Source organism: Mesorhizobium sp. WSM4823 (assembly GCF_055811195.1).
The window spans coordinates 1-52,957 of record NZ_JBVVQL010000014.1 but is presented as its reverse complement, the minus strand read 5'-3'; the positions used below and the strand labels follow the sequence as shown (position 1 = coordinate 52,957).

Sequence of the window (52,957 nt, the reverse complement as noted above, 5' to 3'; positions counted from 1 at the left end):
GGTGCCGGCGGCTCTTCCGAGATCACGTCAGCAGCATAGGCGGTTCCGCCGAGGGCGAAAAGCCCGAACGCCACCGCCAGCGGTCGCGCAAATTTAAGATTGGCTTGCATTGTTCTTTACTCCTTAAGCCACAGGCACAGGCTTGCTTTTCACGCTTTTCACGCTTTTCACGAGCGCCCCTCAACCCGCCGGGGGGATAAACGGATCTGGCGCTCAACGGTTCCGAATGTCGTGTCAAAATGCGGCTGAAGCGAACCTGAACTTGGGTCATTACCGGGCACGAATGAGGCCGAACTTTGACGTTGCATCTGCGCAACAGATCGTGTCAGGAGGCTTTGCCCTGCCGTGCTGAACACCGCTTGGAGCAAGGGGTCCAGCACCCTATATTGCGGTCTGTCAGACCGAGTCCCGGCAAGGGTCGAAAGACCGATCCGGCCGCTTTGCCACAATGCTGCCCAAGGTACAAACGGCATTTAACGCTTGGCCGGCCATATTTCGCCGGCCGGCCTGAAATCGAGGCTTATTGAGGATTGACAGGATGAGCAAGGCCGCTGGAACGGCATTGGTGACGGGTGGGGCCAAGCGGATCGGCAAGGCGATCGTGGAGGATCTTGCCGCGAACGGTTTTGCGGTCGCCATTCATTGCAACCGCTCGCGGGGCGAGGCGGAAGCGCTGGCCGCCCGGATCAACGGCGGCCATTTCGGCCAGGATGGCCGCGCCGCTGTCGTCGCCGCCGACCTGACCGACATGGCCGCGGTCAGCGACCTGGTCGGCCGCGCCGAGGCCACGCTCGGACCTGTCAACCTGCTGGTCAACAATGCCTCCCTATTCGTGGACGATACGGTTCAGAATTTCGACTGGCTTGCCTGGGACCGCCACTTCGCAGTCCATGTGAAGGCGCCGGCACTTTTGGCGCAAAAATTCGCGCGCGCGCTGCCGCAAGACCAGGAAGGACTGATCGTCAATATGATCGACCAGCGCGTCTGGCGCCCGACGCCACGCTACTTCTCCTATGCGCTGTCGAAATCGACGTTGTGGACGCAGACGCAGATGATGGCGCAGGCGCTGGGACCCCGTATTCGCGTCAACGCCATCGGCCCTGGCCCGACGCTGAAGAGCGCGCGTCAGGACGACAGCGATTTTGCCGCGCAGGTCGACGGCCTGATCCTGAAGCGCGGCCCGGAATTGCCTGAATTCGGCGCCAGCATCCGCTATCTCTGGGCTGCGCGCTCGGTGAGCGGCCAGATGATCGCGCTCGACGGCGGCCAGCACCTTGCATGGCAGACGCCGGATGTGACAGGCATTGTTGAATGAGTCCCATGGACCAGAAACACAAACGAGGCGGCGCCGCCGACGACTTGCCCCCCGATATCGACCTCGATGAAGAGGCGGCGGAGGAGAGCGTCGAGGCATCAGCTGCCGGTGCCGGCGGCCCTGAGGTCGCCTTCACCGCCATCGACTGGACGCCGCATGCCGGCGATGCTGACGGCATGATCGGCGCCGAAGTGATCCAGACGCTGGTCAAGCGGCTGCCCAACGCACCCGGCGTCTACCGCATGATGAATGCCGCAGGCGACGTGCTTTATGTCGGCAAGGCTCGCAGCCTGAAAAAGCGGGTGACCAATTACGCGCAGGGCCGGTTCCACACCAGCCGCATCGGCCGCATGGTGCGCGAGACGTCGACGATGGAGTTCGTCGTCACGCGCACCGAGATCGAAGCGCTGCTGCTGGAAGCCAACCTCATCAAGCGCTTGCGGCCGCGCTTCAACGTGCTGATGCGGGACGACAAATCGTTCCCCTACATTCTGCTAACTGGCGATCATGTCTCGCCCGGGATCTACAAGCACCGCGGCGCGCGCTCGCGCAAGGGCGACTATTTCGGGCCCTTCGCCTCGGCCGGCGCCGTCGGCCGCACCATCAATTCGTTGCAGCGCGCGTTCCTGCTCAGGAGCTGCACCAATTCCTTCTACGAGAACCGCACCCGGCCTTGCTTGCTGTTTCAGATCAAGCGCTGCGCCGGGCCGTGCACCGGCGAGATCTCGCATGGCGACTATGCCAAACTGGTCGCCGAGGCGAAGGACTTCCTGTCCGGCCGCAGCCAGAAAGTGAAGACCGATATCTCCGCCGCCATGCAGCAGGCCTCGGAGAACCTCGATTTCGAGCGGGCCGCCATCTATCGCGACCGGCTGGCGGCGCTGTCGCATGTGCAGAGCCACCAGGGCATCAATCCGCAGACCGTCGACGAGGCCGATGTCTTCGCCTTCCACCAGGAAGGCGGCCAGGTCTGCATCCAAGTATTCTTCTTCCGCACCGGCCAGAACTGGGGCAACCGCGCCTATTTCCCCAAGGCCGATCCGGCGCTGGAGGGATCGGAAGTGCTGGGCTCGTTCCTGGCGCAATTCTACGACGACAAGCCGACGCCGCGCGCTATCCTCTTGTCACATGCAGTCGAGGACCAGGAACTGCTGGCCGAGGCTCTCTCCACCCGCGCGGGTCGCAAGGTGGTGATCTCGGTGCCGCAGCGCGGCGAGAAGAAGGATTTGACCGACAACGCCTTGCAGAATGCCCGCGAGGCGCTCGGCCGGCGGCTGGCCGAGACCTCGACCCAAGGGCGGCTGCTCACCGGCTTCGCCGAGACCTTCGGCCTGAAAAAGCCGCCGGTGCGCATCGAGGTCTACGACAACTCTCACATCATGGGCACCAACGCCGTCGGCGCCATGGTCGTCGCCGGGCCGGAAGGCTTCGTGAAGAACCAATACCGGAAATTCAACATTCGCTCGACCGAGATCACGCCAGGCGACGATTTCGGCATGATGCGCGAGGTGATGGAGCGGCGTTTTTCCCGGCTGCTGAAGGAACATGGCGGCGCTCCGCAGAGCGACCAGGGGGCGGACGCCGCGGCCCCGGCCGAACAGGGCGACGATATCGAGGATGCGGGCGGCTTCCCGGCCTGGCCGGACGTCATTCTCATCGACGGAGGCCAGGGCCAGATGACAGCGGTGCGCAAGATCCTCGCCGATCTCGGCATTGAGGACCGGGTCCAGGCCATCGGCATCGCCAAGGGCCAGGACCGTGACGCCGGCCGGGAACGCTTCTTCGTCAAAGGCAGGGACTCGTTTTCGCTCCCCGTTCGCGATCCGGTGCTCTATTTCGTTCAACGGCTGCGCGACGAGGTCCACCGCTTCGCCATCGGCTCGCACCGCGCCCGCCGCAAGAAGGAAATGGTCAAGAGCCCGCTCGACGAGATCAGCGGCATCGGTCCCGGACGCAAGCGCGCGCTGCTCATGCATTTCGGCACCGCCAAGGCGGTCAGCCGTGCCGCGATCGAGGATTTGGTCAAGGTCGATGGAATATCCGAGCAGGTGGCGAAGCTTGTCTACAACCATTTTCATGAGAGTTGATGGATTGCTATTTTCGGTTGGTCCATCGACTATCGCCTGTTGACCCCCCACATTCGCTTCTGATTTGAGTAGGCAGGCAGAAAGAGTTCCCAAAAATATGGCCCAGCGCGCATTCAACCTGCCCAACATGCTCACCTACGCCCGCATCGTCGCGGTGCCGCTGGTTGTGCTGTGTTTTTTTCTTGAGGGGCATCTGAAATCGAGCGACTTCGCCCGCTGGTCGGCGCTGATCATTTTCCTGCTCGCCTCGATCACCGATTATTTCGACGGCTATCTGGCGCGCGCCTGGCAGCAGACCTCGAACATCGGCAAGATGCTCGACCCGATCGCCGACAAGTTGCTGGTTGCGACGTGCCTGCTGCTGCTGGCGGCCGACACCGACCGCCATGCCGGCATCGCCGGCTGGTCGCTTTGGGCGGCGATCATCATCCTGTGCCGCGAGATCCTGGTCTCGGGCCTGCGCGAATATCTGGCGGCGCTGAAGGTCTCGGTGCCGGTGACACAGCTGGCAAAGTGGAAGACCACGATCCAGATGGTCGCCATCGCCTTCTTGCTGGCGGGACCTGCCGGCGACAAAGTCTTCCCGCTGACCACCCAGACCGGGCTGGTGCTGTTGTGGATCGCTGCCCTGGTCACGCTTTACACCGGCTACGACTATTTCCGTGCCGGCCTCAAGCACATCATGGACGAATAGGATGTCGACGAAGCTCATTTATTTCGCCTGGGTTCGCGAGCGGATCGGCAAACCGCAAGAGGATGTCGAATTGCCCGCCGGCATCGAGACGGTGGCCGACCTGCTGCGCTGGCTGAAAACACGCGGTGAGGAATATGAGCATGCGCTGCAATACCCTGACGTGATCCGCGTCGCCATCAACCAGGAACATGTCGAGCACCGCGAGAAGATATCAGGTGCTCGCGAGATCGCGCTGTTCCCGCCGATGACCGGGGGCTGAAATGCCGGCCGCGGTGGTGCCGACGGTGCGCATCCAGGCGGAGGATTTCGATGTCGCCGCCGAGATCGCTCGAATGACGCAAGGCCGTACCGACATCGGCGCCGTGGTGACTTTCTCCGGTCTCTGCCGCGATGAAGCGGGCAGGCTCGCGGCACTCGAACTCGAACATTATCCCGGCATGGCCGAAGCCGAGATCGGCCGCATCGCCGCCGAAGCGGTCGGCCGTTGGCCGCTCCAGGGGCTCACCGCCATCCATCGCCACGGCAGGATTGCGCCCGGCGAAAACATCGTGCTGGTGGTGGCGGCTTCCGCGCACCGGCAGCCCGCGTTCGAGGCGGCGAACTTCCTGATGGATTATCTGAAATCGCGTGCGCCCTTCTGGAAGAAAGAACACCATAGTGATGGTTCGGATGGCGGCTGGGTCGATGCCAAGGAAAGCGATGACCGGGCTGCCAGCCGCTGGAAGCTAAAACCCGGCGAATAAATCCAGCCCGCGGCCATGCATTGACCGCAATCCTGCGAGAGCTTTTGGCCGGTTAGGCATGCAGAGCATGATCCCGAAAAGTGGAATCCCGTTTTTGTAAAGATCATGCTCAAACAAGAAAATAGAGCCCGCCCGATCCATCGGGTGGAACAAGCTCTAGGGAGCCGGATCATGCTGGGCAGGATCGCCGAGTTCTTCATCTTCGGTTTCGTGCCGCTGGTCGTCGGCATGCTGGCCGTTCCGGAGTTGTCTGTGGCCGCCGAGAAAGTCTTGAAGGGCGAAGTTCTATACCGCGAGCGCATTGCGCTGCCGCCCAACGCCGTGCTCTCGGTCCAGCTTGCCGATGTGTCGCTGGCTGATGCACCCGCCGCAATCCTCGGCGAACGCAAAGTGGCGCCGGCCGGCCAGGTGCCGATAAAATTCGAGATCAGCTTCGATCCCCAGGTGATCCGGCCCAACATGACGTATGCGCTGCAGGCGCGCATCACCGTCGACGACAGGCTGTTGTTCATTTCCGATATGCGCCACCAGGTCGACCCGCTGAGCGACACGCCGCAGACCATCATGCTGAAGATGGTGACGTCGAGCGAGAGACCTCCGGCGACCCCGGTGTTCGGTCAGAGCTGGCTGGTCGAGTATATCGACGGCATTGGTGTGATCGCCGAGCCGCAGGCGACATTCAGGATCAGCGAGGACGGCAAGGCCGGCGGCAGCGGCCCCTGCAACGTCTACTTCGCCATCGCCAAGGTCGATGGTTCGAGGATCGCCGTCAGCGGTATCGGTTCGACCTTCAAGGCCTGCGCGCCTGATGTCATGGCCGAGGAAAAAGCGCTGTTCGAGGCGCTGGCCAAGGCGGTGTCTTACCGCGTCGACGCCGGCAAGCTCACCATCGTCGACAAGGACGGCCGCGATATTTTGCGCTTCAATGCCGCGACCTGATCGCCGCAACGAAAAAAGGCCAGCATTGCGCTGGCCTTTCTGCATATGACGTGTTGATCTGAACGGTCAGCTCAGCCGACGATCTCGGTGTCGGAGAACCAGTATTTGATTTCCTGCGCGGCGGTTTCCGGCGCGTCGGAGCCGTGCACCGAATTCTCGCCGATCGACAGCGCGTGCACCTTGCGGATGGTGCCTTCGGCGGCGTTGGCCGGGTTGGTGGCGCCCATCACTTCGCGGTTCTTGGCAATGGCGTTCTCGCCTTCCAGCACCTGCACGACAGTCGGCGCCGACGACATGAATTCCACCAGCTCGCCGAAGAAAGGACGATCCTTGTGGACGGCATAAAAACCTTCCGCCTCGCGGCGGCTCATCCACACCCGGCGCGAGGCGATGACGCGCAGGCCGGCTTCTTCGAGCATCTGGGTGATGGCGCCGGTAAGATTGCGCCGGGTCGCGTCCGGCTTGATCATGGAAAAGGTGCGTTCGAGCGCCATGGAATCGTCCTTGTGATGAAAGTGGAATTGAGGGTGGCGGGCTCTATACAAGCCGCCCGTCTGCTTGCCAAGGGGAGGTGCTCGATCAGCGCGTCATGATGGTCGAGGCGCGCCGGACCTCCCAGCCTTCCCGTTCCAGCTCCGGCATGCTGTGATTCTCACTGGGGTAGCCGACGCAGAAATAACCGATCAGCGTCCACTCGGGCGGCACGTCCAGGATCGTCGCCATCTCGGCCGGATCGATGATCGAGACCCAGCCCATGCCTATTCCTTCGGCGCGCGCCGCCAGCCAAAATGTGTGGATCGCCATCACCGCCGAATAGTCTATGGTCGCGGGCATGGTCAGGCGGCCGAGCCCATGCCCCTGTTCCGTCGCGCGGTCGGCGAAAACTGCGAATTGACAAGGCGCCTCGTTCAGGCCGGCGAGCTTCAGGCGCGCATAGAGCGCGGCGCGTTCGCCGCCGAACGATGCGAGCGCCTCCGCATTGCAGCGTTCAAAGCATGCTCTGACGGCGGCGCGGCACTCAGCGCTCTCGACCACGACGAAACGCCAAGGCTGGCTCAGCCCGACCGACGGCGCAATGCTGGCGACGTCAAGCAGCCGCTCCAGCGCGCCTTCGGGGAGCGGCGTCGGCTTGAACCGCCTGACGTCCCGCCGCCACCGGAAGAGGTCGACCAGCGCGGCGCGAAAATCGTCCGGGAATTCCGGGCCTGATGTCATGGTGTCGTGATGCCTTTGTTAGGGCAGTAGGGCAGTAGGTATGCCCGCCGCCGCGACTCCTTACTCCTTACTCCCTACTGCCTACTGCCTATGCGGCGGCGGTAGCCGCCGCGACGGTGCGGCCGAGGCCGTCATGCAGATCGAGGCAGCGCTCGAACCACTGCGCCACCACATCGCTGCCGTCGAGCAACCGGTAGGGCGAGGCGATGCGCGCCCATTGCAGCGCGCCGAAGACGATGTAGTCGGCAAACAGCGGTGATTGGCCACCGATGAACGGCTGATGGGCGAGCGTCGCGCGCAACGGCTCCAGCGAGGCGCGGAAGGCGCCAAGGCCGGCGTCGCGCGCTGCCATCACCTCTTCCAGTCTCTTACCGAAGCGCTGTTCGCGGCTCTGGCGGAAATAGGCGGCGTTCGCCTCGTCCTGCATAGCGTGCAGGTCCATGATCGCCGCCGTGGTGACATAGGGATGAATAGTCAGTTGCGACCAGCGTTCGATGAAGCGCGCCATCGCCTTGCCGCCGTCGCCGCAAAACAATGTCGGCCGCTCAGGATAGGTCTCGTCGAGATAGAGCGCGATGGCGAAAGAATCGGCGACCACCTTCTCGCCGTCGCGGAGCACCGGAACGAGCTTCGACACGCCGCCTTCAACATTGGGCACTTCGAGAAAACGTGTCGGCACGGTTGAGATGTCGAGCCCCTTGTGGGCTAGCGCCATCGCCGCCTTCCAGCAATGCGGGCTGAACGGACGGGCGGCATCGCGTCCGACGAGGTCGTAGAGCAGAATGGTCATTGGCGGCAGCTTCCTTGCGGTCTACTTAGATCGACGTGCGTCCACCGTGCTTTTCCGAAAATCAGTACCGATTTTTGGGCCGATGCGGTAGGCACCCGGAACGGGTCTTGCGGGTCGGGAGAAAAAGATGAGACAGCACTTCATGATGTTTGCGGCCTATAATCAATGGGCCAATAGCCGCATCTACGATGCCGCGACCGATCTCGACGAGGAAGAATTCCACCGCAATGTCGGTGCTTTCTTCGGCTCGATGATGGGCACGCTCAACCATATTCTGACCACCGACCGGATCTGGATGAGGCGGTTTACCGGCGAGGGCGACGCGCCGGCCAGACTCGACACGATCCTGCATCGCGCCTTGCCGGGCTTGCGGCTGGCGCGCGAGGCCGAAGACAAAAGGATCATCGACTGGGTCGGGGCGTTAAGCGACAAGGCTTTGTCCGGCCGCTTTTCCTATATGACCGTCTCCGACATGCGCACGGTCTCGCAGCGGCTGGCGCCGGCGCTCGATCATTTCTTCAACCACCAGACCCATCACCGCGGCCAGGCGCACGTGATCCTTACCGTTCTGGGCCGGCCTTCGGTGTCACTCGATCTGACGCAGTTCCAGCGCAGCGAGGAGGGGCGCGCCTACGCCTGACTTGTGATTGTCCGCATCAATCACGATCGAATTGAAGGAAAGTCTTAGGACTTCATTTGCGTTCCCGCTTCAATATGTCCGTTATAGCGGGAGCGATGCATGCGGATCGATTTTTCCCCCACGAGTTGGGGCAGGGTGGTGGCGGTCACCGTTACTGGCACCGCCGTGTGCATCGCCGCCGCCTTCTTCGTTGATTCCTACAATTTCCCGTATCTGTCGCCTGAAGCGCTGTGGCGGGCGAAACTCACCGATCTGCTGCTGCCACTGGTTCTGGCCGGTCCGCTCTTGTTTTTCCTGATGTGGAAAATGCGCCAGCTCGCAATCGCGCAGAAGGAACTGGCCATTGTCGCGGCGACCGACAGTCTGACGGCAGTGCTCAACCGCGGTGCGTTTTCAATGCTTGTCGAAGCCTATCTCGAGCAGGCCCGCAGCCATTCCGTCGTCAGCTCCGGCGCCTTGCTGATCGTCGACGCCGACCATTTCAAGTCCGTCAACGATTGCCTCGGCCACGACTGCGGAGATCAGGCTCTCAAGCTGATCGCCAAGACCATTCGGGACCAGCTGCGCGGCGCCGACATCGTCGGGCGAATTGGCGGCGAGGAATTCGCAGTCTTCCTTCCTGGCGCCGACCGATCGCAATCCTGGCTAGTCGCGGAGGGGATCCGGCGCCGTATCCGCGAGGCGGACTTTTCCCCGGACGGGCGGCCCTGTCCCCTCTCGGTAAGTATCGGCGGGGTCGCTTTCAGCGGACCGACCACCTATTCCGAAATGTTCGTTGTGGCGGATAAACACCTCTACAAGGCTAAATCGAATGGCCGCGACCAGGTCAGCTTTGAAGCGGCGGGGTCGAGCGGCGTGCCCGACGGCGATCTGATGACGGTCCACTGAGGGCGTCGCCTCATGCCTGTGGTCGAAAACCTGCGAAGATGAACAACATCTTCGACGGGTCACGATCGCAAAGAGGCCTAGCCAGCCGCGTCAGGCTGCGTATCCGCCATGGCCCCGGGCGACCGGCTTGACCGAGACCGCCGGTTGGGCCGAAGGCCAGAGAATGCCTGCCGTCGTCGCGAAGGTGATCAAGGCATCCCGCGCCGCTTCGGGCGAGATATCGCCGGCGCGGGCCGCCTCGCAGGCTTTCACTGCCGCGCCATAGCTAAGGCGTCGCCGCGATGGCGGGAACTCGGTCAGGAATTCATGCATGTCGAAGAGCGAAGCGAGCATGCGCTTATGGCCGGCGCCAACGGTAACGGCGACCGGGGTAAAGAACGTCCTGTCGTGCATTCTGGCCTCTCGAGTTGGGCGGAGGTAACGGCGGACGCCGCTCTCCGACGGGTCGGACGCCCAGAAACGCGGATTGCGGCATGAGGTTCCATGTTGCCGAGATTTTGATTTTCGCACTGTGCTCCGTGGCCTGAACACCGTGCCGAAAGGGGCTATTTCCACATGTCACGCATGCGGGCGCCAAGGTCGACGCGCACTTGCGGCTGGCGGCGCGGATCGTCCCTGGCCTGAACGCTCGCCCATGATGTCTGTTCGAAGGCGCCGAGTATCGAGGCCGGGATGAAGCGGGTGCGCGAGGCGTAAACATGGCGATCGCCGCGCGCCGCCTGGCCGTGGACGAAAAAGCGTTGCGGCAGGACTAGGTGAAGGCCATCCTTGGCCCGCGTCATTGCCACGTAGAGCAGGCGGCGCTCCTCGTCGATGTCCTCCTTCGAGCCGACGGCGAGATCGATCGGGATGCAGCCGTCGACGGTGTTGAGCACGAACACGTTCTTCCATTCCTGGCCCTTGGCGGAATGGATGGTCGACAGGATCAGATAGTCCTCGTCGCGAAGCGGCGGCCCGGCTTCGTCGCTGGTCGCATCAGGTGGATCGAGTGTCAGCTCGGTGAGGAAACGTTCGCGCGAGGCATAGCCCGAGGCGATCTGTTCGAGCTGCAGAATATCGGCCCGGCGCGTCGTTGCATCCTCGTGGATGCGCTCCAGATGCGGCTCGTACCAGAGCCTGACCTGTTCGAGATCAACAGGCCATTTTCCAAACCCGGTGCGAAGCTGTGAGAACAGCGCGACGAATGCCGGCCAGTCGTCGGCGGCGCGTTGTGGCGGCCGGTAACGCGCCAGCCCCATCGCTTCGTCGAGCGATGTCGCCATGGTGTCGACGATCTGCGAAGCCGCCGAAGGGCCGACGCCGGGCAAAAGCTGCAGCACGCGAAAACCGGCGACGCGGTCGCGCGGGTTTTCGGCGAAGCGCAGCACCGCCAGCACGTCTTTGATATGGGCGGCATCGAGGAACTTCAGCCCGCCGAACTTGACGAACGGGATGTTGCGGCGCGTCAGCTCGATCTCCAGCGGCCCGCTGTGGTGCGAAGCGCGAAACAGCACGGCCTGCGCCTTCAGCGCCGTGCCGGCCTCACGCTCGGTCAGGATCGCCTGGCAGACGTAGCTCGCCTGCTCGGCCTCGTCGCGGACGCTGACCAGCTTCGGCTTTTCGGCCGATTTACGCTCCGACCAGAGATTTTTGGTAAAGCGCTCCGAGGCCTCGCCGATCACCGCATTGGCGGCCGCCAGGATGGTCTCGGTCGAGCGGTAGTTGCGCTCCAGCATGACGATCTCGGCCGGCCGCGCGAACTGCTTGGGGAAGTCGAGGATGTTGCGCACTTCCGCTGCGCGAAACGAATAGATCGACTGCGCATCGTCGCCGACCACCGTCAGCCCGGATCCGTCCGGCTTCAGTGCCGTGAGGATCGAGGCCTGCAGCCGGTTGGTATCCTGGTACTCATCGACCAGAATATGGTCGAAGCGCCCGCCCAGATGCGCTGATATCTCGGACTCGCCCCCCATCTGCGCCCAGTAGAGCAGCAGATCGTCGTAATCGAGCACGTTCTGCGCCTGCTTGGCCTCGACATATCGGGCGAACAGCGCTTTGAGCTGTTCTGCCCAGCCGGCGCACCAGGGAAACACCGAACCCAGGACCTCGCCGAGCGGCGCCTGCGCGTTGACGGCGCGCGAATAGATCGCCAGGCACGTGCCCTTGGTCGGAAAACGGCCCTCCGTCTTCGAGAAGCCGAGTTCGTGCCTGATAAGGTTCATCAGGTCGGCGGAATCCTCGCGGTCATGGATGGTGAAGGCCGGATCGAGGCCGATCTCCAGCGCGTAGTCGCGCAGCAGCCTGGCGCCGATGCCGTGAAACGTGCCAGCCCAGGTGAGAGCATCGGTGATGACTGAAGCGTCCCGCCCGAGCACCTCGCCGGCGATGCGCTCGACCCGCTTGGCGAGTTCCGATGCGGCGCGACGCGAAAACGTCATCAACAAAATGCGGCGCGGGTCGGCACCTCTGACGATCAGATGCGCAACGCGATGCGCCAGCGTGCTGGTCTTGCCGGACCCGGCCCCGGCGATCACCAGCAACGGGCCGGCGACCTTTCCGTCGCCATGCTCGACGGCATGGCACTGCTCGGCATTCAGCTTTGCGAGATAGGCAGGCCTGAAGGTCGAATCACGGGCAGCGAGGTTCATTGCCCATCAAGCATCGTTTCCGCTTTGTTCGCAACGGTTTCGACGCGGCAATCGATGCGCCCGATTCTATTTGGTGCACCAGCCGATGAACTCGACCTAGCGCTGGGGCTCTGCGCCCATCGCTGCGGACTGCCGCTGCAGCGACTTGTCGTCTTCGGGAGGCGGCAGCAACAGCGGATCGAAGTCGTCGGGCACCTCGTCGATGATTTCCCTTGTTATGCGGTAGGCCACGTAAACGGCGGCCCCGGCTATGAGCAGACGGATCATGATTTTCTCCATTGGTGTGAACCAACCGGAGAGGCCGCATTTTGTTCCCAGCCTTCCCACGCCCCCGCTGCCTGAGCGTGCAACCAAATCGGCACCGTCTCGTTTGCCCGTGACAGGAGGTTGCGATGAACAAGCTCTCGATCTTGCTGGCTTTAGCGATGACGCTGGCTGTCGCGGCTTGCGACAACAACATCCCGCCGACGAAGGCTCCTGGCACCGTCAACCAAAACCCGCAGGTCGACCCTGCACCCAAATCGACGTCAGGCGGTGATTAACCCGGCACGCCGCCGGCACAGTGAACGCTGTGGGGAAAAATGGCCGGCGCCGCTTGGGAGGAGATGGCGCCGGCCAGGCGGGTATCAGGTCCGCCGCACACCTAGACATAGCTGAGTCTTGCCCTTGCGTCATGGTGCGATCGCGGAAGACGACCGCGTTGTACGGGCAATTAACTGACAAATGCGCGATTTTCGGATGCGAGAGGTTAATGCTCGCCAGGCGCCATCATTTGGTCGTCGCGACAGGTTCCAGCCCGAATGCGGGGTGACCTCTTGTCCGGCGAGCCGGCCACGGCATCAGGCAACCTGCTGGCGCCGGCCGTTTTCATGGCCTTATGCGGCCAACCGGCCCCCAAGGCCTTGCGAAGCGCCGACGTCCCGTGCAAAAGCGCGGCCATGCTGATCATCAACGACCTTTCGCTCCGCATGGCCGGACGCCTGCTTCTCGACCATGCCTCGCTGACTTTGCCGGCCGGCAGCAAGGCTGGGCTTGTCGGCCGCAACGGCACCGGCAAGACCACTTTGTTCAAGGCGATCACCGGCGATTTCGCCTCCGAGACGGGATCGATCAGCCTGCCGAAGAACACGCGCATCGGCCAGGTGGCGCAGGAAGCGCCCGGCACGGAGGAGCCGCTGATCGAGATCGTGCTCAAGGCCGACCTTGAACGCTCCGCATTGCTCGATGAAGAAAAGACGGCGACCGATCCGCACCGCATTGCCGACATCCACATGCGGCTGGCCGACATCGACGCCCATTCGGCCGAATCGCGCGCCGCCACCATCCTCGCAGGCCTCGGCTTCGACGATGCCGCCCAGAGGCGGCCGGCCTCGTCCTTCTCCGGCGGCTGGCGCATGCGCGTGGCGCTGGCGGCAGTGCTGTTTGCCGAGCCCGATCTGCTGCTGCTCGACGAGCCGACCAACTACCTCGACCTCGAAGGCACGCTGTGGCTGGAAAACTACGTGTCGAAATATCCGCACACCGTGCTTTTGATCTCGCACGACCGCGACCTGCTCAACCGCGCCGTCAACTCGATCGTCCATCTCGACCAGAAGAAGCTGACCTTCTGGCGCGGCGGCTACGACCAGTTCGAACGGCAATACACCGAGCAGCGCGAATTGCAGGAGAAGGGCAGGGTCAAGCAGGAAGCCGCGCGCAAGCACATGGAATCCTTCGTCGAGCGCTTCCGCGCCAAGGCTTCGAAGGCGAGGCAGGCACAGTCCCGCATCAAGGCGCTGGAAAAGATGAAGCCGATCGCCGCGATCGTGAACGATAACGTGCGGCCGTTCTCCTTTCCCGAGCCGGTGAAGACGGTCGCATCGCCAATCATCGCGCTGAACAATGTCAATGTCGGCTACACCGAGGGCGAGCCGATCCTGAAGAAAATGACGCTGCGCATCGATGCCGACGATCGCATCGCGCTGCTCGGCGCCAACGGCAACGGCAAGTCGACCTTCGCCAAATTGCTGTCGGGCCGCCTGAAGCAGGAAAGCGGCACGATGACGGTGGCGCCCGGCCTGAAAGTGGCCATCTTCGCCCAGCACCAGCTCGACGATCTCCGGCCGAACGAAAACGCCTATGAGCATGTCCGTCGGCTGATGCCTGAAGCGCCGGAATCGAAAGTACGCGGCCGCGTCGCACAGTTCGGGCTGACCACCGAGAAGATGAACACCGCCGCCAAGGACCTGTCCGGTGGCGAGAAGGCGCGCCTCCTGATGGGCCTGTCGGCTTTCGAGGGGCCGAACCTGTTCATCCTCGACGAGCCGACCAACCATCTCGACATCGACAGCCGTGAGTCGCTGATCCATGCGCTGAACGAGTTTCCTGGCGCCGTCATCCTGATCTCGCACGACCGCCATCTGCTCGAGGCGACGGCAGACCGGCTGTGGCTGGTCAAGGACGGCGCGGTCAACCCCTATGATGGCGACCTCGAGGATTACAAGACGCTGGTCACCGGTGTCTCCGGCGACCGACGCGGCAAGCGCGAGGCGGAAAAGGCCTCGAAGGCCGACCGCCGCCGCGATGCGGCCGCACGCCGCGCCGCCTTCGAGCCGCTGGCCAAGGAGATCCGCGCCACCGAAGCGTTGATGGACCGCATCCGCAACCGCATCGACCTGATCGAAGACGAACTCGCCAATCCGGCAGTCTATGAAAAGGATCCCTCGACCGCGACACGGCTGGCCAAGGAGCGCTCGCAACTGGCCCAGACGCTGGCCGCCCACGAGGAAAAATGGCTGTCGATGTCGGCGGAATATGAGGAAGGCACGGCGGAGTAGCGCCATCTGGCCCTACACGCCGCTGCCATAAACGGCTAGTTTGGCCTCATGAACCAACACGCCAAGCTCAGGATCGGCCATTCGGCCTGTCCGCATGATTGCCCGTCGACCTGCGCGCTCGAAGTCGAATTGCTCGATGCGGGACGCATCGGCCGCGTCCACGGCGCCAAGGCCAACAGTTACACATCAGGCGTCATCTGCGCCAAGGTCGCCCGCTATGCCGACCGCGTCCATCATCCCGACCGCTTGCTGAAGCCGCTGATCCGTGCCGGCGCCAAGGGCGAGGGCGCCTGGAAGGAAGCGAGCTGGGAGGCCGCACTCGACCTCGTCGCCGAAAAATTCATCGCGGCCGAGGCAAAATACGGCTCGGAGACGGTCTGGCCCTATTACTATGCCGGCACAATGGGGCTGGTGCAACGCGACGGCATCGAACGGCTGCGCCATGCAAAAAGATATTCCGGCTTCTTCAGTTCGATCTGCACCAACCTGGCCTGGACCGGCTGGATGATGGGGGCAGGGGCCTTGCGCGGTCCCGACCCGCGCGAGATGGCCAAATCCGATTGTGTGGTGATCTGGGGCACCAATGCCGTGGTCACCCAGGTCAACGTCATGACCCACGCGATCAAGGCGCGCAAGGAACGCGGCGCCAAGATCGTCGTCATCGACGTCTATGAGAACGCGACGATGAAGCAGGCCGATCTCGGTCTGGTGCTGAAGCCCGGCACCGACGGCGCGCTGGCCTGCGCGGTGATGCATTTGCTGTTTCGTGACGGCCTGGCCGACCGCGCCTATCTCCAGAAATACACCGACGACCCGCACGGTCTGGAAGCGCATCTTCAGACCAGGACGCCGCAATGGGCGGCTGATATCACCGGACTTTCTGTCGACGAGATCGAGGCCTTCGCCCGCCTCGTAGGCACGACGAAGAAAACCTATTTCCGCCTCGGCTACGGCTTTTCGCGCCAGCGCAACGGTTCGGTCAACATGCATGCCGCCGCCTCGATCGCCGCGGTCACCGGCTGCTGGCAGTATGAGGGCGGCGGCGCCTTCCATTCCAATTCGGGCATCTTCAAGCTCAACCAGGAAGTGCTGGAAGGCACGCGGATGCGCGACCCCGCGATCCGCCATCTCGACCATTCGCGCATCGGCCCGGTGCTGACCGGCGCGGCGGATGCGCTCTATGGCGGTCCGCCGGTGACGGCGCTGCTGATCCAGAACACCAATCCGGTCAATGTCGCGCCGGAGCAGCGGCTGGTGAAGCAAGGTTTTCTACGCGACGACCTGTTTTCCTGCGTGCACGAGCAGTTCATGACCGACACTGCAAAACTCGCCGATGTCGTGCTGCCGGCGACGATGTTTCTCGAGCATGACGACGTCTACAAGGGCGGCGGCAATCAGCACATCACGCTCGGTCCGAAGCTGATCGACCCGCCGGAAGGGCCGCGTACCAACCATTTCGTCATCGAGGAACTCGGCAAAAGGCTGGGTGTCGGCGACAAGCCTGGCTTCGGCATGACCGAGCAGCAGCATATCGACATCATCTTGGGCAAGCGCGGCCTGGGCAGTTTTTCCAGCCTCAAGGAAGAAAAGTGGGTCGATTTGCAGCCGGATTTCGAGGCGGCGCATTTTATCAACGGCTTCGGCCACGCGGACGGAAAATTCCACTTCCGCGCCGACTGGACCGGGCAGGCGGCGCCCAACCGGCCGCCGAAAAGCATGGGCCTGTTCGGGCCGTTGGCAAGCCTGCCGGAATTTCCCGACCATATCGACCTGATCGAGGTGGCGGATGCGGCGCATCCGTTCCGGCTGGCCACCTCGCCGGCGCGCAATTTCCTCAACTCGACGTTTTCGGAGACGCCGGTGTCGAAGGCCAAGGAGGGCCGGCCGCAACTTTTGCTGCATCCCGACGATGCGGCTGGACTCGGGCTGGCCGACGGCGGCCGTGTCGAAGTCGGTAATGCGCGCGGCGAAGTCGTGCTGCACGCAAGATTGTTCTACGGCATCAAGCGCGGCGTCGTGGTCGCCGAAGGCATCTGGCCGAACAGCGCCCACGAGCGCGGCGAGGGCATCAACGTCCTGACCGGCGCCGACGCGCCGGCGCCCTATGGCGGTGCGGCTTTCCACGACAATAAGGTCTGGCTGCGCGCGCTTTGAGGTTGCAGGAGCCAACTGGGTGCCGGGACGCTCGTGGCGCTTGGGGCGACTGAGGGCGTCTCTTTCACTCTTCACTCTGTCGTAACTCTGTTATGAAATCGAACCGATCGGTTCGTTTCTATTGACGCATCGTGCAGGATGGTGTGAACGCTGGCTCGGCCAATACTAAGTTCCGCGGCATGCAAATTCGCGCAACGATTTGAAATCAAATCTAAAAATTGTGGCGGAGGAAGCCCTTTAGCGGATTTCAAGCGTCCCATTCCAGGTGCGGGCGGAACATCTTCGTGATTGGAAATCGCGGCAATGCCAACCCACTTCGGGGTGGTCCGAACGACGCGAAATCCTCCCAAGGCACGCCACCAAACGGACACAACACTGAAAAACATGAAAATACTGGAGTACCTGAAATGACCAAGATTGCTCTTACCGCCGCTGCCATCCTTATTGCCACAGGCAGTGCCTTTGCCGGCAGCGACCACTATGGTTCGGACGGCGTCAATCAGCCGGCGGCGCCCGTTACCACTGGCCAGGCTGCCAACGTCGATAACACCTTCACGGGTTCGATCCGTAAGCTGTTCCCGGCTGAGCACAACGCCGTCAACACCAATTCGACGACGACTCCGTACGGCGCGGATCAGTCCGTCGCGCCTCAATCCGGGCGGGGCAACTGGGGCCGTTAAGCCCTCAAACTCCGGGCACAAAGAGCGGCGGGTTTGACCCGCCGTTCTTGCTTTTGCGTAATCAGATCATAGTTTGCAGCGCCGCCCGTTTCTTAGGCGCGCAGAGGGCGGCTAATTTTGCGCAGGATGCTTTCCGAGACCGAAGGTCAGCGCAGCAAAAATCGGTCGATCCTCGGATCAAGCGCTAGCGCAGATCCTTCGGCCAAACGCAGTGCGTCAGCCGCGCATCGCCGAGGGCCAGCCGTGCCCAACTGCCGTCGAAAACGAAGCGGGCAAGGGCCGCCGTCGGGAATTTTTCTTCAAGCTTTTTGAGTGCCTCGGCATCTGATCCGGCGCCGGCGAACTGGCGCGCGAATTCCTCCAGGCCGGGATTGTGGCCAATCACCAAAAGGCTGCTTGTCCCCGCATTTGCCTGCCGTATCTTGGCGAGAACGTCTGCCGCACTGGCCTCATAGAGGGCCTGAACAAATTTGGCCGGCGTTTTCGCCGGCAATTCCGCCGAGACCAGCCGCCATGTGTCGCGGGCGCGCAGCGCCGGCGACACCAGCGCCAGATCGGGCAGCCAGCCCTGCCTGGCCAATTCGCGCCCGATCAGCGGGGCGGCCTTCAGGCCGCGCCCGGAAAGCGGCCGGTCGAAGTCGATGAGGTCAGGATCGTCCCAACTCGACTTGGCGTGACGCAAAAGAAGGAGTTGTTTCATTGTCGCCATGCCAGCCTCTGCTCGGGGCGTGATGCGCGCCAGCTACTGCCAATCGCAGTTGCCATGATCTTTCAAAATAGCGCCGAGACGTCGCGTGCGCCATGCACGACGCGAACGACCTCGACGCGTTGTTCCGCCAAGCGATAAAGCACGAGATAATTGCCGGCCGTCAGCGCTCTCACCTCGGCGCCGATGTCCGGTCTCTTGGGGCCGGATTCAGGGAAGCTGGCCAATTGCAAGATGCGCGCCGCTATGGCGTCCAGAAAGCGATCCGCGGCAAGCGGGCTGTCCGTCGCAATGCCAAACCAGATTTCGATCAGATCGTTTTCGGCGGCCGGGCTGCGGACAATGAGGATGTCAGCCATTCCGCTGTGTTTTTTTGGCAGCGTCGCTGAACCGGCTGTGCGCCTTCAGCTTGATGTCCTCGATGTCGAAAGGTGCGAACGGACCGCTTTCCAGTCCCTCAGTCCAAGCCTTGCGGAGCCGTTCTGCTTCGGCCTCGCGCAAGGGCTGGCGCAGCCGCCATTCGCGCAGCGCCTCGCGGATCACTTCGCTCGCCGACGCATATTGCCCGCTGGCCACGGCGCCCTTGACCATATCCAGCAGCTCGGGGGAAAGCGCCACGCTGACTTTCTCGACTGTCGCCATCAAAATCTCTCCTCAAGAGAGTGGGTAGCAATATTTGCTACCAATTTCAACGACAACAGCCTTCGGGACGGGCGCTCAGGGCGTGATGCGCGCCAGGTGCTCGAGATCGCTCTCCTCGCGTAGCGGATCAGGCGCCATCACCACGGAGGTGCTGTTGTCGGCATCGTCGGCGAAGTGGGCAAGCACGGTGCGGCCATCTTCCATCCGTGCCTTGCCCTCGGCGACCAGCCCGAGTGCCAGCGGATAAAGCCTGTGCTCCGCCTTCAGCACGCGGGCGGCCAGCGTATCCTCATTGTCGCCGACCATCACCGGTACGGCAGCCTGGGCGATGATCGGCCCGTCGTCCATATCGAGCGTTACGAAATGCACCGTGCAGCCATGGATGCGCGTGCCCGCGCGCAGCGCGCGCGCATGGGTGTCGAGGCCCTTGAAGGCCGGCAGCAGGGCAGGGTGGATGTTGATCATCCGTCCCAGCCATTTCTCGACGAAGCGCGCGCCAAGAATTCGCATGTAACCGGCCAACGCCACGATCTCGGCGCCGAACGAGACAAGTGCCGCGTCGATCGCCCGGTCATGCGCTTCCTTGCTGGTATAGTCGGCTCGCGAAATCACCTTGGTGGCGATGCCGCGCGCCGTCGCGATACCGAGACCAGCAGCATTGGCCCGGTCGGAAATGACGCCGATGATCTCAGCCGGATAATCCGGGTTGCTCGCCGCGGCGATCAGCGCCGTCATGTTGGAGCCGCGTCCCGAAATCAGCACCACAGTGCGTTTGCGCATCCTCATAGGCCGATCGAGCCCCGATAGATCACGCCGGCGTCGCGGCGCGGCACGATGCGGCCGATCGGCGTTACGGTCTCGCCCGCCTCCTGCAGCACGGCCGCGACCTGTGCGGCCTGGCCGGAGGCGACGGCGAGGATCATGCCGACGCCGCAATTGAAGGTACGCATCATCTCTTCAGGTGCTACCCCGCCGGTCTTTGACAACCACGAGAACACCGGCGGCACCTCGATGGCGTCGAGGTCGAGCTCGGCCGAAAAATCCTTCGGCAGGACGCGCGGAATGTTTTCAGGAAAGCCGCCGCCGGTGATGTGGGCCAGCGCCTTGATGCCATGCGTGCCGCGGATCGCCTTGAGGATCGACTTGACGTAGATGCGGGTCGGCTCGAGCAGCGCTTCGGCCAGCGTGGCTTCATCATTGAAGGGCGCCGGATCGGCCCACGAAAGGCCGCTGGTGGCGACGATGCGGCGGACCAGCGAAAAGCCGTTCGAATGCAGGCCCGACGAGGCCAGCCCCAACAGCACGTCGCCCTCGACGATGTCGTCGGTCGGCAGCAGCTGGCCGCGTTCGGCCGCGCCCACGGCAAAGCCGGCAAGGTCGTAGTCCTTGCCGTGATACATTCCGGGCATTTCCGCCGTCTCGCCGCCGATCAGCGCGCATCCGGCCTGCCGGCAGCCCTCGGCGATGCCGCCGACGATCGCCGCACCCTGGTCGGGATCGAGCTTGCCGGTGGCGAAATAGTCGAGGAAGAACAAGGGCTCGGCGCCCTGCACGACGATGTCGTTGACGCACATGGCGACGAGGTCGATGCCGATCGTGTCGTGCTTGCCGGCATCGATGGCGATCTTCAGCTTGGTGCCGACGCCGTCATTGGCGGCGACCAGTACCGGGTCGGAGAAGCCGGCGGCCTTGAGGTCGAACAGGCCGCCGAAGCCGCCGATCTCGCCATCGGCGCCCGGCCGGCGCGTCGCGCGCACCAGCGGTTTGATCTTCTCGACCATGAGATTGCCGGCATCGATGTCGACACCCGCCTCGGCATAGGTGAGCCCGTTCTTGCGCTTGCTCATTTCTGGCGCCTGCTCATCTCTGTTTCCACTTGCTTGAGGGCTCTTCGCATGAACGCTTTTGCCTCGCAAGGCAAGCGAGCGATGGCGATGTTCAATTGGAGATCGGCCGAACCGGACTCCCTACGCTCCAGCAGTAGAAAGAAACGCCCGCCAGCGCAGCGGCGAGGGCACCGACGGTCGCAAAGGACCGGACCTCGTCGCTCGGGAGGGCCCCGTAGGAGAAACCGGCGGCGATCAAACTTGCCACCACGGTCCAAACGCCCGGGTTTACGGCGACTGACCGACCGAAAACGAACGCCACGGCGGTAGCCACCAGACAAAGAGGCCAAGACGCCAGAAGGCCGACCACTAAGGCAAAAACGAAACTGATCAAAAGGTCATGCATCGACGCGTCGCGGTGTGGAGTTGTAAAAGATGCGAAAGCTAGGAGGCTTTCTGTTACCCCGGCCAAATAGCAAAGTGTGACACGCAGGGCGATTGTAAATCTCTGTGCCATCGTCATTCGTTAGGTTCATTTTTTCGGTCTGGGGTGGAGCAGGTGAGCGAGGAGAGAGCGTCGCCACTTGCCCTAGCGTCTTATCTCCATCATGTATCATTAAAACAGAAACGACGGGACATGCGTTTGACCATCCCCAACATGATCACGATCATGCGTTTCGTGCTGGTGCCGGGCGTGGTGCTGGCCATGCTGCAGTCGCACTGGGACTGGGCTTTCGCCGGCTTCCTGATCGCCGGCATTTCCGACGGCGTCGACGGTTTCATCGCCCGCCATTTCAATCAGTTTTCGCGGCTTGGCGCCTATCTCGATCCGATGGCCGACAAATTGCTGCTGGTCTCGGTGTTCGTGGTGCTGGGCTTTATCGGTGAATTGCCGCTGTGGCTGGTCGTCACCATGGTGTCGCGCGATGCGCTGATCGTCTGCGCCGTCGTTTTATCCACCGTCATGACCCACCCGGTCGAGATGAAGCCGCTGCTCGTGTCGAAAGCCAATACCGCCATCCAGATCGTGCTGGCGGCGGTGGTGCTCGGCGAACTGGCTCTCGCCCTCGACCTCGATCCGCTCAGGCCGGTGCTCATATTGCTGTCCGGGGTCTTGACCGTGGCTTCGGCCGCGGCCTATCTCGTGGCTTGGCTGAGGCATATGAGCGGCTATGGCGAAGGCTCCACACCGGGTACCTGACCAGGACATCGACGCGGCAGCCGAGGCTGCGGCGGCCGATGCCGCCGCGTCTGGCGTGTTTCGCCGCCAAATCCGCTTCTGGCTGATCAGCGCCATCATCCTCGCGGTCTTCCTCTACGTCTTCAGCGGCATCCTTCTGCCGTTCGTCGCAGGCATGGTGCTCGCCTACTTCCTCGACCCGGTCGCCGACCGGCTGCAGCGGCTCGGCCTGTCCAGGCTGATGGCGACGGTCGTCATCCTGTTTGCCTTCATCGTCGTTCTGGTGCTGGCCTTCGTCATTTTGGTTCCAGTGCTGGCCTCGCAGATGGCCGATTTTGCCAGCAAGCTGCCGGAATACCTGACCCGGCTGCAGACCCTGATCACCAGCTTCGATCCGAGATGGCTGGAAGAGAAATTCGGCGTCGACGCCAATGGCCTGCGCGAAGGGCTGAATTCGCTGCTGACCTCCGGCTTCGGGCTTTTGACCACGGTGTTCACCTCGATATGGAGCTCCGGCGTGGCGCTGGTGTCGGTGGTCAGCCTGTTCGTGGTGACACCAGTCGTTGCCTTTTACATGCTGCTCGACTGGGACCGCATGGTGGCGATCGTCGACAGCTGGGTGCCGCGCGACTATGTCAAGACCGTTAGGGCGATTGCCAACGACATCAACACTGCCACCGCCGGTTTTGTGCGCGGCCAGGGCACGCTGTGCCTGGTGCTGGGCGCCATGTATGCCACCGGCCTGACGTTGACCGGCCTGAATTTCGGCATTCTCATCGGCCTGTTCGCCGGACTGATCTCCTTCATCCCCTATGTCGGCTCGCTGACCGGGCTGGTGCTGGCCGTCGGCGTCGCCTTCGTTCAGTTCTGGCCGGACTGGACCATGATCGCGGCGGTGGCCGGCGTGTTCTTCGTCGGCCAGTTCATCGAGGGCAACATCCTGCAGCCGAGGCTGGTCGGCAAAAGCGTCGGCCTGCACCCGGTTTGGCTGATGTTTTCGCTGTTTGCCTTCGGTGCGCTGTTCGGCTTCGTCGGCCTGCTCATCGCCGTGCCGGCCTCCGCCGCCGTTGCCGTTCTGGTGCGCTTTGCCATTTCCCGCTATCTCGAATCGCCGCTCTACAAGGGCCACAGCACCGAACCTGTCCCGCCGCTGCCGGCGCGTCGCCGCGGGAGCAGCGGGCCGCGCAGTTGAGCTAGATGCCGGACAACAAGATCGATCCGCCGCGCCAGTTGCCGCTCGATCTCGGCCACGGCACCGGCTATTCGCGCGACGAGCTCGTCGTCTCCGGCACCAACAGCCAGGCGGCGGCGTTAGTCGATCGCTGGCCGGACTGGCCGTCGGCGGTGGTTGTGCTCGCCGGCCCGGCAGGCTCTGGAAAAACCCACCTGGCGTCGATCTGGCGCGCCCGCGCCGGGGCTGTGGCAGTCGACGCCGGGCGCATCGGCGACTGCATCGCGAGCCTCGGCGCGCGTCCGGCCCTGATCGACGATGTCGATGCCGGTCCGGTCGATGAAGAGGGGCTGTTCCATCTGATCAACGCGGTGCGCGGGGCCGGCTCGACCTTGCTCTTGACCGCGCGGCGCTTTCCGTCCGCCTGGGGCGTCAGGCTCCCGGACCTCGCCTCGCGACTGAAGGCGGCGGCGACAGTCGAGATCCACGAGCCGGACGATCTCTTGCTGGCGGGTGTCATCACCAAACTGTTCGCCGACCGTCAGGTCGAGGTAGAGCCGCATGTCGTGCAGTATCTGGTGCGCCGCATCGAACGCTCGCTGGCCACCGCGATGCGGGTGGTGGAGCGGCTCGACCGCACCGCGCTCGAGCGCAAGACGCCAATCACGAGAGCACTCGCCGCCGAAACCGTCAGCGCCATGGATGAGGGGCAGGGCGAGTTCGAGATTTGATACGACTAACTCCCTGGTGTCCCATTTCGGGAAACCAGTGCTGGCATCTGTCTTGCAATGTCAGCCTTGCCGGCTAACCCCGGTCCTGATTGCGTATCAAATCAGGTTGTAGGCTCGCCGGGAGTTGAGGCGGTTGGGGTTCTCTTCCCGGCGAGCTTACCTTTGGCCGTTGTAATGGACCGTTGAATGGTCTATTTTCACCTGCAAGCATGGACCAGAGGATGGTCTATAAAGGAGCGGCTGATGCAGGTATCCGTTACAGACGCCAAGGGACAGCTGACAGAATTGGTGCGTCGTGCCGAGGCAGGTGACGAGATCATTCTGACCCGTCACGGTCACGCGGCCGTGCGTCTGGTTCCCGTCAAGGCGATGCCGGACAGGAAAAGCCGCCGGGCATTGCTGGAGGCGATGCGGGCATCCGGCGCCGCGAGGGCAAAGGCCGGGCCATCTGCCGCGCGAAGCCAGGATTTCCTCTACGGCGACGATGGCCTGCCCGAATGATCGTGGTCGATACCTCGGCGCTGATGGCGATCGTTCTTGACGAGCCGGAGGCTGATGCCTGCATCGCGGCGCTCGAGGCAGAAGACGACATTCTGATTTCCGCCGGCACCGTGGCCGAAGCGCTGATCGTCGCGGCGCGGCGCAATGTCGGCGAAGAGCTTTCCGGACTGATCGACGGGCTTGGTTTCGAAATTGCGGCAGTGACGCCGGCTTCTGCGCGTCGCATCGCCGAGGCCTACGCAAAATGGGGTAAAGGCATTCACCCGGCCGCGCTCAATTTCGGTGACTGCTTCGCCTATGAGGTGGCGAAGGAACATGCCTGTCGCCTGCTTTATGTCGGCGACGATTTTTCGAGGACCGATATCGAGAGCGCTCTCTAAGGAAGCAAAGCAAGGACCATAGGCGCGATTTTGCTTTGCTGCCCAGGTCGAGCCGCCACCGCTCCCACGTTCAGTTCCCGCCGCCCGCAAGCGCTGTCCGTTCGACGCCAAAGCGCCTGCGGTAATCGCCCGGCACGAGCCCGGTTATCCTGGCGAACACTTTGCGGAAGGAGCCGGGATCGTCATAGCCGACATCCCAGGCGATCTGGTCGATTGATCGGGTCGTCGCTTCCAGCATCTCACGCGCCTTGCCGACGCGCAGGTACTGGCAATATTCGGTCGGCTTGAGGCCGGTAGCGTTGCGAAAGCGGCGCAAAAAAGTCCGCTCCTCCAGGGCCGCATGCTCCGCCATGGTGGCAAGCGTCACATCGCGCGCGCCTCTCGCCTGGAGCCAGTGCTGCACCTTGAGAATGGCTTCGTCGCCATGGTTCAGCCTGGGAGCGAAGGGGCTGTAGAAGCGCTGTTCGCGCCCCGGCGGATCCACCAGCATGAAGCGGGCGGTGTCCATCATGACGGTCGGCCCAAGCACCCTGTCGACGAGTTTTAGGCCGAGATCGGTCCATGCCATGTAGCCGCCGGCGGTGATGATGTCGCCATCGTCGATGACCAGTTTGTCGGCATCCAGTGCGATGTCGGGGAAGCGCATCGCCAGCGCGTCGCGATAGGCCCAATGCGTGGTTGCAGCACGACCCGACAGCAGGCCGGTCTCGGCAAGCACGAAGGCGCCGGCGCAGACCGAGCCGAGCGTCGCGCCCGCCGCATGGCGGGCCGTGAGCCAGCCGGCATAGGGCGCGGCCGACTCTCGGGGGATCGGATCACCTAGGGTCGGAGGCAAGATGACCATGGCCGGTCCATTGCCAGGGCCGGGGTCGCTGTCGTCGGGCTCGCTGTCGAAGGTGCGGATGATCGTTTGGTTCGCCTCCTGCCATTGCCAATGGCTGACACGAAGCCTCAGCGCGTCCGGCGAGCGTTCGGCAGCCAGGCGGTTGGCCAGCTGGAAGAGATCGGTCAGCCCAAGAACAGCCGCTTCCTGAACGCCGGGATAAACAACGAGGCCGATTTCGACCGTATCGCGTGCCGCAACCATCTGTCAGTTTTGCCGTGTCAAATGTCTGTTTTGCCAATCGTCACCATGACGCCGTTGCAGTAGCTTGTCCACAGAAGGAAACGAACCTTCCCCCCAACAACTTCAGCTATCCACATCAAGGAGCACGATGATGAGCACATTCACCACCAAAGACGGCACCGAGATTTTCTACAAGGATTGGGGCACAGGCCAGCCAATCGTGTTTCATCACGGTTGGCCGCTCAGCGCCGATGACTGGGACAACCAGATGCTGTTCTTCCTCGACAAGGGTTATCGCGTCATCGCGCATGATCGGCGCGGGCATGGCCGCTCGACACAGACGGCGACCGGCAACGAGATGGACACATACGCCGCCGACGTCGCAGCCCTGGTTGCCCATCTGGATTTGAAAGATGCCGTTCACATCGGCCACTCGACCGGCGGCGGCGAGGTGGCGCGTTACGTTGCTCGCTACGGTGGCGAAGGACGCGTCGCCAAGGCGGTGCTGATCGGCGCGGTGCCGCCGATCATGGTCAAGACCGACAGCAACCCCGGCGGTCTGCCGATTGCGGTCTTCGACGGCTTCCGTGCCGCTCTGGTCGCTGACCGCGCCCAGTTCTACAGGGATGTGCCGGCCGGCCCGTTCTACGGCTTCAACCGCCAGGGCGCCAAGGTCTCGCAAGGGGCTGTCGATAATTGGTGGCGCCAGGGCATGATGGGCGGAGCCAAGGCTCATTATGACTGCATCGAGGCTTTTTCCGAAACCGACTTCACCGACGACCTGAAGAAGATCGACGTGCCCGTCCTGATCATGCACGGCGATGACGACCAGATCGTGCCGATCGCCGACTCCGCTCTGCTTGCAGCCAAGCTCGTGAAGCAAGGCACGCTCAAGGTCTACAAGGGCCTTCCGCACGGAATGTGCACCACCCACCCGGAGATCATCAATCCGGATCTCCTCGCGTTCATCCAAAGCTGACGCTCGGAGCTTCAGGCGGGCACGCTCGGAAATCCGGGCTGCCCGTCGGCCGCAGTCCGGCGCAGGTGCACCGGCAGCACGGCTGATGATTGCGATGAATGAATGGTCGGAGTGGAGAGATTCGAACTCCCGACCCTCTGGTCCCAAACCAGATGCGCTACCAGGCTGCGCTACACTCCGACACCAAGAATTGCTTGGGTTTGCGGCTTCTACAGAGGCTCGCCGGGAAAGGCAATAGGAGAACGAACGGCATACAGTGGCAGGGAACGGAATAGAAAGTCCCACGCAAAGTGCCACGGGAGTTCATTTCTTGTTCTCCTCGGCCGCTGGCGCATCCGCCGGCTTCACGATCTGCGCTGCTTCGCTCGCTTCCATAGCTGCCCGCAGATCGTCCTTGGTAAGGTGCGAATAGCGTGAGGTCGTCGCCAGTTCGGAATGACCCAAGAGCTTCTGAGCCGCTTTCAAGTTGCCCGTCGCGCGCACCAGGCGCGTTGCCGCGGTGTGGCGATTGTCGTGGAAACGATAGTCCTCAACGCCGGCTCGGCCCTTGGTGCGGCGCCATTCCGTCTTGAAGCCTTCCATCGATATCGGCTCGCGTTCACCCTTGGTGACGCCTTCGCGCGGGCGCTTGACGACGTAGGTAAACACCGCCGTCTTGTGGTGATTCTTCAGATCCCAGAGCAGAGCATAGATCGCCGCTGTCATAGGGACAGTCCGCGTCTTCTCGCCCTTGCCGGTGACCCGGAATTCGCGGTTGAAGAAATCGACATCCTTCCATTGGAGACCGACGATCTCAGCCCGCCGGCAACCTGACAGGAGCGCAAACCGAAGGGCTGGCGCATAGTCGCCACGAATGGCCGCCATGAACTTGGCTTCTTCCTCCGCCGTGGCCTCCCTGACCCGCTCCTGCGGTTCCTTCAGGAAATGGTCCTTCCACTCGATATCTTCGACGGACTGCTTCCATGTGCGCCTCGCGCGCCGCAACAGAGCCCGCAGGGGTTCGCAGACGCTCCGGTTGACCGTGGCGGCCGAAACTCCTTCACCGCGCCTCTTGGCAACCGCCTTGGCGACCGTGGCGTCTGTGATGGTGGATATCAGGGTCGAGGCGCCGATTTGGTCTTGCAGCCATTCCAGCGATCGCAGCGTGTCGACGCTGTTGCGGTGGAAATTGCCGACCTCGTTCCAGTATTGTGCCGCGGCGGCTTTGAATGCCAGCGGCTTGGACGCATCGAACTGGAGAGCCTTTAGCCGATCTTTTTCGGATTGCTCGACTTTTTCAGCCTCGCGCTTCGACGTGCATCCAGTCGGGCCTGAAAATCGCTGGCGTCGATAACGGAAGTCGTACGAGTATTCCGATTGGCCGGGGCGCTTGAAAACAGACATTTGCGAGCCTCTCGGAACTCTTCCAGGTCGGCCGGATCATACCGCCGTGCTTCTCGTTTCTCGCCCAGCCCGATATTGACGTATCGAATTCGGCCGGCGCAAGCGAGCGCCCGCAGCTGCTTCTCGGATATGCATAGTTCCCGAGCCGCCTCTTCCGGGGAGAGGAGGGACTTAGCCATGCCCGATATCCCCGCTATCCACAGGGGCGCTCATCCCTGCCTCCTTGCTGGGAGAGACACTTGACCGGCGAGGGCGACATCGATTTCACCGAGAATTCCATCATCATCGGCGTCGATCTCATCCAGCAGCGTTTCAACTCGCAATCGCGCATGTTTCAGTGCTTCGCGAAGCTGCTCCACCATATCCGGCACTGCCTGGGCCGGGGCGAGGGCGAGGGCGAGGGCAACAGGCAGTGCTGACCCGACAGGCTTGGCTGCTTGCTTCGCCCTGATCTTGTCGACCTTGGTCCAGATTCGCGCCAGTTCGGTTTCGCCGGCCTCGTGCATGTCGAGATCGTGGGCGAGGCAGTATGCCGCCAGCGTGATCATGACGCCTCCGGCTTCTTGGGACGGATCGCCAGCTTCGCGGTTCCAAACATAGTCCCGCAACGCCAGAACGCGAGCCGGATCGTAGCCGCCCGACTGGAGTAGTTCGAAGACTTCCTCCAAGAGCCTGTCGCCGCGCTCCACCTTGTCGGCGCTGATCTCGGCACCAAAGCACGCCATCATCCAAGGCTGGACGCGAGCCTGCAGCGATTCCTTCACCGCTACAGCAGGAACAGGCTGTGATGCGAGAGCGGCGAATGCTTGGCGTTCTTCGGCGGTGTATCCACGTGCCGGCCACTCGCCCTCGTTGAATTCCATGAGGCTCGGCTTGCCGCCCTGACCAAACAACCATCTGTACAGCGCAACATGGTATTCCGCCTTGAACCGCTCACGAAAACAGTGCGGCGTGACATCACGTTCGCCATGCTTAAACGATACGAAATAGTCGCAGCGGCCGTCACTCAGGCGCATCGGCTTAACGCTAACTTCGATCGCCTTCAGCGCCACAGCCATATCTTCAGAGGGAGATGCAGCCAGTTCGTTTTCGTGTTCGTCGTGAGCGTGCGTCATGGCGAAATCCCTTTGAACAGCGACCGGCGCGGCGGCATTGCCTTGGCTTCGCGTTCTGGCTTGGGCGATTTGGGGAAGGCCGGGCCAGACAGCTTGCCGGCGGGCTTGGTGATGCCGATGTGCTTCTTTCGCACAGCAGCGACCTTGGCCTTGTCGGCGACGTCAGCAGCGGTCTTGATCGCGTGGCACGGCTTCTTGTGGATCGGGGCGAGGTTGCTTTCCCGGTTCTCGCCGCCGTTGATCAATGCTTTGATGTGGTCGGTCTCGACCTTCTGGCCTGGCTGAATAGGCTGGCCGCAGAAATGGCAGATGCCCTTGTCACGATCGAACACGCGCTGGCAGACGCGCGGAGGCGCTTTGGTGTTGTCGGTTTTGCCGATCCATTCCGCCACGGTGCGCGCCATCAGCGCACCCACTCAGGAAACTGTCGGATAAGAAGGTCTTCCGGAATTGCTTCGTGTTTCGGATTGAAGGCCGAAACCTGCTTCATGAAAAACGCCGCACCGAAGAACGCGCATTGATCGCGGACGTCGCGAGCCCACTCTAGATCGCAATCGCGCCATCCGGCCCCGCTCTCGCCGCCGAAGATGATCCAGTCGAGATCGTCAAGCCATGGCGAGAAGTCGATCGGTCCAAGCGCCGGCTCATAGCTGATGCCGATCCAAGGAATGCCTAGTCTCGCTTTCAGGTCGCGAAGCTTATCAACGTCGCGATCGGCCTCGTTCTGGTTGACGACCGTGATCATCAGCCCGACATGTCGCGGCCATTTTCCGTTCAGCCAGTGCGGCGGTATGCGCTTTTCGACAATGCCGACGCGCTTGGTTAGCGGTTGCCAATCGAGCTCCGTATTGCTTTCCATGATCGCGAAAGCCTGGTGCGCCATGCCAATGTCCACGGCGTTGTCCATGATGTCGGCCATTGACGCGACAAACACCCGCTGCCGTCGGCCGTGCGCTTCGAAGAACTTCCTCGCCTTCGCATTCCAGCGGCCCGGCTCATTGAGGTTATGTGCTGAGGTCGGCCTGCGTGGTGCGCCCGGTCCCCAATTGGCGCCGCCGGTGCGTTTGTTGACGCCCTCGGCATAGCAATGGTCGCAGCCAGGCCCGACCTTCTGGCACCCGATCCAGGGGTTCCAAGTCGAATCCGTCCAGGCGATATTTGTGACGACACCCATCAACCAGCCCTCCGCTTGCCCGCGAGAGCCGCATTGATGACGTCGCGCTTTGCCCGAACGATCTTCGCCGATCCGCGGCGGTGCTGTTTTCGGTAGGAGGCCTCGAGCCGGTCGAGTTCTCGCAATTGCGGTAGAGCCCGGCGCGTCTCGCGGTGCTGGCGCCATAGAGCCCATTGGACGAGTGTTCGGCGGATGAGCGAGGTGAGGGTCATGCCCGCACCGCCTTCAACGCTTCGTCGCGCGCGTGGCTTAGCTCTGCCATCGCATCGTGCGAACCGCCCGGCCGGTCGGGGTGATGCTTCTTTGCGAGATCGCGGTATTTTGCGTCGATGGCTGCTTCGTAAACGGCGGCGGCCGGCTCGAAACCAAGCACTTCGCGCCAATGACGCTTTGCGCCAGGCCCTGGTAGGGCGGTGAAGCCCTCGAAGGCCCGCTCCATCATGACGCCGCCGCCGTGACGCTCCAGGGCGCGCATGGCGTCAAGAGCGAGCGCGATCGAGCGCATGTTCTCTTCGGCCCGAACGTGCATGTCGCAGGCCATGACTTTCTGCACGCCCTTCAGCGTGAAGTAGACCGCGACGCCACGATCATCGGGGACACGGCCGCCGGCACGCGGTAGGCCATCTAGGCGCGTTTCATAGTTGCTGGACAGCACGACGTTGCGGGCGCCCATCCGGTCCAATTCCTCGGCTAGCGCATCGCGCGCCTCGGCAAAGGTCCAGTAAGGCGATTGCGACGAATTCCAGCGTCCGGTGCGCTTGAACCGGTTCTTGCTGTCTTGGCGCTTGCCAGCCGGGGTGCGCGGCCAGCCATCGGGCCAGGCGAGGGGATAGGCTGAAACGCTCATGCCCGCCTCCGTTCGTTGCGGTTGAGCACGCGCGAAATCGGCGCATCGAACTTGCCGTCGTCCATCGCCTGCCGCATCGCCTTAACGATGTCGTCGGTGGACGGCGCGTCCGATGATGTGGACAGCCGGACAGGAATGCCTCGGATCAGTGAAACCGTGCCAATCCATGCGACAGCCGAAAACTTCCCGATGATCGACAGAAGGATGACGGTTCCGACGAACGTCCAGAAGCCAGAGAAGATGAATTCCAGAGCGGCTATCACAGCATGCCCTCAAGATACCGCCGCGCGGCATCCGCCTGCAGCTCACCCTTGACCACCTTGTTTGCGGTGTCGGTGCATGCTTTGACGAAATCGAGATGATCCGGCAGTTCCGCCTTCCAAACATCTTTCGCGAAAATGAGCGTGTCTTGCCGCTCCTTGGCGGTTGTCGCCGTAGGATCGGTTGCCGCGTGCAGGAACTTGTCGATGCACTCGACCTTCTTGTTTCGCGTGATGAGATCGGAGGCCGATGACGCGCCGGGTTCTTCCCGCGCTTCAATGTCACCGGCCTCCACAGGCCTGCCAACGGGCTCTGATTGATCGGCAGCGACGGAGCCGGGGGACAGGGCGTCATCGTCGCTGCCGCCATCCGAGGAGGGGGGATTCTCGGACGGTTCTTGAATTGTGGTTCCTGCCTCGTCAGCGGCACCGCCTGACAGCGCGGCGGTCTCGCGAAGCACATGGGCGGTGACGCGCGCCGTCGGTGCGTTGACGAAGATCATCACCCGGCACGGCATAGAGCATGCTCGCCTGGTCATGACGACGCTGGCCGAAACGGACAACAACAAAGCCGCGCTCGAGGCGTCGGCATTCGGCGCCGCATCGGATCTGATCAGGGCCAAGCCGGAATGGGTCGAGGATGCATCAAAATGGCTGGCTGTCTGGGACGCCACGCCGGTCGGCGAGCTCCAGGCGCTGACGCATGACCTTCGCGGCTTCGTGTCGATGCGCGGGGCACTCGCTGGGCTTATTTATGAGCGTATGTGGCGGGCGTATGGGCCGCGGTCTATACAGCCAGACCTATACGATGATCGGAGACGGGCATGAGCGATCCAGTATTTGTCTTCGGAAGCAATCTAGCCGGACGGCATGGTAAGGGTGCGGCTTTGTGGGCGAAACACCACCGGGGGGCGATTTACGGGAGGGGGGAAGGCTTCCAAGGCAACAGCTACGGAATCCCGACCAAGGATGCTCGGATAAAGACTCTGCCGCTCGAGGAGATTGCGCAAGCCGTGGAACGCTTCAAATCGTTCGCTCGTGAGAATGCCGAACTGACGTTCCAATTGACGCCCATAGGCTGCGGCTTGGCCGGATACACACCGGAGCAGATCGCACCGATGTTCCGGGACGCGCCCTCCAACGTCTTGCTGCCTGACGAGTTCAAAGCTGTGCTCAGGGAACTGGAGTAGGCGAGGATGAACATCGGCGAGATAGCAGAAATCTTCATTCGAGCGGCGGAGATCGACCGCAATTCGCACGAGCACGTCGGCCCGGCAGCGCTGAGGGCGCAGCAGATCGCCTATGTCCACACCTATTCCGACAAACTCGGCTGGCGGAAGGAAGTCGGCGACAAGCTCGACCCCAAAGCAGATCCGCTCGCCGACGAGCGCAAAGCATTCTGGGAGCGCATCGCCTCGATGCCCAGTGCGGCCGAGATCAGCGCCATGGAAGCCATCTTCGACTGGCTGAAGGCGACGGATGATGATGCCGAGCGCCGCGCCCTATGGGCATGGGCTCGGGCCAAGGCCGGCGGCAAGTCATTCCGGCGTTGGTGCTTCAAGGTGGAAGGCATCCATCCGCAGACCGGACGGAGGCGAAAAGACCGGGCCTTGCAGCGCATTTCCGATCATTTGGCCGGGAAACGCGATTTGCATGACGAAACGCGCGAAATACGGGTGTTGCCATTCACCCATGAAATCAGCGATGTTTCGGCTACGATCACAGAAGATGCGGGCGAACGGGACTGCCTCAATTCTTGGATCGCAGATGGCGCCTTCGCCAAGATCCTTTCATCGGAGCATGATGATTTTAGCTGGGCTGCCAAGCGCAACGAGCGCCGGCGCCAGCAAGAGGCCAAGCGGCGGGAGGAAGCGGCTTAGGCCCGTCTATTCGTTCGGCGAGGTGCATGTCCATCGGAGGGGCACTTCGCCACCAATTGTCTCCCGGCAAAATCTTACATCGCCGTTGGCAGCGTCCAACTGCCAGTGGTAGTGCGGTGGATAGACCCTTGCTGTAGGGCCTAGCGGTGGCAAAACAGGAAAAAATCGAGCGTTGCCATCTGGGCTGACTCCGCCAATTGTCGGATACGGAGTTCGCTTCAAGAGTACCTGTTCGCCGTAATCTCGAAACCACTCGACTCGGGCCGTGTAGTATGCCGCGTGGGTAAGTCGGGTATCAAAAATCCAGGCCTCTATGGTCCAGCGTCCGGCCAGGTTCGAACCAGGTTCTTGGAATAATTGCACTGAAGCATTGCCCGGATGGAGCGTGAACCGGTCTTCGGCGACAGCTACCGAGGTCAGAGCCAATGTAGCGATAACGATCGCTCTTGCGCGATCCAGCACGGCTTGCAGCATGTCCGCTCCATCTAGAGTAGACGGAAAGTAGATCAGGTTAGATGGCTGTCGGCAAGAAGACGGGCGGTCGCTCAAGAGGCACGCCAAACAGGGCTACAGCGCGTCGGGAGCGCGAGATCGCCAAGAGCGGGACGACGCCTCTCGAATACATGCTGAAGGTCATGCGCGACGCGAAGGCGGAGGCGTCACGCCGAGACGACATGGCCAAGGCAGCAGCTCCCTATGTCCATCCAAAGCTGGCTTCGATGCAGCATACCGGCCGCAACGGCGGTCCTATCCAGACGGTTGATATCTCTCGACTGAAAGGGATGGACGATAAGGAGCTGGAAGTCCTTGAACGAGCACTTGTCCAGATCGGCCTTGTTGACGGCGATCCGCCAGGAGAGGGAGAGCCGCAGGACGGAGAGTGACCGTCAGGCTGAAAGGGTAGACCTTCTCGGCTCCCATCGGGAGTTCACTCGCAAGTTCTTCCTTGAAAAGGAGGGACAACCGTTCTCGGACGCGCCATTCCATCCTGTCATGTGCTCGGTCCTCGACCGGGTGTTCTCTGGCGAGATCAAGCGGCTCATCATCAATATCCCGCCTGGCTACGGTAAAACCGAGCTGGCGGTTGTGAACTTCATTGCCCGCGGCTTCGCGATCAACCCGCGCTCCCGGTTCATTCATGCCAGCTACGCGCAGGCGCTAGCGCTCGACAACTCGAGCAAGGTCAAGGACGTCCTCAGCCTGGAGGGATACCAGGCGCACTGGCCTGTCACGCTCCGCATGGACACCAAGGCCAAGGGGCTTTGGCGAACCACCAGTGGCGGCCAGTTGCGTGCCGCGGCGTCTGGCGAGCCTATCACCGGCTTTCGCGCCGGCATCCTTGCCGAACCCGGCTTTACCGGCGCATTGGTCATAGATGACCCGCTGAAGCCAGATGATGCGGCTTCCGATACGACGCGGAAGTTCATCAATGAGCGGTGGGAGAACACGTTCAGATCCCGTCTGGCGCATGAGGATGTGCCAGTCATCGTCATCATGCAGCGATTGCATGTCGACGACTTCACGGCGCACCTGTTGGAGAATTCTGGCGAGCATTGGCATCTGCTGTGCCTCCCTGTCCTGATCGACGGGCCGGGTGAGGCTCCACAAGGCAACGTCTCACTGATCCAGCATGGCCTACCAGACGGGCCGCTTTGGTCTGAGAAGCACACGCTCGATCAGATCAAGGTGCTGCAGGGCGCACAGCACGTCTATGCCGGACAATACGGGCAGAACCCGGTGATGGCCGGCGGAAACCTGTTCAAGACGGAGTGGCTTGCCGAATACGAGACCGAGCCGAAACTAGCGTGGCGGGCCATCTACGTCGACACCGCGCAAAAGACGAAAGAGCGCAACGACTATACCGTCTTCGAGCATTGGGGATGCGGCGTCGACGGGAAGGCCTATCTGCTCGATCTGGTGCGAGGCCGATTCGAGGCGCCGGAACTGGAATCGACGGCGCTGACGCTTTGGAGCGCAGCCAAGGCCATGGACGTCGGTCACTTCGGCTATCTCCGAAAGATGGTGGTCGAGGATAAGGTCTCCGGAACAGGTCTCATCCAAGCCGTGCGGCGGAAGTCCGTCCCGGTGGTCGCTTTGCAACGCGAGAAAGACAAATACACGCGGGCGCTCGATGCTGTGCCCGCGACGGCTGCCGGCCTTGTGGCCATCCCGAAAAGCGCGAAGTGGAAGGCGGCATTCATCTCCGAGGTCGCGGCTTTCCCAGATGGATCGTTCGATGATCAGGTCGACCCCTTTATTGATGCGGTCGTCGACATATGCGGGGGCAGCCTGACCTACACCATCTCCGATATGCAAAAGGCCTTCGCATGAACGATCTCGTCAAGCCGCGCGTGCGCATGCATGCCGACGGCACAGTCACGTTCATGGATGGCTTCGCCAATCTCCTGTCGGGGCTCGGGCTCGGCAATCCGAAGACAGCGGCGAATAGCTATCTGCTGAATTGCTCGCAAGTCGACCTCGAGGCCGCGTATCGGACCTCCACCTGGTTCGGCAAGATCGTCGACATCCCCGCCGATGACGCGACCAGGGCGTGGCGGTCGTGGCAGGCCGACAATGACCAGATCGAGCTATTGGAAGGCGAGGAGAAGCGCCTGCAGGCCAAGCAGAAGGTGCGCCAGGCGCTGATCTGGTCGCGGCTCTACGGCGGCGCGGTGATCATTCCGGGCGGATTGCCTGGTGCGCCTGAGACGCCATTGCCGATCAATCGCGTCGGGAAAGGATCAGTCAAGTTTTTGACCGTGCTTCACCGGTACGATGACATCAATCCACACGGCATGATCCGCGACCCGATGAGCGAGTTCTACGGCCAGCCGGAATACTGGACCATCAACACCGAGGGCGCGCAGCAGACGAAGCTCCACCCGTCCCGCGTGATCCTGTTCAACGGCCGTAAGACTGCGACGCGCCTTGGTGGCGAGGAGATCTGGGGCGATAGTGTCTGGATGCACCTCGAGGACGCGGTTCGCAACGCTGATGCAGGTGCTGCCGTCATCGGCGCCCTGATGCAGGAAGCCAAGATCGACGTTGTCCGCGTCCCCGACATGATGATGGGCATGGCCACCGCCGAGTATGAAGCGGTCATGCTCAAGCGCTTCCGCATGGCGGCGATGCTGAAGAGCATTTCAAACGTGCTCCTCCTCGACAAGGAAGATGAGTGGGACCAGAAGCAGATCACATGGACCGGTATCCCCGATGTGGTGACGCTGCTGCTGACGATCCTATCTGGTGCTGCCGATATCCCGGTTACGCGCTTGATAGGGACCAGCGCCAAGGGGCTGAACGCCACGGGCGAGGGTGACCTTCGCAACTACTACGACAACGTCAACGCCAAGCAGGATCTCATTCTCTCGCCGGCGCTGACGCCGCTTGATGAGATGCTGATCCGCTCGGCGCTCGGCTCGCGGCCGGCCGGCGTCTGGTATGACTGGGACCCGCTGTTCCAGCCGACCGATAAGGAACAGGCCGAAGTCGACAAGCTCGAAGCCGAGACGACGCAGATTTACGCGAATAGCGGGCTTCTGCCGGCCGACGCGCTCGCGAAGTCCGTTCAGAACCGCATGGTTGAGAGCGGGCGCTGGCCGGGGCTTGAGCAGGCGCTTGAGGAATCGAATGAGGAAATTCAGTTGCCTGAGGATGATATCGAGGAGGAAGGCGCTAGTCGCGGGGGCTAAAGGCTTCACTCGGATAGAATTGCCGCAAGAGCGATCGTAGTTGTTCGTTTGTAAGGTATTTCAGCATCCGAAATTCAATTACGAACTTTCGGAAATCGTTGGATTGCTTCGTTAAAGCGTTCAGACCGACCAAACCGATTTCTGCCGTGCTGAGTTGGCTCCTCACAAGGTTCCCGTATCTCTGCTTGTCCTCATCGCTAAGATAGCTGTCTTCGGAAACCCGTCTCAAAAGCGTGTAGATCAAACGAAAGTATGGCCCCAAAGCGTTTTCGCTATCCATGAGAACACCTCGAGCATAAAGGCCGGCTATCTCCTCTTCAGTAACCTGTCGACCATGCCGGGTCGCAGTCTCAGCCCAAACCGTGAAGTCATCAAAGGCCGATTTCAAAGCGTCTGGCCCCTTGGTCTGCCGCCTATTCGGAAAACTCGCACTGTACTCCACCTCAGAGCGTAGCTCCCTCATGAGGGCAAGCAATTGGAAGAACGACGATTCGAACCTCTGAAGGTGTTGCTCCCGTTGAGCGATCGACAATTGCCTCTGTTGCTCCCTTAGAGTGAGCAGGACGCCTATGAACGCAAACGCTGCAAACAGAGCGTTCAAAGACCCAAAAGTGTCGCCCCATTGGCCATAACGCTCCGAGTCCCAAGGCAGACCCAGTCGCTCGAAAATCCACGCTTGGGAGAACCATAGCGCCCAAACTATTAGTGCGATCGCGCCAACGATATACGCCGTTTCATCCCCCAGGTGGCTATTCTGACAACTTAAGAGGCCACATTCAATGCGCATCGACCTCCGCCGCATGGCCAAGGCGAACGGCATTCGCAAGCCGCGCATTGAGATCGCGGCCATCGTCACCACAAAGGCGCAGGCCGACGATCTGGCGCGGCTCTACATGCGCACGGTGCGGATATGGGCCACAGGAGCCGGGGAACGCATCAAGCCTGCCTACGCCCGCGCGCTGGCTGATCAGCAGGCTATGGACGGCATGACCCTCGACAGGGCCGGCGATGTCGAAGTCGAGATCGAAGCGGTGAACAACGAAGCGGTGCGCTCGATCTTCACGTTTCGCGGCTTGTTGCAGTCGTGGGCTGAGACCATTCAGGCTTGGCACATGCGCCGCTTCGTGTCGCAGCTGGTCTACTCGACCAATGTGGACCTCTCGACCCAGATGTATGCCGGCGAGATGCAGGAGACCATCGAGGACGTTCTTGCCCGCAACATGGCGCTGATCCGCGATGTATCGGACCAGGCGAGGGGCAGGATTTCCGACATCGTGTTTCGCGGCTTACAGAACCGGACACCGGCAAAGGAAGTCGCGGCCGAGATCGCCAAGGTGGTCGGCCTGGCGCGGGATAGGGCGCTGCGCATCGCCGGTGACCAGACCGTGAAGCTTTCGGCCTCGCTCGATCGACAGCGCCAGTTGCAGGTCGGCATGACCAGCTTCGAATGGCGGCATAGCGGGAAACTCCACTATCGCCCCGCGCACAAGGCGAGGAACGGCAAGGTGTTCGCCTGGGCGAGTGACGTCGGCCGCAACGATGCGCCCGGCATGGCGCCGTTCTGCGGATGTAAGGCCAAGGGCGTGTTGGAGCTCGACTGATGGCACTCGTCACCGGCGCCGAGCGGCATAGCCAAAGGCTCAAGAAAGCGCGGAACGTGACGAAGCAGGTCGTGGCAGCGCTCTACAGTGCCGGCCAGGACATCGAGCTCGACGCCGAATACTCGATTACCGCCGGCAGCGTCTCGGGGAAGGGGCATGTCCCCTCCCTGCCTGGACAGCCACCAAATCGGGACAGTGGCGACCTCGATAGCAAGATCGACACGACCGTTGTGGCCCATAGCCCGCCGACCGTGCACGTCACCGCCCATTCTGACCATGCAGTCGAGTTGGAGTTCGGCACGTCCAAAATGGCGGAGCGTCCGTTCATGCGGCCGGCTACGGAAAAGAACCGCTCCAAAGTTGGGCGCAAGGTCGCTAACGCCGTCCGCGTGACGATTAGGAGAGGATAGAGGCAAAGATGAACCTCTTCGACAAGATCACATTGGACGGCGTTCGCCGCACCAGTGACGGCTACCTCGTGGCTGACGCAAAGGTGGCGCGCACCGGGATCCAGGAATATCGCGGCTGGGAAGTCGGCAAGCCTGACATGGCCGTGGTGCGGGTCTACCGGCCCGAGGCTGAGGTGTTCTCAAAGGATGCGCTTCACAGCTATGCCCATCGCCCGGTAACGCTCGACCATCCCGATGAAGCGGTCACGGCCGACAACTGGCGCGATCACGCCATAGGCCAGACCGGCGGCGATGTTGCCCGCGACGGCGAGTTCGTCCGCGTACCGCTCGTCCTCATGGACGCCAAGGCCATTGAGGCGGTCCAGAACGGCAAGCGAGAGCTTTCCATGGGCTATTCCGCCGAGCTCGTCTTCGACAGCGGCACGACGCCTTCTGGCGAGGCCTACGACGCCATCCAGACCAATCTTCGCATGAACCATCTCGCCGTCGTCACCATGGCGAGGGGCGGTTCGCAACTGAAAATCGGTGACAAGAAACCAGGAGAACGGTCAATGACGACCCGAACCATCATTGTTGACGGCCTGTCGGTCGAGTTGGCCGACAAAGATGCCCAGATCGTGCAGCGCGCGATCGACGGCCTGACAAAGCAGATCACGGACGCCGCAACGGCTGCCGCTGCTCATACCAATGCCATCGCCGCAAAGGACGCCGAACTCGCCAAGAAGGACGCCGAGATCGACGACCTGAAGGGCAAGGTGCTCGACGCCAAGGCGATCGATGCAAGGGTCACGGCCCGCGCCGACCTGATCACCAAGGCCAAGGCCATCGCCGCCGACATCCAGACCGACGGCAAGTCCGATGACGATATCCGCAAGGCTGCCGTCGTCGCCAAGCTCGGCGATGCCGCGATCAAGGACAAGCCGCAGGCCTATATCGATGCCCGCTTCGATATCCTCGCCGAGGATGCTGGCGGCGCCGACCAGGTCCGCGATGCAATCACGCACCTTCGGCCGTCCACCGGCCTGACGGATGCTGCCAAGGCCGAGAAGGACGCTCACGCGGCCTATCTGGCCCGCTTCGAGCGCAAGAAGTCGGCGTAAGCGCCGGCTCTCAACCAATCACCGCAACCCTTTGGCCGGCCACTGAGCCGGCCTTTTCAATGGAGAGAAGCGAATGCCTCCCCTTCAGACTACTATTCCGAGCTCCATGGCGCCTGGCGTCGTTGGTCGCCGGCAAAACATGGAAGAGTGGAACGGTCTCACCGGCATCGCCGAGGACACCGTTGCCAATCCGATCGGCTTTGCCCAGCCCGTCATGCGCGGCACCGCGGGCGAACAGGTCAAGAAGTATGCCGCCGCAGGCAAGTTCCGCGGCATTACCGAAGCTGACGTGACACTCGGCGCCGCCGTCTATCCCGAGGGTTACAATGTCCCCGTGATGGAAAGCGGTGTCATCTGGGCGCTGGCCGGTGCTGCCTGCACCATTGGTGGCCCGGTCTACTGGATCGCTGCCTCGGGCAAATACACCAGCACCGTGGGCACGAACCTGCTGATCCCGAACGCCGAGTTCGACAGTGCGGCCACTGCCGATGGTCAGTTGGTGCTTATCCGGCTGCGTCGCATCCCGGCCGCCCCGTAACCCTCAATCCGACAAGAACGCCGCGAGGCAGTCCAGTCCCTCAGAAGGATCAAATTCAATGCAGCCTTTCAACATCTTCGACGCGGATCCGGCGCTGGTCTTCAGCTTCGCGCGTCAACAGAGCCATGTGCTCAATGCCCGCATCTACGAGATCGAGTATCCCGAAATGGATTACGCCGCTCTCGTACCGATCAACACCGCCTATCCCGAATGGGCATCGGGCGTCGACACCCTGATCGGCGACATCGTCGGTAAGGCGGAATGGCAGTCCGGCTATGCCAAGGACATCCCGCTTGCCGACACCACGCTCGCCATGGTGTCGACCAGCTTCGACATGTACGCGGTCGGCTACCAGTGGAACATCGAAGAGCTCGGCAAGGCCGCGTTCCAAGGCTTCCCCCTGACCAACCGCCGCGCCGAGGCTGCGCGTCGTGCTTCCGAGGAGTTCCTTTGGAACAACGTTCTCCGAGGCTCGACACAGAAGAAGTGGACCGGGCTGATCAACAGCACGTACATCACTCCGGTCGCGGCGCCGAATGACGGGACTGCTGCCACTACGGCATGGGTGAACAATCTCGGCGTCGGTCAAAAGACGCCGGAGCAGATCGTCCGCGACATCAACATCATGATCATGGGTCCGATCGCGAACCCGGATCAGGTGATTACGAGCTCGCTCGCCGATACCATCCTGCTCCCGTCGCTGGCCTACCGGTATATTGCTGGAACGCCCTACGGCGTCACCAGCCCCGGCATGTCGATCCTGCAGTATGTCATGTCCAACAACGTCTACCGCCTGCGCACCGGCCGCGATCTCATGATCCGGGACCTGGCCGAACTGTCAAGGGCGGCAACCGTCGGCATTGCCGGCGGCGGCCGTGGCATCGGCTATCGCAACAGCATCGACGTCCTCGAAATGCCGCTGCCGATGGCGTTCCGCTTCCTGCCTGTCTACCAGGATGGGCCGCTGAACTTCGTCGTGCCGGGCATCTCCCGTACCGGCCCGATCGACATCAAGCGTCCGTTGTCGATGCGCTATCTCGACGGCATCACGCCCGTCCCGGCCTGATTGGCACACTGACAGCGCGGTCCCGGTTTTGATCGGGGCCGCTCCCTTCCTCGCTCCCTATCGTCCGGAGATGGTCCATGCACAAGATAGTCAATCTCACGAATTCTCCGTACGACATCAAAGTGGAGGGCGGCGGCATTGAACGCCTGCCGGCCCGCGGCGAGTTGGAGAATGTTTCCATAGATCCGATGCATCTGCCGCTTTACCGCACGCTCGGCTATTTCGTGCTGACGGAAGTTGCCGAGAAGGCGAAGAGGGCACCGAGAGCCAAGAAGCCGGCAGCACTCGTCGACCCCGCATTGGCCAAGCTGCGCGCCGAATACACTGAACTGACCGGCAAGCGCCCCTACATGGGATGGAAAGCCGACGAGCTTCAGAAGCGCATCGACGCGGCGCTGGCGGCCTGATCCATGGCCTACGAAGCCGTCACACCTGCCGATTTCAAGGCAGCAAAGCCGCAGTTCGCAGCCGTGCCAGATCCAACCGTGCAAATGTACCTCGACATGGCGGCGCGCCTCGTCGACCAGTCTTGGATGGCCGGCGATTACAAAAATGCGATCATCGCCTTCGCCTGCCACCTGATGACGCTGGAAGGGCTGGGCACCGATGCCGATAGCCAGTCTCATGCGTCCGGTGCGGCCCAATATGAGACTATCAAGTCCGGCGCCTTGACGCTGACCCGGTTCCGCGCCGCGGCCAGCGCGACGACGTCCTACATGGACTGGCTGAATTCAACGCCTTGCGGGAAATACTTCGTGTTTCTTCTACGGCTCAATCGCGGCGGCCCGCGTGTCGCTACCGTCTCGACCATTACGCCGAGCGGCTACGCCAAGGACTGGTGCGGCCCTGCCTATGGCTGGCCAGGAGTGTTCTACTGATGGCCGGCTTGCTCGACAGCAACGTCCTGCAGGGCATCTTCGGTTCTGTGCTGTCCTCGATCTACGGCGACGGCTCACTCATACGAGTGACCATGCAGCGCCAGCCAGGCGGGACAATCATCCCAGTCGAGCAACCACCGGTCCCAATCAAGGTTCAGGTCGATGCCTGCACCGAGGCAATGCGTCAGCAACCCGGCTACACCGATACCGACGTGCGCCTGCTGATCCTCCAAAGCGGCGTCACCGGCGCCAAACCAAACACCGATGACATCGTCATTGCGCAGGGCCAGCGCCGCAAGCTCTTCGGCATCACCGAGGATCCGGCCCGCGCCTATTGGGAATGCCGCGGCATAAGGGATGCGACCAATGAATAATCGCTGGTTCAGGGTCACCGCCGATCGCTTCGACTGGATCATTCGGCCTGGCCTGATGAAGTCGTTCAAGCACGGCCAGGTCGCATACGAGCCGACGACCTGCGTCGAGTATGGCCTGTCTATCGGTGCGATCGAGACCATTGCGAAGCCGAAGGACGCCAAGATCGGCAAGGACGGAAAGATCACCTGGAATGCCGACTGACATCTCCGGCCCACTGAAGGTCGCCGTCATCAGCCATCTCGAGGGCGATGCAGCGCTGACCGCCATAGTGCCGGTCGCGCGCCTGTACGGCATGCAGGTGCCAGCCAAGCCGAAGTACCCATACATCCGCTATGGCTCGCCGATTTCCACCGGCTATGAGGCGACGTGCTGGGATGGTGCAGCGGTTCGCGTCACCCTGCATGCCTTTGCCGAGACATCGCCCATCGGCGCCGGCGAGGACAAGGCGGCAAGGATCGCCGCGCTCATCATCGACCGCATGAAAACGTTCGCGCCGGCCGGTCTCGGCATTATCGAAAACGAGTGGGTCAATACGAACCTCATTCGCGATGAGCCAGAGGCCGACCGCTGGCACGCAATCACTGAATTCTCGATCACAGCGGTTCTCGCCTGATCGACGCCTGAAAACGACCCTGGCAAGGTCGCCCGGCCCGCTGAACCGCGCGCCAGTCCCTCAGAAGGAGCCTATCCATGGCACAGGAAGACTATTCGATCCGCTTCGGCCAGCAGCAGTTTCTTGTCGAAGAGCCTGCCGGCAGCGGCATCTTCAGCGCGCCGTGCGGCATCACCGGGCTTACCCGGTCGGTGACCACCAACACGAACGATATCGAACTCCCGCCGTGTGATGACCCGGATGCAGTGGTCTGGCTTGGTGTCGATCCGGTGTCGAAGCGCATGACCCTGACCTTCACCGGCACGCTCGCCGATAAGGCTCTTCCGGTCTGGGATGCATGGTCGATGACCGACGACACGGAAGGAGCCTTCCGCGATATTCGCTGGTATCGAAATATCGGCGCGCCGAACCAAGGCTATTGGGAGGGCAGGGCGCTTCTCACCGAATATGAGGAATCGTCCGAAGGTCGCGGCCGCTATACCAATTCCGGAACTGTGGTCTGGGATGGGCGGCCGAATTGGGTCTCGATCCCGCCGGCGCCGGGCATCACCACGCCTGTTTCGATCCCGGCGACTGCTCCGGTGGTCGGCACGCCGTTCACCGCGGTCACCGGCACTTATACCGGCGCGCCTACGCTCGCCTATCAGTGGTTCGCAAACAACGTCGCAATCGCTGGTGCCAATGCGATCGGCTATACACCGGTCGTCGGCGATATCGGCAAGCTGCTGCATGTGGTCCAGACGGCAACCAACGCCTCCGGCAGCATCAATACGCAGTCCGCCAAGTCACTCGCGGTCGTAGCGGCTTGAGGTGAGGCGTGAGTAACCCGAACCTCTCATCCGAGGTCGTTCTTGCTTGGGGCGACGACAAATACCTCTTTGCCCTGAAGGGGAAGCAGATCGAGCATCTGGAAAAGGCTTGTGACGCTGGCATTGCAGAGCTTGCAAACCGCGTCATGTCGCTCCGGCCTCGCTATGGCGACCTCTATCAGATCATTCTCCTTGGACTGGAAGGCGGCGGAATGCCACCAACCCAGGCCAAGGCGATGATGGACCGCTATTTCGAGGGCAGGCCGATCGCCGATCCTCGGGACGAGGCATCGCCCTTGGCAACAGCCGCCAAGGTCATGCAGGCGGTGTGGTTCGGGATGGAGGATATTCCATCGGGGGAAGCCGGGGCCGGGGAAACCCCGGCAGCAAAACCGACTTCGCCGGATACCGGGCAGCCTTCCTCGACAGCGGAGTAGACCCGCGCGCCATAGAGACGATGAGCCTCTACGAGATCGTCTCGATGCTCCGGGCGCTGGAAAAGCGGCGCACCAAGGATAAGCCGACCGTTTCCGACGAGGAATGGGCACAGGCCGAGGATCTGCTCCGGTCTGTCACCCTCAATGACCCGAACGTGAGGCTGTAATGGCGATTGTCGCTGATCAGGTCATTGTTGAGCTTCAGGCGAAGGTCGACCGGTATAACCGCAATGTCCTCAATGCCGAGCGCCAGTTCACCAGATCCATGTCGTCCATCAGGACGTCAGCGCTCGGAATGTCGGCAAGTCTCGTTTCCGCATTCGCCGGGACTGCTGCGGTTCAGGGTGCGCAGCGGCTTATTGATGCGGCAACGCGCATCGACAACGCGCTCAAGGTGGCGGGACTTTCCGGCGCACAATTGGAGCAGGTTTACACCCGGCTTCGCGATAGCGCGACACGCAATGCGGCGCCGCTCGAGGCGCTGGTCGAGCTCTATGGCCGCGCTTCACTTGTCCAGAAGGAGCTAGGCATCTCCGGTGAGGAGTTGCTTAACTTCACAGACAAGATCGGTGTCGCTCTTCGCGTTTCCGGCAAGTCAGCAGCGGAAACATCTGGCGCGCTATTGCAGTTGAGCCAGGCTCTCGGCTCGGGCGTTGTACGGGCGGAGGAATTCAACTCGATACTCGAGGGCGCGCTTCCGATCGCGCAGGCCGCCGCGGCTGGTCTGGAGGAGGCGGGCGGGTCGGTTTCGAAGTTGCGCCAACTGGTTATCGATGGCGCGATTTCATCGGAGGCGTTCTTCCGAGCGTTTGAAGCGGGAAGCGTCATCCTTGATGAGAAGGTCAAGGGCTCGGTCCTGACAACCTCGCAGGCCATTGAGAACGTCACCACGGCACTTATCGACGCCGCGCGGGAATTTGCGAAGGGCAGCCTCGTAGCAACCGATCTGGCCAGCGCCTTCCAGATGATGGCAAACACCATCAACAGCGTCGATTTCGAAGCGTTCGGCGCTGAAGTCCGCAAGCTCATTGGTTGGCTAGAAAGCGCCGCCACCTGGCTGAATTACGTAAGGAACGCAGCAGGTAATCTCGGAGCGAGCGTTGGCGACTCACTGGGCTTGGACAATGTTGGGAAATTCCTATCCGAAACCGACATTGGAAAAGCAATTGGCATACGTACGCTAAGACCAGATGCAGAGCGATTCGGCGGCCCTACCTCGAACGCAGACCCGGCCGCTGTAAAAGCCGTTGCTGACTACGCAAAGCGAAGGGCGGACGCACTCGTCCTCGAGGGTGTAAAGACAACCGACAAAACCGGAAGAGTCCCGGCAACGCCGACTGTTAAGCCGGTTTCGTTGGCTGATTTTGCTGCACCGGATGCTAAGGCCAGCGCGGCGAGCACGAAGGCTGCAGAGCGGGCCGCCAAAGATGCCGCCGAGAAGATTGACCGGGCCGTCGCAGACCAGACCGCCATCGCCGTGGATGCCGCAACCTTGCTTCTCGGCAAGAATGAGAATGCGAACCGCGGGGAGATTAACAGCTTCCTGAAGGCCGGCGGTGTCGATCTGGATGCAGCCACAAGCGCGTGGTGCGCCGCCTTCGTCAATTCCGCCTTGGCGCAAGTCGGCGTGAAGGGATCAGGCAGCAACGTAGCGACCGACTTCCTGAATTGGGGGAAGGGGGTCAGCGCGGCCAATATCCAAAAGGGTGACGTTCTCGTTGATGCAAACGGCAGGAGTGCCGGGCAGACAGGCGGCCATGTTGGGTTTGCTACGGGCAACTTGCGCGCCACGGCGGACGGCATTGCTCAGATTGAAATGCTGTCCGGAAACGCCTCCGACAAGGTGACAACGGAGTGGGTCAACGCAAGCGAGGTGGTCGCACGCCGCGCCGCTGATGCGTTCCAGGTGCCGGCCGACGCGCTGTCTCATCTGACGCAGGAATCCACCACAGCCAAGGTGGCGGCAGACCAGCTGGCCGCGAGCTATGAAGCCTGGGGCCAAGTTGCGCAGACCGCCGTTAATGGCCTTGCTACCGCCCTGGCCGACGGCAAGATCGAAGGCCGCGAGCTACTGCAAATCCTTGCCCAAGTCGTTCAACAAATGCTGTCGATGCCGTCGATTGGTGGTTCTGGCGGATTTGGAGGTTTTCTCTCCAGTCTGCTCGGCGGCATTCCGGGCTTCGCCGGCGGCACGAACTACGCTCCAGGCGGCTTGGCCATGGTCGGCGAGCGCGGGCCGGAACTTATCAACCTGCCGCGCGGGTCTCAGGTCATCCCGAACAACAGGATCGGCGGCGCGCAGCAGGCGCAGCAGGTGCGGGTAACCGTGGGCGTGTCGGCCGACAATAATGGCAACCTCCTACCGTTCGTCGAGCGCGTTTCGCAGAACACGGCCGGCGGCGTCATGAAGGCCGGCATCTCGGAATACGACCGTGGTCTTCCCGGCCGCTTCGGCGACATCATGGAGCGGAACGGATGACGGTTACTCTGGACTATCCGCTCTGCGTCCTGACGCCGCGGAGCGTCAGCCTGACCGTCGATTACAACACGCGCCCTGGTCAGCAGGCCACCAATGGCATGCGACGGTCCCGCGGTTATTCTGGTGCGCAATTCCGACTGACGCTGAAAGACATCTTCATAAATTCGACCGCCAAGGTGCGCACGATGCGTGGCTTTCTCGCCAACATCGAGGCAGACAGCCAACTGGTGCGGATAAGGCTGCCGGACCTGTACGGGATCGATGGTCCATGGAGCATTGCGACCAAAGCGACACGTCAGGCGCACCCGCTTGGCATCCCATTCGCCACGGACGCGCTCTATGCCACTGGCGTCGGCCATGCTGTGCCGACATTGGAGGCAGCGCTGAGTGCGCCAGCCGCGCTGAACGATCGGGAAATCTACGTCACCGCCGACAGCGAACTGCCCGGCGGCTGCGCCATCTCGATCAACGAGTTCTGCTACATGCTCGCCGGGTCATGGATGGAGCCGGATGGCTCGAATCGTCTCAAACTGTCGCCGGTCCTGCGGCAAGCGGCAAGCGCAGGCGCCATCGTCTCACTTGCTCCGGTGTTTGTCGGATATTGCACGACGGCGGTACCTGCGTCCGAGGAACTGCACCTCGCCAAGCGCGGCGCGGTCACGCTTGAATTTGTCGAAGATCTCACCCGCCTGGTCGAAAGCGTCGACTAAATGTTTTCACAAACGATCAAGGAATACACGCGCGGCAACCACGTGCATCTGCTGGTGCTGGGCGAATTCCAGTTCCTGTCCGGCACGCAATATCTGCACAATGAGGGCGGCATCGCCATTTCGCGCGGCTTCGACGGCATCAAGGAATCGATCCAGTGGAAGGGTCTGCAGGGGCTAGCCAGAGTGTCGAACCTCGGCGCCTCCAAGATCGGCGCATCGCGTCAAGTGACGTGCACGCTGAATGCCGACGACCCGACGTTGAAGACGCTATTTGCCGAGCATCAGCGCGACATCAGGGGGCGCTTTTTCCGCTTCTGGGGCCAGTTCTACAACAACGAGATTCAGCCGCTTGACCCGCGTTTCCACCTCTACACCGGCATCGGCGACCGGCTGGCGATGAACAAATCCGGGCCGTCGTCGCGGACATTGACCCTGATGCTCGAGGACTGGTTCGTGCGGCGGCGGCGCTCAGCGAATTCAATGATCACCAACAGCGACCAGCAAAAGCGCGATCCCGGTTCCACCGGCTTCATGTACGTCAACCAAATGATCGACAAGAGCCTCAATCTCTTCGACGCCAATGCCTGATCTTCTCGACGATTATCTCGCCCGCGAGCGCGAAAGCGACTTCGTCTGGGGTGAGGCAAATGGCGACTGCATCCTATTCCTGATCGGCTGGGGCAAGCTCGTCAAAGGTGTCGATTTCGGCGTCTCCTGGCGCGGCCTATACCACAGCAAGGAAGAGGCCCGGGCGCTTCTGGAGCGCCGCTGCGGGCTCATTCCCCACATGGTCGACTATCTCGGGCCGCCCCGCATGGGCAGTCCGGCGGCGCGCGGCGATGTCGGCATCCTGCAAACCAAGGACTGGACGTTCGGCATGATCTTCGACGGGAGCAGCTGGGCAATGCGGGATCATCCGAAGGGCGTGAGGCACCTGCACATTGGCGTCGATTGTGTCTGGTCGATGGGTTATGCCGCATGAGACCACGTCTCAGCGATGTCAGGCTGCTCGAAAGCAGTCTCAGCCCTGACAATCTGCTAAAGATGTCGGGCCGCGACCCGCTGTCGGCCATCATCCTGACGCTTATCACGAACAGCCCGGTGTTCTTTCTCGGGCCGGCCGCCGTCAGCGCCATTGCCGGCGCCATCGTGTCGACGATCGGCTACGGCCTGACGGCAGCACTGACGTTGGCGCTGCAAAAGCCGCCGCCGAGCGCCAAGCCGTCCGACATCCAGACCAATATCAGGCAGCCGATCTCACCGCGCCGGCGCATCTACGGCCGGTTCCTGACCGGATCTGTGATCGTGTTCGCCTTCCGCCGCGGCCAGAAGAGTTATCTGCTGCACTATATCAGCGAGGGGCCGATCGAAGGCTTCGTCTCGATCCGCCTCGATAAACGGCCGGTGACGCTCGACGAAGACGGTTTCGTCACCGAACGTCAATACCACGCTGACAACCGTTCCAGGGTCCAGATCCTGACCACGCTAGGGCTGTCGACCGACGAACCGTTCCAGGCAATCCTCGACGCCTTCCCCGAGCTCGACGATTCGCTAAAACCGTTCCGTCACCGCAGCTGCGTGATGGTGCTGCAGATCTGCGAGCAGGTCGGCACCTCGAAGATGCCGACCGTCTACCCTAACAACATGCCATCGCTTCAGGTGGTGATCGACGCCTTCAACAACATCTATGATCCCCGCGGCGGGACATCTGGCCTGACCACCAATGCCGGGCGATGCCTGCTGGCCGAGACGATGGATGTCTATGGTTTTACGCCTGCCGATACCGAGTTCGTCAACTTCGATGCATTTGCCGCCTTCTGCGATCACAGCGACGAGCCGGTTCCGCTGAAATCAGGCGGTGTCGAGCCGCGTTACCGTGCGACCGGCATGATCCTGGCAAACGCGGAAAACGAGGAGCGCATCAAGACGATCGCCTCGGTCTGCAATGCCGATGTGTTTATCGATCCGCAGGGCCGCATCTCGGTGCGCCAGAAAATGCGTTCGGTTCCCGGTATCGCGCTGCGTGCCAAGAACGGCGATCACTTCAGCGTCGACCTGGTCGGCGGTCGTGCCATGCAGAAGTCGTTCAACACCGTCAAGGTCACCTATCTCGACCCCGCGCTCAATTATAAGGAGAACGAGGTGGCGTGGCGTCATCCTGATCTCTTCGCGGACGACGGCGGGGAACTTAGCGAGCCGATCAGCCTTTTGCTCTGCCCATCGCCGACACAGGCGCAGCGCTTGGGCAAGCTCTATCTGCACGAGCAGAACCCGGATTTTTCCGGCAGCCTGACCTCGGGACCGCAGGCGCTCGACCTGCTGGAGGATTACGCCTTCACGCTCGACCTGTCGCCGGAAGACGAGTTGGTGCGCGTCGCCAATGCAATCGGCGGCATAGAATACGATGCTGATGCCATGACAGTCTCGGCGAACTTTGTCGTGCTGGGCGCAGGCGCGCTCGACTGGGTACCAGCGATCGACGAGCAGGACGATGTCACCATCCCGCCGGTGCTGCCGTCCGACATCGAAGACGTCACGCTCGACGTCACCCCGACGGTGGAGCTGGCGGCCAACTCGGCGCCGATCCTCAAATTCGCTTGGGTGGCGGCCGGGGCCGGTGTGTTGCCGGACAGCTATACGCAAGAGCTGCAGGTGTCGGCGGCGGGTGCTGACGACTGGTTCGACGCCTCGGTTAACCAGGATCTCGACAATGCCCAATACACCGCGATCGTCGACGGCGGCGCCTACGACTGGCGCATCCGCAACAAGGACGGCAACACACCGTTCGACTGGCAGAATTCCACCGCGCCGGTGATTGTCGTCGTCGACACGACCGCCCCTGTCGCGTTGCTGACCTTCTCGGCGTCGGACGGAACCGGGCAATTCTCAGCCAATTTCGGCACGGCCAATGATAGCCATCTGGCGACGGTGGCTGTCTACAAGGTGGTCTCGGGTGGAGTGCTTAACCGCACCACAGATCGGGTCGCGCCACCCTATGCCGTGGCGCCCGGAATCTCCTACGCGCTGCCGATACTGTCCGATCCGGGCAGTTTCGACATTTACGCCGAGCCGTTCAACCGATCGAGCATTGCAGGCCCGCTGGCCGGGCCGTCCGCCGCGATCGTCAGCTAAAATCCAGAGGATCACCAATGGCGACCATCAAGGAACTGGGCCGCAAAGCCTGGCGCAAATATGTCGTGGATGGCGTGTCGGGGTCCGGTTTCAACAGGCCGGACACGACCGACATTTTTCCGTTCGTCGACGAAATCGATGCGCGCGTCAATGCTGTCGAGTCTCTGGCGTTCAGCGGTGTCAAGCTCAAGCAGTCGGTGCGCCTGCTCGTGGCCACCAATGTTGCCATCGCGACGGCGATGGAAAATGGCGACACGCTGGATGGGCTGACGCTGGCAACTGGCAATCGGGTCGCGCTGACTGGCCAGACTGCGCCTGCACAGAACGGCGTCTACGTCGTTCAGGCCTCCGGAGCGGCCGTTCGGTCGTCGGACATGAACACTCCGGACGACATTGTTGGCGCAACCTTCACCATCGACGCCGGCACTCACGTGGCGGAGACATGGGCCTGTACGACGCCTTCGCCCATCACCGTCGGCACGACGGCACTCACGTTCGTGAAGTCGGCCTCTTCCAATGCCCTCCTCGGGGAGGTGGATGCGCTCGGTGTGCAGGTAGAGAGCGTGGCCGCCACGGTTGGGTCGCAGATCGTCGGTCCCGTTGCCATCACTGGCACAGGAACGGTCGTGACCAATGCTGCTGCCGTGTACTTCTGGCCCGACATGCTCGAGACTTTCGTCCAGTACATCACCACGCTGCAGCTGGGCGCGAGCAGCCCTGGTGCTCTCGAGCTTGTCGTTGCCTTCGTCGAGGGCGACGGCACGCTCTCGCTGATCTCGCAGCAGCAGGTTAGCTTTGCCGCAAGCACCGTCGCCTTCGCTCTCACCAAGGCTGTCGAGGTTCCCGCTGGCTGCATCGCCGGCATTCGGTGGATCAGCGGCGGCCTGAACTATACCTCCGGCGCCATCCCTGGAGGCGCGAGCAGTTGGTTCACTGCAGCCATGCCCACCTCGCACACCGCAAAAACGGTCGCTACGTCCAACGGCATACAGTGGAAGGCGACTCTCGTCGGCGAGGTCGCCGCGCAGTCGAGCGCTGCCTACGAACTCATCGACGTCGTCGGCACCAGGCTGGACATCGGCTGGCCGTCGCTCGTCAACACCGGCACTGACACCCCGAGCAACTACAGCGTCATCCCGCAGGTGCCTGCGGCGACTGATGGCTCCATCACCCAAGTCCAGGTGGGGGCCGATCAGTCCGGAGCGGCAAGCATCCACGTCGTCCAGTACAACGGCGACCTGACGGTCGACGTGATCAGCACGACGGCCATCACCCTGGAGAACGGGGTCGTGGCGATTCCCATGCGCATCCCGATTGCGGCGGGACAGTACGCAGCCATCTCTGGAGGTGCCTACAAGTATCAGCCGAACAACAATCCGCAGGGCATCCGTGCGTGGGTGAGGTCTGGCATTCTGTCGAATGGTGCTGTTGTCATCAATCAGGCCGCGCATCGCTTCGAGGTGAATTTCGTCATAGAGACGGGCCTGTTCGCCGACGTCTCGCTGGCCAATAGCAGTGGTGCCGGCAACTCCGGTCTGAGTCTGCTGGAAGACGCAGATCCCAATGGCGTCGTGGACGCGACTGCGATATTCGCGTCGGCTGCGGCTGCGCTGCGCATTTCGCAAAAGCCGGACAGGGGTTCCGCTAATTCCCGGACAGTGGTTTCGCTAATGTCGGGACAGTCTGGC

General features: G+C 62.2%; 65 protein-coding genes, 1 tRNA gene and 1 pseudogene (1 of these 67 cut by a window edge). 43 read left to right on the top strand and 24 right to left on the bottom strand.

Annotated features, from left to right (window positions below; genetic code table 11):
• A protein-coding gene (locus AC0L26_RS26570) for an outer membrane protein (RefSeq protein ID WP_473635240.1) crosses the window boundary here: on the bottom strand, positions 1-110 show its beginning. The gene continues 547 nt to the left of window position 1, outside the view; 110 of the gene's 657 nt are visible here — the first part of the coding sequence; it begins with the start codon at positions 108-110; its stop codon lies off the left edge, out of view.
• Positions 111-538: 428 nt separating this feature from the next.
• On the opposite strand from AC0L26_RS26570, the gene AC0L26_RS26565 reads away from it, so the two are divergent.
• The 6 genes from AC0L26_RS26565 (at position 539) to AC0L26_RS26540 (ending at position 5,778) form a co-directional block, all read left to right on the top strand.
• Entirely contained in the window at positions 539-1,315 is a 777-nt protein-coding gene (locus tag AC0L26_RS26565; RefSeq protein WP_473635239.1) for an SDR family oxidoreductase, read from the top strand.
• Positions 1,312-3,402: an excinuclease ABC subunit UvrC gene (gene uvrC / locus AC0L26_RS26560; RefSeq protein WP_473635238.1), complete on the top strand. Its 2,091-nt coding sequence runs from the start codon at positions 1,312-1,314 to the stop codon at positions 3,400-3,402. The genes AC0L26_RS26565 and uvrC overlap by 4 nt, the downstream gene beginning before the upstream one ends.
• A gap of 97 nt (positions 3,403-3,499) precedes the next feature.
• Entirely contained in the window at positions 3,500-4,096 is a 597-nt protein-coding gene (gene pgsA, locus AC0L26_RS26555; RefSeq protein ID WP_352928819.1) for a CDP-diacylglycerol--glycerol-3-phosphate 3-phosphatidyltransferase, read from the top strand.
• Between the two features lies 1 nt (position 4,097).
• The gene (gene moaD, locus AC0L26_RS26550) at positions 4,098-4,355 is read left to right on the top strand and encodes a molybdopterin converting factor subunit 1 (RefSeq protein WP_352928817.1); all 258 of its coding nucleotides are present in this window, start codon (positions 4,098-4,100) and stop codon (positions 4,353-4,355) included.
• 1 nt (position 4,356) lies between these two features.
• The gene (locus AC0L26_RS26545; protein ID WP_473635237.1) at positions 4,357-4,839 is read left to right on the top strand and encodes a molybdenum cofactor biosynthesis protein MoaE; all 483 of its coding nucleotides are present in this window, start codon (positions 4,357-4,359) and stop codon (positions 4,837-4,839) included.
• 171 nt (positions 4,840-5,010) lie between these two features.
• The gene (locus AC0L26_RS26540) at positions 5,011-5,778 is read left to right on the top strand and encodes a YbaY family lipoprotein (protein ID WP_473635236.1); all 768 of its coding nucleotides are present in this window, start codon (positions 5,011-5,013) and stop codon (positions 5,776-5,778) included.
• A gap of 71 nt (positions 5,779-5,849) precedes the next feature.
• On the opposite strand, the gene ndk is transcribed toward AC0L26_RS26540, so the two are convergent.
• From ndk to AC0L26_RS26525, 3 genes are all read right to left on the bottom strand, one after another.
• Positions 5,850-6,272 carry a nucleoside-diphosphate kinase gene (gene ndk / locus AC0L26_RS26535; protein WP_352928811.1) on the bottom strand — a complete coding sequence of 141 codons (423 nt, stop codon included), beginning with the start codon at positions 6,270-6,272 and terminating at the stop codon, positions 5,850-5,852.
• Between the two features lie 85 nt (positions 6,273-6,357).
• Positions 6,358-6,993: a 5,6-dimethylbenzimidazole synthase gene (bluB, locus tag AC0L26_RS26530; protein ID WP_473635235.1), complete on the bottom strand. Its 636-nt coding sequence runs from the start codon at positions 6,991-6,993 to the stop codon at positions 6,358-6,360.
• A gap of 88 nt (positions 6,994-7,081) precedes the next feature.
• Positions 7,082-7,783, bottom strand: a complete 702-nt coding sequence (locus tag AC0L26_RS26525) for a glutathione S-transferase family protein (protein WP_473635234.1) — start codon at positions 7,781-7,783, stop codon at positions 7,082-7,084.
• Positions 7,784-7,910: 127 nt separating this feature from the next.
• On the opposite strand from AC0L26_RS26525, the gene AC0L26_RS26520 reads away from it, so the two are divergent.
• Both AC0L26_RS26520 and AC0L26_RS26515 read left to right on the top strand, forming a co-directional pair.
• On the top strand, positions 7,911-8,423 hold the full coding sequence (locus tag AC0L26_RS26520) for a DinB family protein (RefSeq protein WP_473635233.1): 513 nt from the start codon (positions 7,911-7,913) through the stop codon (positions 8,421-8,423).
• Between the two features lie 99 nt (positions 8,424-8,522).
• Positions 8,523-9,311: a GGDEF domain-containing protein gene (locus AC0L26_RS26515; RefSeq protein ID WP_473635232.1), complete on the top strand. Its 789-nt coding sequence runs from the start codon at positions 8,523-8,525 to the stop codon at positions 9,309-9,311.
• Positions 9,312-9,401: 90 nt separating this feature from the next.
• On the opposite strand, the gene AC0L26_RS26510 is transcribed toward AC0L26_RS26515, so the two are convergent.
• The 3 genes from AC0L26_RS26510 to AC0L26_RS26500 all read right to left on the bottom strand — a co-directional run bounded on the left by AC0L26_RS26510 (position 9,402) and on the right by AC0L26_RS26500 (position 12,205).
• Positions 9,402-9,704: a DUF982 domain-containing protein gene (locus AC0L26_RS26510; protein ID WP_352928804.1), complete on the bottom strand. Its 303-nt coding sequence runs from the start codon at positions 9,702-9,704 to the stop codon at positions 9,402-9,404.
• A gap of 152 nt (positions 9,705-9,856) precedes the next feature.
• Positions 9,857-11,938 (bottom strand): ATP-dependent helicase, encoded by a 2,082-nt coding sequence (locus AC0L26_RS26505; RefSeq protein WP_352928803.1) that lies wholly within the window; start codon positions 11,936-11,938, stop codon positions 9,857-9,859.
• Positions 11,939-12,034: 96 nt separating this feature from the next.
• Positions 12,035-12,205 carry a hypothetical protein gene (locus AC0L26_RS26500; protein ID WP_352928802.1) on the bottom strand — a complete coding sequence of 57 codons (171 nt, stop codon included), beginning with the start codon at positions 12,203-12,205 and terminating at the stop codon, positions 12,035-12,037.
• A 125-nt stretch (positions 12,206-12,330) separates the two neighbouring features.
• Here AC0L26_RS26500 and AC0L26_RS26495 point away from each other — a divergent pair, with 125 nt between their 5' ends.
• The 4 genes from AC0L26_RS26495 to AC0L26_RS26480 all read left to right on the top strand — a co-directional run bounded on the left by AC0L26_RS26495 (position 12,331) and on the right by AC0L26_RS26480 (position 17,588).
• Positions 12,331-12,480, top strand: a complete 150-nt coding sequence (locus AC0L26_RS26495; RefSeq protein ID WP_473635231.1) for a hypothetical protein — start codon at positions 12,331-12,333, stop codon at positions 12,478-12,480.
• Between the two features lie 396 nt (positions 12,481-12,876).
• The gene (locus AC0L26_RS26490; RefSeq protein ID WP_473635333.1) at positions 12,877-14,754 is read left to right on the top strand and encodes an ABC-F family ATP-binding cassette domain-containing protein; all 1,878 of its coding nucleotides are present in this window, start codon (positions 12,877-12,879) and stop codon (positions 14,752-14,754) included.
• Between the two features lie 48 nt (positions 14,755-14,802).
• Positions 14,803-16,908 carry a molybdopterin-containing oxidoreductase family protein gene (locus AC0L26_RS26485; protein WP_473635230.1) on the top strand — a complete coding sequence of 702 codons (2,106 nt, stop codon included), beginning with the start codon at positions 14,803-14,805 and terminating at the stop codon, positions 16,906-16,908.
• Between the two features lie 407 nt (positions 16,909-17,315).
• Complete coding sequence (locus AC0L26_RS26480) at positions 17,316-17,588, top strand: DUF680 domain-containing protein (protein WP_473635229.1); 273 nt, start codon at positions 17,316-17,318, stop codon at positions 17,586-17,588.
• A gap of 184 nt (positions 17,589-17,772) precedes the next feature.
• On the opposite strand, the gene AC0L26_RS26475 is transcribed toward AC0L26_RS26480, so the two are convergent.
• The 5 genes from AC0L26_RS26475 to purM all read right to left on the bottom strand — a co-directional run bounded on the left by AC0L26_RS26475 (position 17,773) and on the right by purM (position 20,783).
• Positions 17,773-18,288 carry a SixA phosphatase family protein gene (locus AC0L26_RS26475; RefSeq protein WP_473635228.1) on the bottom strand — a complete coding sequence of 172 codons (516 nt, stop codon included), beginning with the start codon at positions 18,286-18,288 and terminating at the stop codon, positions 17,773-17,775.
• Between the two features lie 71 nt (positions 18,289-18,359).
• On the bottom strand, positions 18,360-18,653 hold the full coding sequence (locus AC0L26_RS26470) for a type II toxin-antitoxin system RelE/ParE family toxin (RefSeq protein ID WP_473635227.1): 294 nt from the start codon (positions 18,651-18,653) through the stop codon (positions 18,360-18,362).
• Complete coding sequence (locus AC0L26_RS26465) at positions 18,646-18,936, bottom strand: type II toxin-antitoxin system ParD family antitoxin (protein WP_473635226.1); 291 nt, start codon at positions 18,934-18,936, stop codon at positions 18,646-18,648. Before AC0L26_RS26465 ends, AC0L26_RS26470 begins: the two co-directional genes overlap by 8 nt.
• 75 nt (positions 18,937-19,011) lie before the next feature.
• Positions 19,012-19,722, bottom strand: a complete 711-nt coding sequence (gene purN / locus AC0L26_RS26460) for a phosphoribosylglycinamide formyltransferase (protein WP_473635225.1) — start codon at positions 19,720-19,722, stop codon at positions 19,012-19,014.
• Complete coding sequence (gene purM / locus AC0L26_RS26455) at positions 19,719-20,783, bottom strand: phosphoribosylformylglycinamidine cyclo-ligase (protein ID WP_473635224.1); 1,065 nt, start codon at positions 20,781-20,783, stop codon at positions 19,719-19,721. The genes purN and purM overlap by 4 nt, the downstream gene beginning before the upstream one ends.
• Positions 20,784-21,405: 622 nt before the next feature.
• On the opposite strand from purM, the gene AC0L26_RS26450 reads away from it, so the two are divergent.
• The 5 genes from AC0L26_RS26450 (at position 21,406) to AC0L26_RS26430 (ending at position 24,725) form a co-directional block, all read left to right on the top strand.
• Complete coding sequence (locus tag AC0L26_RS26450) at positions 21,406-21,963, top strand: CDP-alcohol phosphatidyltransferase family protein (protein ID WP_473635332.1); 558 nt, start codon at positions 21,406-21,408, stop codon at positions 21,961-21,963.
• Positions 21,935-23,134, top strand: coding sequence for an AI-2E family transporter (locus tag AC0L26_RS26445; protein WP_473635223.1), 1,200 nt, complete (start codon positions 21,935-21,937; stop codon positions 23,132-23,134). Before AC0L26_RS26450 ends, AC0L26_RS26445 begins: the two co-directional genes overlap by 29 nt.
• Before the next feature lie 5 nt (positions 23,135-23,139).
• The gene (gene hdaA, locus AC0L26_RS26440; RefSeq protein WP_473635222.1) at positions 23,140-23,844 is read left to right on the top strand and encodes a DnaA regulatory inactivator HdaA; all 705 of its coding nucleotides are present in this window, start codon (positions 23,140-23,142) and stop codon (positions 23,842-23,844) included.
• Between the two features lie 243 nt (positions 23,845-24,087).
• Positions 24,088-24,345, top strand: coding sequence for a type II toxin-antitoxin system Phd/YefM family antitoxin (locus tag AC0L26_RS26435; RefSeq protein ID WP_473635221.1), 258 nt, complete (start codon positions 24,088-24,090; stop codon positions 24,343-24,345).
• Positions 24,342-24,725 carry a type II toxin-antitoxin system VapC family toxin gene (locus tag AC0L26_RS26430; protein ID WP_473635219.1) on the top strand — a complete coding sequence of 128 codons (384 nt, stop codon included), beginning with the start codon at positions 24,342-24,344 and terminating at the stop codon, positions 24,723-24,725. The genes AC0L26_RS26435 and AC0L26_RS26430 overlap by 4 nt, the downstream gene beginning before the upstream one ends.
• 70 nt (positions 24,726-24,795) lie before the next feature.
• On the opposite strand, the gene AC0L26_RS26425 is transcribed toward AC0L26_RS26430, so the two are convergent.
• Positions 24,796-25,812, bottom strand: a complete 1,017-nt coding sequence (locus AC0L26_RS26425) for a GlxA family transcriptional regulator (RefSeq protein WP_473635218.1) — start codon at positions 25,810-25,812, stop codon at positions 24,796-24,798.
• A gap of 130 nt (positions 25,813-25,942) precedes the next feature.
• Between AC0L26_RS26425 and AC0L26_RS26420 the strand changes: the two genes are divergently transcribed.
• On the top strand, positions 25,943-26,770 hold the full coding sequence (locus tag AC0L26_RS26420; RefSeq protein ID WP_473635217.1) for an alpha/beta fold hydrolase: 828 nt from the start codon (positions 25,943-25,945) through the stop codon (positions 26,768-26,770).
• A 103-nt stretch (positions 26,771-26,873) separates the two neighbouring features.
• On the opposite strand, the gene AC0L26_RS26415 is transcribed toward AC0L26_RS26420, so the two are convergent.
• The 10 genes and pseudogenes from AC0L26_RS26415 to AC0L26_RS26370 form a co-directional block, all read right to left on the bottom strand.
• Positions 26,874-26,950: transfer RNA gene (locus AC0L26_RS26415), tRNA-Pro, on the bottom strand.
• 123 nt (positions 26,951-27,073) lie between these two features.
• A complete protein-coding gene (locus AC0L26_RS26410) occupies positions 27,074-28,153 on the bottom strand; it encodes a site-specific integrase (protein WP_473635216.1) in 1,080 nt (359 codons plus the stop codon).
• Between the two features lie 14 nt (positions 28,154-28,167).
• Positions 28,168-28,332, bottom strand: a pseudogene (locus tag AC0L26_RS26405) (helix-turn-helix domain-containing protein); the annotation flags it as partial.
• 30 nt (positions 28,333-28,362) lie between these two features.
• The gene (locus tag AC0L26_RS26400) at positions 28,363-29,268 is read right to left on the bottom strand and encodes a hypothetical protein (protein WP_473635215.1); all 906 of its coding nucleotides are present in this window, start codon (positions 29,266-29,268) and stop codon (positions 28,363-28,365) included.
• Complete coding sequence (locus AC0L26_RS26395; protein ID WP_473635214.1) at positions 29,265-29,672, bottom strand: HNH endonuclease; 408 nt, start codon at positions 29,670-29,672, stop codon at positions 29,265-29,267. The genes AC0L26_RS26400 and AC0L26_RS26395 overlap by 4 nt, the downstream gene beginning before the upstream one ends.
• Entirely contained in the window at positions 29,672-30,442 is a 771-nt protein-coding gene (locus tag AC0L26_RS26390; RefSeq protein ID WP_473635213.1) for a DUF5131 family protein, read from the bottom strand. Before AC0L26_RS26390 ends, AC0L26_RS26395 begins: the two co-directional genes overlap by 1 nt.
• Positions 30,442-30,654, bottom strand: coding sequence for a hypothetical protein (locus AC0L26_RS26385; protein WP_473635212.1), 213 nt, complete (start codon positions 30,652-30,654; stop codon positions 30,442-30,444). The genes AC0L26_RS26390 and AC0L26_RS26385 overlap by 1 nt, the downstream gene beginning before the upstream one ends.
• Entirely contained in the window at positions 30,651-31,289 is a 639-nt protein-coding gene (locus AC0L26_RS26380; protein WP_473635211.1) for a J domain-containing protein, read from the bottom strand. The genes AC0L26_RS26385 and AC0L26_RS26380 overlap by 4 nt, the downstream gene beginning before the upstream one ends.
• Entirely contained in the window at positions 31,286-31,552 is a 267-nt protein-coding gene (locus AC0L26_RS26375) for a hypothetical protein (RefSeq protein ID WP_473635210.1), read from the bottom strand. Before AC0L26_RS26375 ends, AC0L26_RS26380 begins: the two co-directional genes overlap by 4 nt.
• Positions 31,549-32,055 (bottom strand): hypothetical protein, encoded by a 507-nt coding sequence (locus AC0L26_RS26370; protein WP_473635209.1) that lies wholly within the window; start codon positions 32,053-32,055, stop codon positions 31,549-31,551. Before AC0L26_RS26370 ends, AC0L26_RS26375 begins: the two co-directional genes overlap by 4 nt.
• Here AC0L26_RS26370 and AC0L26_RS26365 point away from each other — a divergent pair.
• From AC0L26_RS26365 to AC0L26_RS26340, 6 genes are all read left to right on the top strand, one after another.
• Positions 32,039-32,377, top strand: a complete 339-nt coding sequence (locus tag AC0L26_RS26365) for a hypothetical protein (RefSeq protein ID WP_473635208.1) — start codon at positions 32,039-32,041, stop codon at positions 32,375-32,377. The genes AC0L26_RS26370 and AC0L26_RS26365 overlap by 17 nt on opposite strands.
• Positions 32,374-32,739, top strand: coding sequence for an A1S_2505 family phage non-structural protein (locus AC0L26_RS26360; RefSeq protein WP_473635207.1), 366 nt, complete (start codon positions 32,374-32,376; stop codon positions 32,737-32,739). The genes AC0L26_RS26365 and AC0L26_RS26360 overlap by 4 nt, the downstream gene beginning before the upstream one ends.
• 6 nt (positions 32,740-32,745) lie before the next feature.
• The gene (locus AC0L26_RS26355; RefSeq protein WP_473635206.1) at positions 32,746-33,429 is read left to right on the top strand and encodes a hypothetical protein; all 684 of its coding nucleotides are present in this window, start codon (positions 32,746-32,748) and stop codon (positions 33,427-33,429) included.
• Positions 33,430-33,944: 515 nt separating this feature from the next.
• Complete coding sequence (locus tag AC0L26_RS26350; RefSeq protein ID WP_473635205.1) at positions 33,945-34,313, top strand: hypothetical protein; 369 nt, start codon at positions 33,945-33,947, stop codon at positions 34,311-34,313.
• On the top strand, positions 34,237-35,760 hold the full coding sequence (gene terL, locus AC0L26_RS26345) for a phage terminase large subunit (RefSeq protein WP_473635204.1): 1,524 nt from the start codon (positions 34,237-34,239) through the stop codon (positions 35,758-35,760). The genes AC0L26_RS26350 and terL overlap by 77 nt, the downstream gene beginning before the upstream one ends.
• Positions 35,757-37,121 (top strand): DUF1073 domain-containing protein, encoded by a 1,365-nt coding sequence (locus tag AC0L26_RS26340; RefSeq protein WP_473635203.1) that lies wholly within the window; start codon positions 35,757-35,759, stop codon positions 37,119-37,121. Before terL ends, AC0L26_RS26340 begins: the two co-directional genes overlap by 4 nt.
• On the opposite strand, the gene AC0L26_RS26335 is transcribed toward AC0L26_RS26340, so the two are convergent.
• Positions 37,105-37,401: a putative phage abortive infection protein gene (locus AC0L26_RS26335; protein WP_473635331.1), complete on the bottom strand. Its 297-nt coding sequence runs from the start codon at positions 37,399-37,401 to the stop codon at positions 37,105-37,107. The genes AC0L26_RS26340 and AC0L26_RS26335 overlap by 17 nt on opposite strands.
• Before the next feature lie 499 nt (positions 37,402-37,900).
• Here AC0L26_RS26335 and AC0L26_RS26330 point away from each other — a divergent pair, with 499 nt between their 5' ends.
• From AC0L26_RS26330 to AC0L26_RS26240, 19 genes are all read left to right on the top strand, one after another.
• Entirely contained in the window at positions 37,901-38,722 is an 822-nt protein-coding gene (locus tag AC0L26_RS26330) for a minor capsid protein (protein ID WP_473635202.1), read from the top strand.
• The gene (locus AC0L26_RS26325) at positions 38,722-39,132 is read left to right on the top strand and encodes an HK97-gp10 family putative phage morphogenesis protein (protein WP_473635201.1); all 411 of its coding nucleotides are present in this window, start codon (positions 38,722-38,724) and stop codon (positions 39,130-39,132) included. Before AC0L26_RS26330 ends, AC0L26_RS26325 begins: the two co-directional genes overlap by 1 nt.
• 8 nt (positions 39,133-39,140) lie before the next feature.
• Positions 39,141-40,232, top strand: coding sequence for a DUF2213 domain-containing protein (locus AC0L26_RS26320; protein ID WP_473635200.1), 1,092 nt, complete (start codon positions 39,141-39,143; stop codon positions 40,230-40,232).
• A gap of 73 nt (positions 40,233-40,305) precedes the next feature.
• A complete protein-coding gene (locus AC0L26_RS26315) occupies positions 40,306-40,770 on the top strand; it encodes a structural cement protein Gp24 (RefSeq protein ID WP_473635199.1) in 465 nt (154 codons plus the stop codon).
• Positions 40,771-40,828: 58 nt separating this feature from the next.
• Positions 40,829-41,836, top strand: a complete 1,008-nt coding sequence (locus AC0L26_RS26310; RefSeq protein ID WP_473635198.1) for a major capsid family protein — start codon at positions 40,829-40,831, stop codon at positions 41,834-41,836.
• 77 nt (positions 41,837-41,913) lie between these two features.
• Positions 41,914-42,243 carry a hypothetical protein gene (locus AC0L26_RS26305; protein WP_473635197.1) on the top strand — a complete coding sequence of 110 codons (330 nt, stop codon included), beginning with the start codon at positions 41,914-41,916 and terminating at the stop codon, positions 42,241-42,243.
• 3 nt (positions 42,244-42,246) lie between these two features.
• Positions 42,247-42,714 (top strand): DUF4054 domain-containing protein, encoded by a 468-nt coding sequence (locus AC0L26_RS26300; RefSeq protein WP_473635196.1) that lies wholly within the window; start codon positions 42,247-42,249, stop codon positions 42,712-42,714.
• Positions 42,714-43,088, top strand: a complete 375-nt coding sequence (locus tag AC0L26_RS26295) for a hypothetical protein (protein WP_473635195.1) — start codon at positions 42,714-42,716, stop codon at positions 43,086-43,088. Before AC0L26_RS26300 ends, AC0L26_RS26295 begins: the two co-directional genes overlap by 1 nt.
• The gene (locus AC0L26_RS26290) at positions 43,081-43,290 is read left to right on the top strand and encodes a hypothetical protein (protein WP_473635194.1); all 210 of its coding nucleotides are present in this window, start codon (positions 43,081-43,083) and stop codon (positions 43,288-43,290) included. The genes AC0L26_RS26295 and AC0L26_RS26290 overlap by 8 nt, the downstream gene beginning before the upstream one ends.
• The gene (locus AC0L26_RS26285; RefSeq protein WP_473635193.1) at positions 43,280-43,702 is read left to right on the top strand and encodes a DUF3168 domain-containing protein; all 423 of its coding nucleotides are present in this window, start codon (positions 43,280-43,282) and stop codon (positions 43,700-43,702) included. The genes AC0L26_RS26290 and AC0L26_RS26285 overlap by 11 nt, the downstream gene beginning before the upstream one ends.
• A gap of 77 nt (positions 43,703-43,779) precedes the next feature.
• Complete coding sequence (locus tag AC0L26_RS26280; protein WP_473635192.1) at positions 43,780-44,511, top strand: phage tail protein; 732 nt, start codon at positions 43,780-43,782, stop codon at positions 44,509-44,511.
• A gap of 8 nt (positions 44,512-44,519) precedes the next feature.
• Entirely contained in the window at positions 44,520-44,948 is a 429-nt protein-coding gene (locus tag AC0L26_RS26275; RefSeq protein ID WP_473635191.1) for a gene transfer agent family protein, read from the top strand.
• Between the two features lie 20 nt (positions 44,949-44,968).
• A complete protein-coding gene (locus AC0L26_RS26270; protein ID WP_473635190.1) occupies positions 44,969-45,115 on the top strand; it encodes a hypothetical protein in 147 nt (48 codons plus the stop codon).
• Complete coding sequence (locus AC0L26_RS26265) at positions 45,115-47,427, top strand: tape measure protein (RefSeq protein ID WP_473635189.1); 2,313 nt, start codon at positions 45,115-45,117, stop codon at positions 47,425-47,427. Before AC0L26_RS26270 ends, AC0L26_RS26265 begins: the two co-directional genes overlap by 1 nt.
• Positions 47,424-48,137, top strand: coding sequence for a hypothetical protein (locus AC0L26_RS26260; RefSeq protein WP_473635188.1), 714 nt, complete (start codon positions 47,424-47,426; stop codon positions 48,135-48,137). Before AC0L26_RS26265 ends, AC0L26_RS26260 begins: the two co-directional genes overlap by 4 nt.
• Positions 48,138-48,725, top strand: coding sequence for a hypothetical protein (locus AC0L26_RS26255; protein WP_473635187.1), 588 nt, complete (start codon positions 48,138-48,140; stop codon positions 48,723-48,725).
• Positions 48,718-49,119: a DUF6950 family protein gene (locus AC0L26_RS26250; RefSeq protein WP_473635186.1), complete on the top strand. Its 402-nt coding sequence runs from the start codon at positions 48,718-48,720 to the stop codon at positions 49,117-49,119. The genes AC0L26_RS26255 and AC0L26_RS26250 overlap by 8 nt, the downstream gene beginning before the upstream one ends.
• Positions 49,116-51,269 carry a phage tail protein gene (locus AC0L26_RS26245; RefSeq protein ID WP_473635185.1) on the top strand — a complete coding sequence of 718 codons (2,154 nt, stop codon included), beginning with the start codon at positions 49,116-49,118 and terminating at the stop codon, positions 51,267-51,269. Before AC0L26_RS26250 ends, AC0L26_RS26245 begins: the two co-directional genes overlap by 4 nt.
• A gap of 17 nt (positions 51,270-51,286) precedes the next feature.
• Positions 51,287-52,957: hypothetical protein (locus AC0L26_RS26240; protein WP_473635184.1), on the top strand; the 1,671-nt coding region annotated here is incomplete at its 3' end.

What these genes read in the sequence shown, in the direction of transcription:
- purN (WP_473635225.1), bottom strand. Translation starts at nt 19,722, where the DNA reads ATGAGGATGCGCAAACGCACTGTGGTGCTGATTTCGGGACGCGGCTCC.
- AC0L26_RS26305 (WP_473635197.1), top strand. Translation starts at nt 41,914, where the DNA reads ATGCACAAGATAGTCAATCTCACGAATTCTCCGTACGACATCAAAGTG.
- AC0L26_RS26525 (WP_473635234.1), bottom strand. Translation starts at nt 7,783, where the DNA reads ATGACCATTCTGCTCTACGACCTCGTCGGACGCGATGCCGCCCGTCCG.
- AC0L26_RS26340 (WP_473635203.1), top strand. Translation starts at nt 35,757, where the DNA reads ATGAACGATCTCGTCAAGCCGCGCGTGCGCATGCATGCCGACGGCACA.
- pgsA (WP_352928819.1), top strand. Translation starts at nt 3,500, where the DNA reads ATGGCCCAGCGCGCATTCAACCTGCCCAACATGCTCACCTACGCCCGC.
- AC0L26_RS26470 (WP_473635227.1), bottom strand. Translation starts at nt 18,653, where the DNA reads ATGGCTGACATCCTCATTGTCCGCAGCCCGGCCGCCGAAAACGATCTG.
- AC0L26_RS26565 (WP_473635239.1), top strand. Translation starts at nt 539, where the DNA reads ATGAGCAAGGCCGCTGGAACGGCATTGGTGACGGGTGGGGCCAAGCGG.
- AC0L26_RS26540 (WP_473635236.1), top strand. Translation starts at nt 5,011, where the DNA reads ATGCTGGGCAGGATCGCCGAGTTCTTCATCTTCGGTTTCGTGCCGCTG.
- AC0L26_RS26330 (WP_473635202.1), top strand. Translation starts at nt 37,901, where the DNA reads ATGCGCATCGACCTCCGCCGCATGGCCAAGGCGAACGGCATTCGCAAG.
- AC0L26_RS26315 (WP_473635199.1), top strand. Translation starts at nt 40,306, where the DNA reads ATGCCTCCCCTTCAGACTACTATTCCGAGCTCCATGGCGCCTGGCGTC.
- AC0L26_RS26490 (WP_473635333.1), top strand. Translation starts at nt 12,877, where the DNA reads ATGCTGATCATCAACGACCTTTCGCTCCGCATGGCCGGACGCCTGCTT.
- AC0L26_RS26245 (WP_473635185.1), top strand. Translation starts at nt 49,116, where the DNA reads ATGAGACCACGTCTCAGCGATGTCAGGCTGCTCGAAAGCAGTCTCAGC.
- AC0L26_RS26500 (WP_352928802.1), bottom strand. Translation starts at nt 12,205, where the DNA reads ATGATCCGTCTGCTCATAGCCGGGGCCGCCGTTTACGTGGCCTACCGC.
- uvrC (WP_473635238.1), top strand. Translation starts at nt 1,312, where the DNA reads ATGAGTCCCATGGACCAGAAACACAAACGAGGCGGCGCCGCCGACGAC.
- AC0L26_RS26300 (WP_473635196.1), top strand. Translation starts at nt 42,247, where the DNA reads ATGGCCTACGAAGCCGTCACACCTGCCGATTTCAAGGCAGCAAAGCCG.
- AC0L26_RS26285 (WP_473635193.1), top strand. Translation starts at nt 43,280, where the DNA reads ATGCCGACTGACATCTCCGGCCCACTGAAGGTCGCCGTCATCAGCCAT.
- AC0L26_RS26520 (WP_473635233.1), top strand. Translation starts at nt 7,911, where the DNA reads ATGAGACAGCACTTCATGATGTTTGCGGCCTATAATCAATGGGCCAAT.
- AC0L26_RS26495 (WP_473635231.1), top strand. Translation starts at nt 12,331, where the DNA reads ATGAACAAGCTCTCGATCTTGCTGGCTTTAGCGATGACGCTGGCTGTC.
- AC0L26_RS26420 (WP_473635217.1), top strand. Translation starts at nt 25,943, where the DNA reads ATGAGCACATTCACCACCAAAGACGGCACCGAGATTTTCTACAAGGAT.
- AC0L26_RS26250 (WP_473635186.1), top strand. Translation starts at nt 48,718, where the DNA reads ATGCCTGATCTTCTCGACGATTATCTCGCCCGCGAGCGCGAAAGCGAC.
- ndk (WP_352928811.1), bottom strand. Translation starts at nt 6,272, where the DNA reads ATGGCGCTCGAACGCACCTTTTCCATGATCAAGCCGGACGCGACCCGG.
- AC0L26_RS26435 (WP_473635221.1), top strand. Translation starts at nt 24,088, where the DNA reads ATGCAGGTATCCGTTACAGACGCCAAGGGACAGCTGACAGAATTGGTG.
- AC0L26_RS26280 (WP_473635192.1), top strand. Translation starts at nt 43,780, where the DNA reads ATGGCACAGGAAGACTATTCGATCCGCTTCGGCCAGCAGCAGTTTCTT.
- AC0L26_RS26510 (WP_352928804.1), bottom strand. Translation starts at nt 9,704, where the DNA reads ATGCACGACAGGACGTTCTTTACCCCGGTCGCCGTTACCGTTGGCGCC.
- AC0L26_RS26545 (WP_473635237.1), top strand. Translation starts at nt 4,357, where the DNA reads ATGCCGGCCGCGGTGGTGCCGACGGTGCGCATCCAGGCGGAGGATTTC.
- purM (WP_473635224.1), bottom strand. Translation starts at nt 20,783, where the DNA reads ATGAGCAAGCGCAAGAACGGGCTCACCTATGCCGAGGCGGGTGTCGAC.
- AC0L26_RS26350 (WP_473635205.1), top strand. Translation starts at nt 33,945, where the DNA reads ATGGCTGTCGGCAAGAAGACGGGCGGTCGCTCAAGAGGCACGCCAAAC.
- AC0L26_RS26290 (WP_473635194.1), top strand. Translation starts at nt 43,081, where the DNA reads ATGAATAATCGCTGGTTCAGGGTCACCGCCGATCGCTTCGACTGGATC.
- AC0L26_RS26515 (WP_473635232.1), top strand. Translation starts at nt 8,523, where the DNA reads ATGCGGATCGATTTTTCCCCCACGAGTTGGGGCAGGGTGGTGGCGGTC.
- AC0L26_RS26465 (WP_473635226.1), bottom strand. Translation starts at nt 18,936, where the DNA reads ATGGCGACAGTCGAGAAAGTCAGCGTGGCGCTTTCCCCCGAGCTGCTG.
- moaD (WP_352928817.1), top strand. Translation starts at nt 4,098, where the DNA reads ATGTCGACGAAGCTCATTTATTTCGCCTGGGTTCGCGAGCGGATCGGC.
- AC0L26_RS26385 (WP_473635212.1), bottom strand. Translation starts at nt 30,654, where the DNA reads ATGACCCTCACCTCGCTCATCCGCCGAACACTCGTCCAATGGGCTCTA.
- AC0L26_RS26485 (WP_473635230.1), top strand. Translation starts at nt 14,803, where the DNA reads ATGAACCAACACGCCAAGCTCAGGATCGGCCATTCGGCCTGTCCGCAT.
- AC0L26_RS26395 (WP_473635214.1), bottom strand. Translation starts at nt 29,672, where the DNA reads ATGGCGCGCACCGTGGCGGAATGGATCGGCAAAACCGACAACACCAAA.
- bluB (WP_473635235.1), bottom strand. Translation starts at nt 6,993, where the DNA reads ATGACATCAGGCCCGGAATTCCCGGACGATTTTCGCGCCGCGCTGGTC.
- AC0L26_RS26270 (WP_473635190.1), top strand. Translation starts at nt 44,969, where the DNA reads ATGAGCCTCTACGAGATCGTCTCGATGCTCCGGGCGCTGGAAAAGCGG.
- AC0L26_RS26425 (WP_473635218.1), bottom strand. Translation starts at nt 25,812, where the DNA reads ATGGTTGCGGCACGCGATACGGTCGAAATCGGCCTCGTTGTTTATCCC.
- AC0L26_RS26335 (WP_473635331.1), bottom strand. Translation starts at nt 37,401, where the DNA reads ATGGATAGCGAAAACGCTTTGGGGCCATACTTTCGTTTGATCTACACG.
- AC0L26_RS26325 (WP_473635201.1), top strand. Translation starts at nt 38,722, where the DNA reads ATGGCACTCGTCACCGGCGCCGAGCGGCATAGCCAAAGGCTCAAGAAA.
- AC0L26_RS26255 (WP_473635187.1), top strand. Translation starts at nt 48,138, where the DNA reads ATGTTTTCACAAACGATCAAGGAATACACGCGCGGCAACCACGTGCAT.
- AC0L26_RS26390 (WP_473635213.1), bottom strand. Translation starts at nt 30,442, where the DNA reads ATGGGTGTCGTCACAAATATCGCCTGGACGGATTCGACTTGGAACCCC.
- AC0L26_RS26505 (WP_352928803.1), bottom strand. Translation starts at nt 11,938, where the DNA reads ATGAACCTCGCTGCCCGTGATTCGACCTTCAGGCCTGCCTATCTCGCA.
- AC0L26_RS26360 (WP_473635207.1), top strand. Translation starts at nt 32,374, where the DNA reads ATGAGCGATCCAGTATTTGTCTTCGGAAGCAATCTAGCCGGACGGCAT.
- AC0L26_RS26265 (WP_473635189.1), top strand. Translation starts at nt 45,115, where the DNA reads ATGGCGATTGTCGCTGATCAGGTCATTGTTGAGCTTCAGGCGAAGGTC.
- AC0L26_RS26320 (WP_473635200.1), top strand. Translation starts at nt 39,141, where the DNA reads ATGAACCTCTTCGACAAGATCACATTGGACGGCGTTCGCCGCACCAGT.
- AC0L26_RS26445 (WP_473635223.1), top strand. Translation starts at nt 21,935, where the DNA reads ATGGCGAAGGCTCCACACCGGGTACCTGACCAGGACATCGACGCGGCA.
- AC0L26_RS26310 (WP_473635198.1), top strand. Translation starts at nt 40,829, where the DNA reads ATGCAGCCTTTCAACATCTTCGACGCGGATCCGGCGCTGGTCTTCAGC.
- AC0L26_RS26260 (WP_473635188.1), top strand. Translation starts at nt 47,424, where the DNA reads ATGACGGTTACTCTGGACTATCCGCTCTGCGTCCTGACGCCGCGGAGC.
- AC0L26_RS26430 (WP_473635219.1), top strand. Translation starts at nt 24,342, where the DNA reads ATGATCGTGGTCGATACCTCGGCGCTGATGGCGATCGTTCTTGACGAG.
- AC0L26_RS26355 (WP_473635206.1), top strand. Translation starts at nt 32,746, where the DNA reads ATGAACATCGGCGAGATAGCAGAAATCTTCATTCGAGCGGCGGAGATC.
- hdaA (WP_473635222.1), top strand. Translation starts at nt 23,140, where the DNA reads ATGCCGGACAACAAGATCGATCCGCCGCGCCAGTTGCCGCTCGATCTC.
- AC0L26_RS26480 (WP_473635229.1), top strand. Translation starts at nt 17,316, where the DNA reads ATGACCAAGATTGCTCTTACCGCCGCTGCCATCCTTATTGCCACAGGC.
- AC0L26_RS26380 (WP_473635211.1), bottom strand. Translation starts at nt 31,289, where the DNA reads ATGAGCGTTTCAGCCTATCCCCTCGCCTGGCCCGATGGCTGGCCGCGC.
- AC0L26_RS26410 (WP_473635216.1), bottom strand. Translation starts at nt 28,153, where the DNA reads ATGTCTGTTTTCAAGCGCCCCGGCCAATCGGAATACTCGTACGACTTC.
- AC0L26_RS26295 (WP_473635195.1), top strand. Translation starts at nt 42,714, where the DNA reads ATGGCCGGCTTGCTCGACAGCAACGTCCTGCAGGGCATCTTCGGTTCT.
- AC0L26_RS26400 (WP_473635215.1), bottom strand. Translation starts at nt 29,268, where the DNA reads ATGACGCACGCTCACGACGAACACGAAAACGAACTGGCTGCATCTCCC.
- AC0L26_RS26475 (WP_473635228.1), bottom strand. Translation starts at nt 18,288, where the DNA reads ATGAAACAACTCCTTCTTTTGCGTCACGCCAAGTCGAGTTGGGACGAT.